44 protein-coding genes (1 of these 44 running past the window's edge) are annotated in these 57,671 nt (G+C 67.5%); 27 read left to right on the top strand and 17 right to left on the bottom strand.

Annotation, left to right across the window (positions count from 1 at the left end; translation table 11 throughout):
- The 23 genes from ACTOWJ_RS03085 to ACTOWJ_RS02975 form a co-directional block, all read left to right on the top strand.
- Positions 1 to 73: the 3' portion of a phage tail sheath family protein gene (locus ACTOWJ_RS03085; RefSeq protein ID WP_441333122.1), read on the top strand. The gene continues 1,853 nt to the left of window position 1, outside the view; only the last 73 of its 1,926 coding nucleotides appear in the window; the start codon falls outside the window, past its left edge; the stop codon is at positions 71 to 73.
- A 15-nt stretch (positions 74 to 88) separates the two neighbouring features.
- Positions 89 to 541 carry a phage tail protein gene (locus tag ACTOWJ_RS03080; protein WP_441333121.1) on the top strand — a complete coding sequence of 151 codons (453 nt, stop codon included), beginning with the start codon at positions 89 to 91 and terminating at the stop codon, positions 539 to 541.
- A gap of 3 nt (positions 542 to 544) precedes the next feature.
- A complete protein-coding gene (locus ACTOWJ_RS03075) occupies positions 545 to 3,445 on the top strand; it encodes a hypothetical protein (RefSeq protein ID WP_441333120.1) in 2,901 nt (966 codons plus the stop codon).
- Position 3,446: 1 nt separating this feature from the next.
- The gene (locus ACTOWJ_RS03070) at positions 3,447 to 3,911 is read left to right on the top strand and encodes a phage tail protein (RefSeq protein ID WP_441333119.1); all 465 of its coding nucleotides are present in this window, start codon (positions 3,447 to 3,449) and stop codon (positions 3,909 to 3,911) included.
- A gap of 10 nt (positions 3,912 to 3,921) precedes the next feature.
- Positions 3,922 to 4,716 (top strand): CIS tube protein, encoded by a 795-nt coding sequence (locus tag ACTOWJ_RS03065; protein WP_441333118.1) that lies wholly within the window; start codon positions 3,922 to 3,924, stop codon positions 4,714 to 4,716.
- Positions 4,717 to 4,729: 13 nt separating this feature from the next.
- Entirely contained in the window at positions 4,730 to 4,897 is a 168-nt protein-coding gene (locus ACTOWJ_RS03060) for a hypothetical protein (protein ID WP_441333117.1), read from the top strand.
- Between the two features lie 33 nt (positions 4,898 to 4,930).
- Positions 4,931 to 5,998, top strand: a complete 1,068-nt coding sequence (locus ACTOWJ_RS03055) for a phage late control D family protein (protein ID WP_441333116.1) — start codon at positions 4,931 to 4,933, stop codon at positions 5,996 to 5,998.
- A 2-nt stretch (positions 5,999 to 6,000) separates the two neighbouring features.
- Positions 6,001 to 6,723, top strand: a complete 723-nt coding sequence (locus tag ACTOWJ_RS03050) for a phage baseplate assembly protein V (protein WP_441333115.1) — start codon at positions 6,001 to 6,003, stop codon at positions 6,721 to 6,723.
- 40 nt (positions 6,724 to 6,763) lie between these two features.
- Positions 6,764 to 8,842, top strand: a complete 2,079-nt coding sequence (locus ACTOWJ_RS03045) for a hypothetical protein (protein ID WP_441333114.1) — start codon at positions 6,764 to 6,766, stop codon at positions 8,840 to 8,842.
- Positions 8,839 to 9,231 (top strand): GPW/gp25 family protein, encoded by a 393-nt coding sequence (locus ACTOWJ_RS03040; protein ID WP_441333113.1) that lies wholly within the window; start codon positions 8,839 to 8,841, stop codon positions 9,229 to 9,231. The genes ACTOWJ_RS03045 and ACTOWJ_RS03040 overlap by 4 nt, the downstream gene beginning before the upstream one ends.
- 10 nt (positions 9,232 to 9,241) lie before the next feature.
- Entirely contained in the window at positions 9,242 to 11,554 is a 2,313-nt protein-coding gene (locus ACTOWJ_RS03035; protein ID WP_441333112.1) for a baseplate J/gp47 family protein, read from the top strand.
- A complete protein-coding gene (locus ACTOWJ_RS03030; protein ID WP_441333111.1) occupies positions 11,554 to 14,541 on the top strand; it encodes a phage tail protein in 2,988 nt (995 codons plus the stop codon). Before ACTOWJ_RS03035 ends, ACTOWJ_RS03030 begins: the two co-directional genes overlap by 1 nt.
- A 36-nt stretch (positions 14,542 to 14,577) precedes the next feature.
- A complete protein-coding gene (locus ACTOWJ_RS03025; RefSeq protein WP_441333110.1) occupies positions 14,578 to 16,026 on the top strand; it encodes a hypothetical protein in 1,449 nt (482 codons plus the stop codon).
- Between the two features lie 7 nt (positions 16,027 to 16,033).
- A complete protein-coding gene (locus tag ACTOWJ_RS03020; RefSeq protein WP_441333109.1) occupies positions 16,034 to 17,398 on the top strand; it encodes a hypothetical protein in 1,365 nt (454 codons plus the stop codon).
- Positions 17,399 to 17,410: 12 nt separating this feature from the next.
- On the top strand, positions 17,411 to 18,577 hold the full coding sequence (locus tag ACTOWJ_RS03015; RefSeq protein WP_441333108.1) for an IPT/TIG domain-containing protein: 1,167 nt from the start codon (positions 17,411 to 17,413) through the stop codon (positions 18,575 to 18,577).
- 42 nt (positions 18,578 to 18,619) lie between these two features.
- Entirely contained in the window at positions 18,620 to 20,605 is a 1,986-nt protein-coding gene (locus tag ACTOWJ_RS03010) for a hypothetical protein (protein WP_441333107.1), read from the top strand.
- A 25-nt stretch (positions 20,606 to 20,630) separates the two neighbouring features.
- On the top strand, positions 20,631 to 22,658 hold the full coding sequence (locus ACTOWJ_RS03005; RefSeq protein ID WP_441333106.1) for a hypothetical protein: 2,028 nt from the start codon (positions 20,631 to 20,633) through the stop codon (positions 22,656 to 22,658).
- Between the two features lie 7 nt (positions 22,659 to 22,665).
- Positions 22,666 to 24,777 (top strand): ATP-binding protein, encoded by a 2,112-nt coding sequence (locus ACTOWJ_RS03000; protein ID WP_441333105.1) that lies wholly within the window; start codon positions 22,666 to 22,668, stop codon positions 24,775 to 24,777.
- A 3-nt stretch (positions 24,778 to 24,780) separates the two neighbouring features.
- On the top strand, positions 24,781 to 28,311 hold the full coding sequence (locus ACTOWJ_RS02995; protein ID WP_441333104.1) for an eCIS core domain-containing protein: 3,531 nt from the start codon (positions 24,781 to 24,783) through the stop codon (positions 28,309 to 28,311).
- 36 nt (positions 28,312 to 28,347) lie between these two features.
- Positions 28,348 to 31,080: a glycosyltransferase gene (locus ACTOWJ_RS02990; protein WP_441333103.1), complete on the top strand. Its 2,733-nt coding sequence runs from the start codon at positions 28,348 to 28,350 to the stop codon at positions 31,078 to 31,080.
- Positions 31,077 to 31,757 carry a class I SAM-dependent methyltransferase gene (locus ACTOWJ_RS02985; protein ID WP_441333102.1) on the top strand — a complete coding sequence of 227 codons (681 nt, stop codon included), beginning with the start codon at positions 31,077 to 31,079 and terminating at the stop codon, positions 31,755 to 31,757. Before ACTOWJ_RS02990 ends, ACTOWJ_RS02985 begins: the two co-directional genes overlap by 4 nt.
- A gap of 118 nt (positions 31,758 to 31,875) precedes the next feature.
- Entirely contained in the window at positions 31,876 to 34,212 is a 2,337-nt protein-coding gene (locus tag ACTOWJ_RS02980; RefSeq protein WP_441333101.1) for an alpha-amylase family glycosyl hydrolase, read from the top strand.
- Between the two features lie 316 nt (positions 34,213 to 34,528).
- Positions 34,529 to 35,221 carry an alpha/beta hydrolase gene (locus ACTOWJ_RS02975; RefSeq protein ID WP_441333100.1) on the top strand — a complete coding sequence of 231 codons (693 nt, stop codon included), beginning with the start codon at positions 34,529 to 34,531 and terminating at the stop codon, positions 35,219 to 35,221.
- Between the two features lie 245 nt (positions 35,222 to 35,466).
- Here the strand turns inward: ACTOWJ_RS02975 and ACTOWJ_RS02970 are convergent, their stop codons facing one another.
- Positions 35,467 to 36,294: an AraC family transcriptional regulator gene (locus tag ACTOWJ_RS02970; RefSeq protein WP_441333099.1), complete on the bottom strand. Its 828-nt coding sequence runs from the start codon at positions 36,292 to 36,294 to the stop codon at positions 35,467 to 35,469.
- Positions 36,295 to 36,392: 98 nt separating this feature from the next.
- Here ACTOWJ_RS02970 and ACTOWJ_RS02965 point away from each other — a divergent pair, with 98 nt between their 5' ends.
- Positions 36,393 to 37,679 carry an MFS transporter gene (locus ACTOWJ_RS02965; RefSeq protein ID WP_441333098.1) on the top strand — a complete coding sequence of 429 codons (1,287 nt, stop codon included), beginning with the start codon at positions 36,393 to 36,395 and terminating at the stop codon, positions 37,677 to 37,679.
- A gap of 123 nt (positions 37,680 to 37,802) precedes the next feature.
- Positions 37,803 to 38,390, top strand: coding sequence for an alpha-ketoglutarate-dependent dioxygenase AlkB family protein (locus ACTOWJ_RS02960; RefSeq protein WP_441333097.1), 588 nt, complete (start codon positions 37,803 to 37,805; stop codon positions 38,388 to 38,390).
- A gap of 13 nt (positions 38,391 to 38,403) precedes the next feature.
- Here ACTOWJ_RS02960 and ACTOWJ_RS02955 read toward each other — a convergent pair whose 3' ends face one another.
- The 6 genes from ACTOWJ_RS02955 to ACTOWJ_RS02930 form a co-directional block, all read right to left on the bottom strand.
- A complete protein-coding gene (locus ACTOWJ_RS02955) occupies positions 38,404 to 38,598 on the bottom strand; it encodes a hypothetical protein (RefSeq protein WP_441333096.1) in 195 nt (64 codons plus the stop codon).
- Between the two features lie 53 nt (positions 38,599 to 38,651).
- On the bottom strand, positions 38,652 to 39,266 hold the full coding sequence (locus ACTOWJ_RS02950) for a GIY-YIG nuclease family protein (protein WP_441333095.1): 615 nt from the start codon (positions 39,264 to 39,266) through the stop codon (positions 38,652 to 38,654).
- A 136-nt stretch (positions 39,267 to 39,402) separates the two neighbouring features.
- On the bottom strand, positions 39,403 to 39,636 hold the full coding sequence (locus ACTOWJ_RS02945; protein WP_441333094.1) for a hypothetical protein: 234 nt from the start codon (positions 39,634 to 39,636) through the stop codon (positions 39,403 to 39,405).
- A 60-nt stretch (positions 39,637 to 39,696) separates the two neighbouring features.
- Positions 39,697 to 40,032, bottom strand: a complete 336-nt coding sequence (locus ACTOWJ_RS02940) for a DUF3247 family protein (RefSeq protein ID WP_441333093.1) — start codon at positions 40,030 to 40,032, stop codon at positions 39,697 to 39,699.
- A gap of 161 nt (positions 40,033 to 40,193) precedes the next feature.
- Positions 40,194 to 40,556 carry a BON domain-containing protein gene (locus tag ACTOWJ_RS02935; RefSeq protein WP_441333092.1) on the bottom strand — a complete coding sequence of 121 codons (363 nt, stop codon included), beginning with the start codon at positions 40,554 to 40,556 and terminating at the stop codon, positions 40,194 to 40,196.
- Positions 40,557 to 40,640: 84 nt separating this feature from the next.
- Positions 40,641 to 40,823: a hypothetical protein gene (locus ACTOWJ_RS02930; protein ID WP_441333499.1), complete on the bottom strand. Its 183-nt coding sequence runs from the start codon at positions 40,821 to 40,823 to the stop codon at positions 40,641 to 40,643.
- 266 nt (positions 40,824 to 41,089) lie between these two features.
- Between ACTOWJ_RS02930 and ACTOWJ_RS02925 the strand changes: the two genes are divergently transcribed.
- Entirely contained in the window at positions 41,090 to 41,608 is a 519-nt protein-coding gene (locus ACTOWJ_RS02925; RefSeq protein ID WP_441333091.1) for an MgtC/SapB family protein, read from the top strand.
- A 28-nt stretch (positions 41,609 to 41,636) separates the two neighbouring features.
- Here the strand turns inward: ACTOWJ_RS02925 and ligD are convergent, their stop codons facing one another.
- From ligD to ACTOWJ_RS02875, 10 genes are all read right to left on the bottom strand, one after another.
- On the bottom strand, positions 41,637 to 44,225 hold the full coding sequence (gene ligD / locus ACTOWJ_RS02920; RefSeq protein WP_441333090.1) for a DNA ligase D: 2,589 nt from the start codon (positions 44,223 to 44,225) through the stop codon (positions 41,637 to 41,639).
- A gap of 41 nt (positions 44,226 to 44,266) precedes the next feature.
- A complete protein-coding gene (gene ku / locus ACTOWJ_RS02915; RefSeq protein WP_441333089.1) occupies positions 44,267 to 45,169 on the bottom strand; it encodes a non-homologous end joining protein Ku in 903 nt (300 codons plus the stop codon).
- 2 nt (positions 45,170 to 45,171) lie between these two features.
- On the bottom strand, positions 45,172 to 45,708 hold the full coding sequence (locus ACTOWJ_RS02910; RefSeq protein WP_441333088.1) for a low affinity iron permease family protein: 537 nt from the start codon (positions 45,706 to 45,708) through the stop codon (positions 45,172 to 45,174).
- Positions 45,705 to 46,088 carry a hypothetical protein gene (locus ACTOWJ_RS02905; RefSeq protein ID WP_441333087.1) on the bottom strand — a complete coding sequence of 128 codons (384 nt, stop codon included), beginning with the start codon at positions 46,086 to 46,088 and terminating at the stop codon, positions 45,705 to 45,707. The genes ACTOWJ_RS02910 and ACTOWJ_RS02905 overlap by 4 nt, the downstream gene beginning before the upstream one ends.
- Before the next feature lie 471 nt (positions 46,089 to 46,559).
- Positions 46,560 to 51,002: a DEAD/DEAH box helicase gene (locus tag ACTOWJ_RS02900; protein ID WP_441333086.1), complete on the bottom strand. Its 4,443-nt coding sequence runs from the start codon at positions 51,000 to 51,002 to the stop codon at positions 46,560 to 46,562.
- A gap of 334 nt (positions 51,003 to 51,336) precedes the next feature.
- Positions 51,337 to 52,092, bottom strand: coding sequence for an SDR family oxidoreductase (locus tag ACTOWJ_RS02895; protein WP_441333085.1), 756 nt, complete (start codon positions 52,090 to 52,092; stop codon positions 51,337 to 51,339).
- 13 nt (positions 52,093 to 52,105) lie between these two features.
- A complete protein-coding gene (locus tag ACTOWJ_RS02890; RefSeq protein WP_441333084.1) occupies positions 52,106 to 52,894 on the bottom strand; it encodes a histidine phosphatase family protein in 789 nt (262 codons plus the stop codon).
- A gap of 1 nt (position 52,895) precedes the next feature.
- Complete coding sequence (locus ACTOWJ_RS02885) at positions 52,896 to 53,981, bottom strand: phosphotransferase family protein (protein WP_441333083.1); 1,086 nt, start codon at positions 53,979 to 53,981, stop codon at positions 52,896 to 52,898.
- Entirely contained in the window at positions 53,978 to 54,823 is an 846-nt protein-coding gene (locus ACTOWJ_RS02880; RefSeq protein WP_441333082.1) for an SDR family oxidoreductase, read from the bottom strand. Before ACTOWJ_RS02880 ends, ACTOWJ_RS02885 begins: the two co-directional genes overlap by 4 nt.
- Complete coding sequence (locus ACTOWJ_RS02875; protein WP_441333081.1) at positions 54,820 to 56,067, bottom strand: acyl-CoA dehydrogenase family protein; 1,248 nt, start codon at positions 56,065 to 56,067, stop codon at positions 54,820 to 54,822. Before ACTOWJ_RS02875 ends, ACTOWJ_RS02880 begins: the two co-directional genes overlap by 4 nt.
- A gap of 92 nt (positions 56,068 to 56,159) precedes the next feature.
- Here ACTOWJ_RS02875 and ACTOWJ_RS02870 point away from each other — a divergent pair, with 92 nt between their 5' ends.
- Complete coding sequence (locus ACTOWJ_RS02870; protein ID WP_441333080.1) at positions 56,160 to 57,086, top strand: LysR family transcriptional regulator; 927 nt, start codon at positions 56,160 to 56,162, stop codon at positions 57,084 to 57,086.
- The last annotated feature ends 585 nt before the right edge of the window (positions 57,087 to 57,671 follow it).

The raw sequence follows: 57,671 nt of genomic DNA, 5'->3' as shown, positions 1-57,671 counted from the left end.
CGTGGCGCCGCTGCGTCCGGCCGAGTTCGTCATCTTCCGCATCGGCCAGTGGACGGCCGACCGCAAAGTCTGATCGGAGAGCTACGACATGGCCATTTTACGAGACCGCCCGTACGTGCAGTTCAACTTCCTGGTCGACCTCGGCGACGGGGTCACCGACGGGCCGCAGGCGGGATTCCAGGAACTCAGCGGCATCGGCATGGAAGTCACCGTGTCCGAGTACCGCACCGGCAACGCCAAGGAAAACGCGGTGATGAAGATCACCGGCATGAACAAATCCACCGACGTGACGATGAAGCGCGGGGTGATCGGTTCGCTGAACCTCTATCGGTGGCTGGACCAGATCCGCAACGGCGATCAGAACGCCAAACGCACGGTCACCATCCATCTGCAGAACGAGGATCACACTCAGATCGTGCAGACCTGGAAGCTGCTGCGCGCATGCATCATCAAGCACGTCAGCGGCCCGTTCAACGCCAAGGGCACCGACGTGGCGATGGAAGAACTGGTGCTGGCCTACGAACGGCTGGAGATGGAGTAAGCCGTGGCCGACGCACGCCGCTTGCCGGGGATCCAGATCGATGTGGCGCCGCAAGCCGCGTCCGAAGCGCTGCCGCGCCTGGACGTGGCGGTGCTGGTCGGATTCGCCGCGACCGGTCCGCTGCACCGCCCGGTCGCGGTGGAAAGCGTCGCCCAGTACGCGGCGGTGTTCGGCGCCGACGCGGCGCTGGCCTGGGATGAAGCGCGCGGCGAGCGCGTGTTCGCCCAGCTCGGCGCGGCGGTGCGCGCGTTCTTCGCCAACGGCGGGCGGCGCTGCTGGGTGATCCGGGTCGCGCGCAGCCGCGCGCTGGAACGCGTGCGCCTGCGCACCGACGCCGAACTTCCGGCGGATCTGGCTTGCAGCAATCGCTTCGCCCTGCCCGGCCTGCTGGCGCTGCGCGGCGACGGATCGATCGAACCGGCGCTGCTGAGCGCGCGTTGCGAAGGCGCCTGGTCGGATGAGTTGCGTGTGGACCTGGCGCTGGAACGGCGCGGTTTCGCGCTCGACGCCTGGTCGGTGGTGGATTCGCCCGATGCGGCGCGCTACGCCTTCCTCGGCCGCCAAAACCTGCGCCCGGGCGACTTGCTGCAACTCGACGACGATCCCGCGCTGCGCGTGTACGCCCGCACCGAACGCATCGACCTGGGCGCGACTTCGCAAGCGCCGTATCGGGTCGAGGTGCGAGTGCTGGCGGCGTTCGCCGCGCTCGACCCGGCCGATCCGCCGACGCTGACCGCAGGTTCTGCGCGCGGGCCCGCGGCCGCGGACGAGTGGCCGGCGTTGCTGAGCGGGCCGAGCCTGCACGACCGAAAAGCGTACGCGCGCCTGCAACTGCAGGCGCCGCTGGACCAGGAGCCGTTCGCACTCGGCGCATGGCTGCGCTTCGCCGGCGGCGGCGAGGTGGTCTGGCTGCGCGTGGACGAGATCGAACGCGAAGCCGATACCTCCGCGAGTCCGGCGAGCGACACGGTGCCGGTGCGGATCGCCGCGCACGGTCCGGCCTGGCGCCAATTGGATCCCTCGGCGCTCGCGCTGGCCGCGGTGAGCTCAGCGCAGCACTTGCAGATCGAACTGCGCGCGATCGATGCGGCCGGCACCCAATCGCGCCTGCGTCCGCTGGCGCTGACGCCTCAACGCGCCGGCAACGCCTGGGAGCTGCGCAACGATCAGGAGCATTACCGCGAGCACGACGATCTCGCCTCGATGCGCCCGGCGCAACTGCAGCGCTTTCCCTTGGCCTGCGAGGACGCCACCCCGCCGTTGGCGTGGCTGCCGTTGGGCGCGCCGGGCGGCTTCGGCCCCGCGGTCGCGCCGCTTCCGGCCGTCGGCACCGCATTGGAACGCGACGGTCTGGCCCGCTTCGATCGTGGTCTGTTCCTGGACCCGGAACTGGACAGCGACAGCGTCGCCGCGCTCGCCGCTCACGCCGAGGACATCCGCCTGATCCGACCGCTGACCCGCGAGCTGTTCGGGCTGCATGCGGCGTTCGGCATCGGCGCCGGCGGATTGTTCAACGAAGCCAGCTTGTTGGCGCTGCCCGACGCCGCGCACATCGGCTGGCAGCGCCGCGGCGAAGACAGCGCCGCGCCGATCGTCGCGCCGGTCGGCGCCGTGCCCGGGCATTGGCACGCGCATCGCGGCGCTTGCCTGCAGGCCGCCGACGACGCGACGGCCGAACCGCTGCGCGAACCGGATTTCGGCCGATTCCTGGACTGCGCAACGCGCCTGATCGCCGCACCGGTGCTCGATGGCCCCGCCGCGCCGGTACCGCCGGGCCGTTGCCGTCTGAGCTGGACCCAGAGCGAAGCCGGTGCGATCTACGCCTTGTTCGAAGCGGCCCTGGCCGACTTCAGCGACGAACGCGAGATCCACCGCGGCGAACTCACCGAACACGTGCTCTATCAGCCGCGCGAAGGCGATTATCACTATCGCGTGCGCGCCCTGGTCGGCGAGGAAACCAGCCTGCCGTCCAATCCGGCGACCGTGCGGGTGCGCACGCAGGACTGGGTGCAAGCGCAGCCGCACAGCGCACAGGCCGCGCTGGAGCCCGAATGGCTGGCGATCCACCGCGCCGCCCTGCGTCTGTGCGCGGCCAGCGGCGATCTGTTCGCGACCTTGTCGATGCCGCGCCACTTCCGCAGCGCGCACGCCTTGCGTTACGCCGGCCGTCTGCGCGAGGTGCGCGGCATCGACGGCGTGTTCGATCCGCTGGCGCTGGCTTTCGACGAAGCGCGCGCGCTCAGTTACGGCGCGCTGTATTTCCCCTGGCTGCAATCGGACGCGCGCGCCGCGGACGACGCGCGCGGCGCCGATCCGCGCCGCGGCCTGCTCGTAGTGCCGCCCGACGGCGTGGCGCTGGGCGTGCTCGCCGCGCGCGCGAGCCGGCGCGGGGCCTGGATCGCCGCAGCCAACGAGCCGATGAAGGACGTAATCGCGCTGACCCCGCGCATCGATCCGGGCGACCGCCAGAGCCTGCAGGACGCGCAGATCAATCTGCTGCGCGACGATCCGCGCGGATTCTTCGCTCTGTCCGCCGACACCTTGTCGCTGGACGCGGAGTTGCGTCCGATCAACGTGCGCCGGCTGCTGATCCTGTTGCGCCGGATCGCGTTGCGCCGCGGCAGCAGCTACGTGTTCGAACCCAATGGCCCGACCCTGTGGCGTTCGGTGCAACGCGGCTTCGACCTGCTGCTGGGCGAACTGTTCCGCCGCGGCGCGTTCGCAGGCGCCACCGCCGAACAATCCTTCCGCGTGGTCACCGATGAAGGCGTCAACCCGCCGACCTCGGTCGATGCCGGGCGTTTCGTGGTCGAGCTGCGGGTGGCGCCGTCGCTGCCGATGCGCTTCATCGCCGTGCGCCTGGCCCAGAGCGGCGAGCGGCTGACGGTCAAGGAGGAGCTCTGACATGGCCGGCTCCGCGTATCCGTTCACCAATTTCAATTTCTCCATCGAGATCAACCGCGGCGGCGACGCCAAGCCGCTGGTCGCCGCCGCGTTCTCCGAGTGCGACGGGCTGGAGATGAGCATGGAGGTCAAGACCATCCGCGAAGGCGGCGACAACGGCCGCCAGATCCGACTCAACGGTCCGGCCAGTTTCGGCCAACTCGTGCTCAAGCGCGGGATGACCGACAACTTCGATCTGTGGGACTGGTTCGGCGACAGCCTCGTCGATCCGCGCCTGCGCGCCAATGCCGAAGTGGTGCTGTTCGCCGCCGACGGCAGCACCGTGCGCGCGCGCTTCGTGCTCTCGCGCTGCGTGCCGGTGAAGCTCAAGGCGCCGGCGTTGAACGCGCGCGACGGCCAGGTCGCGGTCGAGGAACTGCAGGTGGCCTACGAAACCCTGACGCTCAAGCGTCCGGGCTCTCGGTGAGGATGCGCGCATGAGCCTTGAAAAAGCCCATCTGTACGAACTCGACCAGAGCATGGCCAAGGAGAAACCCGGCGGCCGCAAGGTCGAGGTGCAGTTCAATCCGGAAACGCTGAAGGTCACCTTCGCCAACCAGATCGTGCAACCGCAGGGCGGCGATCAAGCCGCCGGCAACGCCGGCCGCCAGTTCGTCGGCGCCGGCACCACCAAGCTGGCGCTGCAGCTGTGGTTCGACGTCACCGCGATGGAGAAGGACGCGGTCGACGACGTGCGCCGGCTGACCCAGGACGTGGTGTATTTCATGACGCCGCAGCCGTCCGACCAGGACCCGAAGAAACTCGCGCCGCCGGGCGTGCGTTTCCACTGGGGCAGCTTCCTGTTCGACGGCATGGTCGAGGGCATGGAGGAGTCGCTGGAGTTCTTCTCCAAGGACGGCAAGCCGCTGCGCTCGAGCATCACCCTGACCTTGTCGCAACAGAAGATTCTTTCGGCGCAATTCAAGGGCGACGGCAAGGTGCCCAATCAACCCGGCCAGGCGCCGCTCAAGAGCGCCAAGCAAGGCGACTCGTTGCAGTCGATGGCGGGCAAGAACGGCAAATCGGACTGGCAGGGCATCGCGTCGGCCAACGGGATCGAGGATCCGTTGCGGATGGCGCCCGGGCAGTTGGTGGATTTGAATCTTTCGGTGGGGGTTGGGGCTGGGGTTGGCGGGAATATCAGCTTCGGAAGCGCCGCGCCTGACACCTCTTCGGTTGGACTCAACGCCTCGCTGGGCTCGGACCCGGCCGGCTCGGTTTCGTTCGGATAAGGAGGATCGGCTCATGGGCGTGGTGATCAACGAATTCGAAGTGCTCGCCGAACCGCCGGCGCCGGCCAGGCAAGACCAGGCCGGCAGCGAAGGCGAGGCACCGCAAAAGCTCGATCCGCACGACCTGCAGATCGCGCAGCGCCAACTCGAACGCAGCGCATTGCGTCTGTGGGCGCACTGAACCCGGACCACGACGAGGACACGGAACGAACTCATGGGCGACACCCCTACTTTGCCGGTGCAAGCCTCGCGTCCTTCGGTGGAGATCGACGGCCGCGCGCAAGCAACGCTGACCAGCTCGCTGATGGCCATGGACGTGGCCGAAAGCGAGGCCGGATTGGCGCGCTGCGAGCTGTGGTTCGGCAACTGGGGCGGCCCGGATCACCCAGGTTTCCAACACTTCGGCCGCGACCTGCTCGAGTTCGGCAAACCGTTGAAGATCAAGCTCGACGATGCGCTGTTGTTCGAAGGCCGTATCTTCGCTCTGAACGCGCGCTTCCCCGAAGGCGGTACGCCGCAGATCGGCGTGTGCGCCGAAGACCGGCTGCAGGATCTGCGCATGACACGCCGCAGCCGCGCCTTCGCCGACGCCAGCCTGGCCGACGTGGCGCGCAGCATCGCCGGCGATCACGGCTTGCAGCCACGGATCGAGCTGAGCGGCGAACCCCACAAATTGCTGGCGCAGGTCAACCAGAGCGATCTGGCGTTCCTGCGCGACATGGCGCGGCGCGAGGACGCGCAGATCTGGGTCGAAGGCGACCGGCTGCACGCCACCCAGCGCAGCCGCCGCAACGGACCGGCGCTGGAACTGGCCTGGGCCGGCGCGCTGCGCGAGTTCGAGGTCGGCGCCGATCTGGCCCATCAGCGCACTCAGTTGATCGGCTCGGGCTGGAGCGTGGCCGACAAGCGCGGCGCCAGGCACGAAGCCGACGAAGCGGCGATCCGCGCCGAACTTGGCGGCAACGCGAGCGGCGCGCAGACCTTGCAGCAGTCCTTCGGCCGCCGCGCCGACACCTACGCGCACGCGCTGCCGTTGTCCGACGGCGAAGCGCGCGTGTTCGCCGAATCCGGCTTCCGGCACATGGCGCGGCGCTTCGTCACCGGCCGCGGCGTGGCCGAGACCAAGGCCGCGCTGCGGGTCGGCACGCGGCTGACCGTCAAGGGCGTGGGGCCGCTGTTCGAGGGCGAATACAGCGTCACCGAAGTGCAGATCCGCTTCGAACCAAAACTGGGCCTGCGCACCGAGTTCTGGTGCGAACGTCCTTCGATAGGACGGGCCTGAACATGCGCATCGTCGATCTGCCCGCCTACGAATCGCTGTTGCACGAACGCCTGCCCGGTGGTTGGGGCGGACGCTGGTACGGCGTATTCGTGGCCTTGGTCGTCGACATCAAGGACCCCGACAACCAGGGCCGGGTCAAGATCGCCCTGCCCTGGTCGCCCGACGCCGGCGGGCAACGTTACGAAGGTTGGGCGCGTCTGGCGACATTGTTCGGCGGCAACAACCGCGGCAGCTGGTTCGTGCCCGATGTCGACGACGAAGTGCTGGCCGCGTTCGAACACGGCGATCCGCAGCGGCCGTGCGTGCTGGGCGGCCTGTGGAACGGACGCGACCGTCCGCCCGCGTCGATGGACGGCGCCGGCAAGAACTACAAGAAGGTGCTGCGCTCGCGCAATGGCGTGCAGATCACCCTCGACGATCAGGAAGGCCGCGAACAATTGCTGCTGGAAACCCCGGGCGGACAGAAGTTCACCCTCAAGGACGGTCCGGGCGCGGTCGAGATCGCCGACAGCAACGGCAACTCGATCAAGTTGGAAACCGCCGGCATCACCGTCACCGCCGCGGCCAAGGTCACCGTCAACGCCAGCCAGGTCGCGGTCAGCGCCGGCATGGTCACCGTCGATGCGGGCATGTCGACGTTCTCCGGCGTAGTCAAGGCCGACACCGTGATCTGCAACAGCATCGTCAGCGCGTCCTACACGCCGGGCGCGGGGAACATCTGGTGACCGCCATGAACACTCCCATCGCTCGCCCCTGGAGTCCGCCATGAACGCCCATCCGCTGCGTTGGCAGGCGCCGCAACCGCTGTGGTCGCGCTTCCAGGACGGTGCGCAGGCGCAGGAGCAATCGCGTCCGGCGATTCTGCGTTTCGCCAACGACGAATTCATGGAACAACTGCTCGGTACTCTGGCGCGCGATCCGACTCGCATCGATTCCCTGATCGCACGCCATGAAACCTGGCGCAAGCCGATGAGCGATCCGCCCGACCTGGTCGAACGCGCGCCGCTGCCGCGTCTGGCGCAGCGCGCGCATCGCGCGACCACGGCCAAAGCCGTCGCGTCGCCGATCGCCGCGACACCGGCACAGACGCCGTCGTTGAAGCTGTATCAGGCCGTGCATCAGCGCCACTACCTGGCCACCGCCAGTCTGGTCTGCGGCATTCACGGCTTGCCCGAGCATGCACTGGTGCCCGGCGCCGGCGAGGAAGTCGGCATGGTGCTGCGCCGTCTGCTGCCGCTACCCGGTGGCGCGGCCGATGCGCTGCATGAGTTCGCCTACATCAAGGACGCGCAGGGCGCGCGCTGGCAGCGCTGCGACGAAAACGCATTCGTCGCCGGCGAGGAGCGCCTGCCGGCGTTCGCGCTGAGCTATCTGGATCAGGCGCAACGCCGCCGCAGCCTGTGGGCCGGCACGGTGCCGGTCGGCCGGCGCGAGGAATACCTCGGCGTGCGCGTGGACCCCACGCCGGTCGCGGATTTCGCTCAGGCCCAACGCGAGCAGGTCGGCGGCCAGGCCGCGCCGGCGCCGGCGCCGTCGAAGCTCGCGCGCATGGCCCAGTTCCAGATCGATGTCGGCGAGCCGTGGAAGAACATGATCCGCGCCGCGTTCAAGCTCGCCGCGCAGGAGGCCGTGCCGCAGAGCATCGGCGGCGAGTCCGAAAGCGCGCCCAAGCGCAAGCTGCGCGCGCTGCACTTCAATCTGCAGCAGCAAAGCCAGTCCTGGCTGGTGCTGCTCGATTGCGCCGAACATCTGGCGACGTATCTGCCCGACGTGTGGAACGCGATCGAACACGATGGCGCCGGCGCCGCGACACTGTCGCCGCAACGCCGCGCGCTGTACGACTGGCTGGGCAAGGTCGCCATGGGCGGCGCGCTGACTGCGGCCTTGCAACCGTTGCCGGCCTATCCGGCACTGGCTTCGATGCGCGCCGCGCTCAAGGCGATCCGCGCGCCGGGCGTGGGCGCGCGCCTGGAAGCCAGCACCGCGACCTACGCCGCCAATCCCGTCGATCCCTCCGATCCCTCCGCGCCTTCCGATACGCGCAACCTGCCCGACTGGCCGCGCTTTCATTTCTGCCTGGCCGGCGTCGGCGAAAACCTCGCCGCGACCGGTCCCTACAGCGCGCTCGACGTTGATCTGATCGACGACGCACGAGTCGCCGCCGATCCACTCGCCGGCCCCGTGCCGGGTCAGGACGTCGCGCGCAAGGTCGATCGCTTCGTCGCGCTGTTTGCGCGCGCCCTGGACGCCACCACCGAAACCGATGCGCCGCCGGTGCCGTTCGCGCTGCAGGTCAAGAACGCGCTCGGCAACAGCCTGGGCGCCAATCTCGGCGACGGTGGCTGGTTCGTGCTGCGCTTCGTCCACGGCCGGCGCGACTGCGGCCCCTTGCATCCGCCGCTGCTGTCTGCGCCGACCCAGCGCTTCCGCCTGGCCAGCTTCTTCGACGCCGATGCGCCAGCGCGGCCGATCCGGATTTCGCTGCCGGTCGACACCAGTCCGGCCGGGCTGCGCAAATACCAGAAGAACACCGCCTTCGTGATGAGCGACATGCTGTGCGGTCAGGTGCAACGCGCCAAGGGCATGGGCCTGATCGATCTGGTGCTGTCGGTGCTGCCGTGGCCGCTGCACAAGGATCTGCCCGCCGGCGACGGTGCGCCGTGCCAGAGCGGCGGCATCAACATCGGCATGATCTGCTCGCTGTCGATTCCGATCATCACCATCTGCGCGCTGATCCTGCTGATCATCATCGTCTCGCTGTTCGATCTGATCTTCCGCTGGTTGCCCTACTTCGTCATCTGCTTCCCGGTGCCGGGGCTCAAGGGCAAGAAGGAGGCGCCATGAACCCGAGCGTGTTCGGACGCAGCCTGTCGTTCCCGCCGCGAGTGGGCAGCGACGGACGTTTCGTGTGGTCGGCCGGCGAGGACAACATCCGCGAATCGATCGCGCTGATCCTCAAGACCGAACCGGGCGAGCGCGTGGGCCTGCCCGAGTTCGGCGCCGGTCTGGCCCAGTTCCTGTTCGAACCCAACAACGCCGGCACCCATGCGCGCATGCGCGACGCGATGGAACGCGCACTGGCGCGCTGGGAGCGGCGGATCCAGGTCGAACAGATCGACGTGATCGCCCATCCCAGCGAAGCCGAGACCGCCTTGGCGACGATCACCTATCGCCTGGTCGCCACCGCCGCCCGCGAGCGCATCAGCCTCGCGATCCCGCTGGCCGTGAACTGAGACCGCCCCGATGCCGCTCGCGCCCCCGCCCATCGACGACCGCCGTTACGCCCAACTGGTCGAGGACACGCTGGCGCGCGCGAGCGTGCATACGCCGGAGTGGACCAACTTCAACCAGAGCGACCCGGGCGTGACCTTGGTGCAGTTGTTCTCCTTCCTCACCGAGAACCTGCTCTACCGCGCCAACCTCACGCCAGAACGCAACCGGCTCAAGTTCCTGCAGATGCTGCGGGTTCCGCTGGCCAGCGCATCGGCCGCGCAGGGCCTGGTCGCGTTCGACAACCAACGCGGCGAAGCCCGCGCGCAACCGTTGCCGGCGGATCTGGAAGTGCGCGCCGGCGCGGTGCCGTTCCGCACCCAGTTGGGCCTGGACGTGTTGCCGGTGGAGGCGCGGGTCTATTTCAAGCGCCGCATCGAACAGCCCGGCGCGGAATTGCTGGACTACTACAAGCTGTTGTACGCGTCCTACCAACTGCCCTTCCCCAGCGACGTGCAGTTGTACAAGACCCTGGCGCTGGACCGTAAGACCGTCGACAGCGTCGATCTCAACGCCGACACCGTCGACCGCTCGCTGTGGATCGCGCTGTTGGCGCGGCCCACCGACGCGCCCGGCGACGGCGACGATCCGTGGAAGGCGCTGCGCGATGCATTGGCCGGACGCATCCTGACCTTGGGCCTGGTGCCGGCGCTGGATACGGTCGGCGCGCAACTGCTGCCGGCCGGCAACGCCCAGAGCCGGCAATTGCTGCGCTTCGAACTGCCCAACGTGCCCGCCGACGGCCGCGTCCCGCGCGATGCCGACGACCGCCCCGCGCCCGCGTACCGGCAACTGGAACCGCGCACCGACGTGGATCTGCTGTCGGTGCCCGGCGTGGTCCAGTTGAGCCTGCCCGCGGCCGCGCAACTGGGCCTGTGGCGCGATGTCGATCCGCTGGAAGGCGGTGTGGGCGACATGCCGCCGAGCCTGGACGATCCAGCGCTGGCCGCGCGCGTGCTGACCTGGCTGCGCGTGCGCGCCGACGGCGCGGCGCAGGCGCGCTTGCGCTGGGCCGGAATCAACGCCGCGCCGATCCGTCAGATCCAGCGCGTGGCCTCCGAGCCCTTGGCCGACGGCGACGGCCGCCCGGACCAGAGCCGGCGATTGGCGCGCCGTCCGGTGCTGCGTGGTTCGGTGCAGGTGCTCACCCGTCTGGGCGACGCCGCGCCGCAACCCTGGAGCGAGATCGACGATCTTGCCGCGGCCGCGCCGGAAGTGCCGGTGCCCGATCCGCGCCGCGCCGATGCGCCGTCCGCGGCCTGCGGCGCGAGCGCGTCGACCGATGTCTTCGAACTCGACCCCGAAGCAGGCGAACTGCGCTTCGGCGACGGCCTGCGCGGTCGCCGTCTGCCGCTCGGCGCGCGCGTGTACGCCGCCTACGATTTCTGCCTGGGCGCGCAAGGCAACGTCGCCGAACAGGCGATCGACACCGCGCCGCAGCTGCCGCAAGGCTTCGCGGTGAGCAATCCGGTGCGCACCTGGGGCGGCGCCGATGCGGAGAGCACCGACAGCGGCGAGAAACAGGTGCGCCGTTATCTGCAGCATCGCGATCGCATGGTCAGCGTCGACGATTTCGAATCGGTGGCCTGCCGCGCGCCGGGCGTGCAGATCGGCCGGATCGAAATCCTGCCCGCGTTCCATCCCGATCTGTCGCCCAACGAACCCGGTTCGGCGCCGGGCGTGGTCACGGTGCTGGCGATTCCGCGCACCGATCCGGGCCAGCCCGACGCGCCGCGCGCCGATCGGGTGTTCCTCAACGCCTTGTGCCGGCATCTGGATCCGCGCCGCTTGGTCACCACCGAACTGGTGGTGCGCGGCGCCGACTACAAAGGGTTGTGGATCTCGGTCGGGATCGAAGCGGCGGCCGGTTATGCGATCGCGCAAGTGGTCGACGACGTCAAACGCCGTCTGCGCGAGGCGCTGGCGCCGATCGGGCCGGCCGGCGCGCAACCGCGCGAGGCCGGATTGTTCACTCCGCGCGGCAACGATCCGGCGCGCGGCTGGCCGCTGCGCACCGCGGTCGCCGCGCGCGTGCTGTTGGCCGAAGTCGCGCGCGTGGCCGGAGTGACGTCGGTCGCCGATGTGCTGCTGGCCGAAGGCGAGCGCGCCGCCAACGAACTGATCGAAATGAGCGGACTGCAACTGCCGCGGATTCTCGGCATCTCGGTCGTGGTCGGCGATCCGATCCCCATCGATGCCCTGCGCGGCGGCAACAGCGGCGGCGCGGGCGGCGGCGGCGCGACCGCGCCCTTACTGCCGGTGCCGATCGTGCCGGAGACCTGCTGATGAACGTCAACGGCGCGCGCTTCCAGATGCTGTTCGGCCGTCAGGATTGGTCGCGTTGCCGCGACCGCGACGGCCGGCCGCTCGCCGATTGGTGGGACGGTTTCTCAAGCCCGATGCCGCAGGCGCCCGCGGATCTGCCGGCCTGGGACGAGGCGATGAGCGAGCTGAGCCTGCGGCCGCAACCGATCGAACTGCCGGCCACCAGCGGCGAGATGCGGCTGGACCTGCAAGCGCGGCGCAGCGCCGATGCCGACCGCCACGGCAATGTCTATCGCATCGCCGACGACGCGCGTTCGCTGCGGGTCACCTCAGCCGGCAGCGGCGCCGAAAGCGAATTCTGGCCGGCGCTCGCCATCGATCGCGGCGAGCGGATCTCCTCGTTCCAAACGCATGCGGCCGCGGCCGAGCTCGAACCCGATCGCTATCTGTGCGTGGCGGTCAGCCACGACGATTACCTGATCGTCGCCTTCGCCCGCGGCGCATCGCGCGGGGTGATGAGTTTCGATCTGATTTCCGGCGGCCCGCCGCTGGAAACCGCATGGCCGTCGCAGGTGCCGTTCGAACCGTTCGCCTTGTGCGCGCGCCACGGCGGCGGCGCCTGGGTGCTCGATCGCGCGCACCGGCAATTGTGGGAACTCGATTGCACCCTCGCCGTGGTCAACAGCGGCCAGCCGATGCTGCCCCTGCCCGCGCCGGCGATCGACGACTTCCAACCGCTGTCGGGACCGCCGCGCGCGCAGCCGCCGCTGCAGTTTCCCGGCGGACTGGATCTGAACGCGATCGCCACGCCGCTGCTGGATCCTATCGCGATCCAATCGCATGGGCCGGGCCGGACGATGCTGCTCGATCGCGACCTGCCGCAGTCGCGCTCGCGCGTGGTGCGCCTGTCGCGCGACGGCGCCGCGTGGAGCGCGGACGCTTCGCAATGGCTGGATCTGCTGCCCGCGCCGGCGCACGACATGGTCTATGCCAGCGGTCTGGGCAACGAGGCCGCCGGCGCCGCGCCGCGGCTGTTCGTCGCCAGCCAGATCGGCAATCAGGTTCACGCCTTCGAAGTGCTCGACGACGACGACGGTTTCGCCCTGCGCGCCCCGGCCGAGTTGTATCCGCTGCGCCGCTACGGCGGCCGCGCACTGCTCGCGCTGGGCGGCATGGCCTATTACGACAGCGGGCCGGACCAGCCGCGCTGGACGCCGGTGGTGCAGCAGCACCAGCATCGCTACGCCGCCCAGGCGGTGCTGATCACTCCGGCCTTCGACAGCGAAGAACTCGGCACGGTCTGGGACAAGCTGCTGTTCGACGGCGGCGTGCCGCCGGACACCGAAGTGATCGTCGACAGCCGCGCCGGCGACGAACTCGACGGCTGGTTCGCCGGTGAAACACAACCCGCGCACGACGCGCAGGTAATCGGCGAATGGCTGCGCGAACCGTCGCCGCGCCTGCGCCGCGACGGTCCGGAGCTGCCCTGGTTGCGCCGCGAAGCCGCGCGCCGGACCCGCCGCGAAGCCGGCGCGGGCACCTGGGAATTGCTGCTGCAACGCGCGCGCGGCCGTTACCTGCAACTGCGCCTGACCCTGGTCAGCCGCAACGGCACCGGCACTCCGCGCCTGCGCGCCCTGCGCCTGTGGGCGCCGCGTTTTTCCTACCCGCAACGTTTTCTGCCGGCGGTGTATCGCGAAGACGTCGGCAGCGGCGAGTTCCTGGAACGCTGGCTGGCCAATTGCGAAAGCACCCTGACCGAAATCGAAGACCGGGTGGTGCAGGTCGAATCGCTGTTCGATGCGCGCAGCGTTCCGCACGACGCGCTGCCGTGGCTGGCGGGCTGGTTCGATCTGGCCCTGGATCCGGCCTGGGACGAGCGTCGGCACCGTCTGCTGGTGCGTCACGCGATGGATTTCTTCCGTTGGCGCGGCACCGTGCACGGCCTGCGCCTGGCATTGGCGATGGCGTTCGAAATCGATGTGGACGCGGCCATGTTCGAAGGCCCGCGCGACGGCGACGAAGGCGCCGGTCGCATCCGCATCGTCGAGTCGTACCAAACCCGGCTGGTCGAAACCCTGATCGCCGATGCGGCCGCGCGCGCCGGCGGCGGTCCGCGCGCGGTGCAGCGCCAAAGCCTGTGGACGCCGGCCGAAGGCAACGCCGGGCTGGCCGACCGCTACGCCGCCTGGCTGGGCCGCCCGGCCAGCGCGCTGGAACAGATCACCGCGTTCTCGCTGGCGCCGCCCGGCGACGAGAACGCCGCGCAGCAATGGCGCAGCTTCGCCCTGGCGAATCTGGGGTTCGTGCCCGCCGCGGGCGCCGCCGAACGGCAACGTTGGCGCGTCTTGCTGCAATCGCGCTACCCGCAGATCGATGCGCTCAACCGCGCCCACGGCAGTCACTACGCCGACTTCGACGCGCTGCGGCTGCCGGCGCTGCCTGCGCAGACGCAGGCGGCGCGCGAGGACTGGCTCGGTCACTGCGCGCGCAACGCGCAAACCCGCGAGCGCCGGCTGTGGCAGGACTTCCTCGCCCGCCGCTACCGCCGCATCGAACGCCTGCGCGGCGCGTATCGCGCGGCCTGGGCCGACTTCGAACAGATCCCGGTGCCCGATGCGCTGCCGGCGACGTTGGACGCGCAAACCGACTGGCTGCAATTCGAACGCCAACTGCTAGCCATGCACCGCACCGCGCACCGCTTCTCGGTGCTGCTACCGGTGGCGAGCGTGATCGCCGATCCCTACGCGCTGGAACAGAAGCTGGCGCTGGCGCGGCGCATCGTCGAGCTGGAAAAACCCGCGCACACCGTGTTCGACGTGCGCTTCTACTGGGCCTTCAACCGCGTCGGCGAGGCGCGGTTGGGGCTGGACACGCAACTGGGTGCCGGCAGCCGCGCGAGCGAGCTGATCCCCGATGCCGTGGTGGGCCGGGCCTACCTGGGCGCCAGTTTCATCGGCGGTCCCGCGCGCCTGCACGGGCGCGACCGTCTGTCGCTGGATTGCTGAGCGCAAGCACCGCAAACCGAACAAGGGAGTCGAATCATGGGCTGCTGCAACGAACCGGTGACCACACTGACGGGCCTGCCCGCCGATCCCTCGCAGCACGTCAATTACGAGCGCGGCATGGTGCTCGGCGTGGACGACTTCAAACAGGAGTTCGCCTACCTGTCCGGGCGCGACCAATGGCTGGCGCGCGAAGCGCTGGGCTACGGCACGCTCAGCGGCCTGCGCGCGCGATGGGAGGAAAGCGGCAGCGACGGCCCGCGCCTGCACGTCTCGGCGGGTACGGCGCTGACGCCGGGCGGACGCCTGATCTGCGTCGGCGCGGACCAGTGTGCGATCCTCAATCGCTGGCTGGCCAAGCCCGACAACGCGGCGTTGGTCGCGCGCATGCTCGATCCGGGATTGCCGCCTAACGCGCCGCCGACGGTCACCAGCGGCGCGGTGTCGCTGTATCTGACGCTTTGCTACGCCGATTGCCAGACCCGGCCGGTGCCGATCCCGGGCGAACCGTGCCGCTCCGAGGACGAGTTGATGAAGCCCTCGCGCGTGGCCGATGATTTCCGCCTGGAACTGCGCCAGCACGCGCCGGTCCAGGTCGAAGAGGACGCGTTGCGCGATTTCGTGCGTTGGCTGCGCGCCAACGTGTCGATCCTCGACACCAGCCCGCCGCTCACCGCCGATCCGTCCGGCTGGCTGGCCGCGCTGTCCAGCGCGGTGCAGCCGTGGCTGGACGCGCAGACCCTGTCGCCGCCGATGTCGCCGCCGGCCTCGCAGCAGACCCTGGGCGATTACCTGTTCGATCTGGGTTCGCCGCGCCTGCAACTGGCGCGCGAGCATCAGTGCGAATTCCTGCGCACCGCGTTCGGTTTCTGGATCAGCGAACTGCGGCCGATGTGGATGGCGATGCGCTGCCATCGCGCCCAGTTCCCCGACACCGATTGCCTGCTGCTGGGCCGGGTGGAATTGCAGATCGTCTGGAGCGGCGGCTCGCCCAGCGGCCTGTGGCAGGTCGACGGCAGTCCGGCCGGCGTGCTGATCGATGAAAGCGCGCGGCCGTATCTGGCGCATCTGCGTTTGCTGCAGGAATGGACGCTGTGCGGCTGCGATTGCGCCGGCACCGGCGCCGATGCCGGCTTCGGCGGATCGATGGCGGAGATGTTCGCAGGCCCAGGGCCCGCCGAACCGTTGCCGCCGTCCGCATCGCCGGTGGAGTTCGTCGATGCCGATGCCGCGCTCGGCGACGGCGCGCGCGTGTTGATCGCACTCGGCGGCGGCAAGCTCGCCATCGCCCTGCCCGCGTCCACCGCGGCCAACGCCGGCCGCCAGGTGGTGTTCAAGAACGCCGACGCCACCAGCCTGACCCTGCTCGCCGACGTACCCAACGGCGACGTCATCGACGGCGTGGCCGAGTTGGCGGTCAAGAAGAAGAAAGCCGTGACCCTGGTCGCCGACGGCGTCGGGCAGTGGCATTCGATCGCCAGCATCTGAGGCCGCCATGAGCACACTCGACGATGTCCTGCAGTTGCAGCAGCCGATCAAGGACGGCGGCATCCGCAACGTCAATTTCTTCAACGGACGCCTGCTGACCGGCAAGGATCTCAGCCGCGAGCAACAGGCGCACCGACAGGCCGATGCGCGTCTGGGCCTGGCGATCGGCGACGGTGTGGCGTTCGGCCTGGAAGCCGCGCGCGATCCCGACCTGGACCGCCCCAACGCGCCGGTGCTGCGGGTGCGCGCGGGCCTGGCGATCAATCGCCTCGGCCATACCTTGCGCCTGAACGCCGACACCAGCGTCGCCCTCGCCCGCCGCTTCGACGGCGACGACGGCGACGGCGACTGCCAGTGCGTATTCGCCCAATGCAATCCGCTCGCCGACGGCGTCTACGTCGCCGGCGCCGGCGTGTACGTGCTGACCATCGCGCCGGCGCGATCCGACGAGGGCCGCGCACCGAGCAATGGGTTGGATCCAGGCAACGTGCGCTGCAATACCGACGCCACGGTCGAAGCGGTGCAGTTCCGCCTGCAGGCCATCAATCCGCTGCGCTTCGCCGACCTGGATCCGTCCTCACCCTTGTTCCGCAATCGTCTGGCGTATCGCTGCTTCGGCATCGAAGCGCGCGAAGCCAGCGCGTTCGATCCCTGGCGGGTGGATCCGCCCAGTTACGGGCTGATCGACGAGTTGCGCCCGACCGGACTGAGCGACTGCGAGGTGCCGCTGGCGCTGGTGTACTGGACCGCCGCGGGCCTGGGCTTCGTCGACACCTGGTCGGTGCGGCGACGCCTGCTCGAACCCGATGCATTGTCGGGCTTCTCGTTCCAGCGCAATCCGCTCGATCCGGCCGAACTGTCTTCGTTCGCGTTCCTGGCGCGGACGCGGCGACTGGTCGAAGCGCAGGCCATGTGCGCGCAGTTCCAGCAGCAATTGGCCAATCTGCTCGCCGCCAGTGCGAACCCGGCGACGCTGCGCGCGCGCGACCACTTCCGCTACCTGCCGCCGTTCGGCGTGGTGCCGCTGCAGAACCCGCCGTTGCGCGGATTCGGCGACGCCGCGTTCTTCTGGGGCGTGTCGCGGCGTCCGCTACCGGGCAGCGCGCAACAAACCCAGTTCATCGACTCGCGCCAGATCGGCGCGATGCAGCACCAGTCGTTGGCGTTCTCGCCGACCGATCTGAGCAGCGGCGAATACTTGTGGATCTACCGGCCCTGGCAGACCGTGCAAGCGATGAGCCAGGGACGCAGCGTGCAGCCGCTGCTGGTGTTCGCCTGCGGGCAGATGCCCGAAATGGCGCTCGCGCGCTTCGACCTGGCGCGTGCCGACTTCAGCAATTACTTCAGCAACTCACTGACTACCGTCGCCTGAGAGGATCCAGTCATGACCAGTCCGCTGCTACGCGTCAATCCGGGCGACATCATCAGCGCCACGGCCTGGAACGGAATCGTCGATACGCTCAACGAAGCGTTGTTGCGGATCCAGGCCCTGGAGTCCGGCGGCCCCGGCACCGGTCTGGCGATTACCCAACTGGTGCCGGCGGGCCCGTACCGCATCGGCGACACCCTGCAGATACTCGGCCAGAACTTCCAGTTCTCCGCCGGCGCCGCGCGGGTGTTTCTCAACGCCACCCAGGTGCTCAATCTGTTGCCCGGGTCGAGCGACACCCAGTTGCGTTTCGTCATTCCCAACGTGTCCGGCGTACTCGAAGCCGGCACTGTGGTCGATCTGGTGGTGTTCAATCAGAGCCAGTCGGTGACGCGGCAAGTGGTGTTGCGGCCGCAACAGAACCCGTTGCAGGGCAACATCAGCATCGAATGGCTGAGCGTGACGCCGGCCACGGTGGTCCCCGGGCAACCGGCGAGCTTTTTCTATCGCATCACCTCCGGCACCAACAACCTGGCGACCTGGGCGCTGACCGCAATGGTCGACACCGCCGGCAACGCGGCGGCGTGGAACTCGCAGCTGCGCGTGCTCGACGGACTGGGCAACGAACTCAGCACGCGCCAGATCACCCTCAGCCCGGGACAGCAGGCCACCGTGCAGATACAGATCCCCAACGTCCCGGCGGTCGCCAACGGCACCACCTTCGGGGTGACGCTGAGCGCGGACGCATCCACCATCACCGGTACCAGCGGTATCCGCCAGTTCGTCGTCGGCACACCGACACCGCCGCCGGATCAGAGCATCAGCCTGCTGGCCGATCCATTGGCCTCGCAAGGCGCGTTGTCGGGCAACACCCTGACCGTGCCGGGCGGACAGAACCGCAGGTTGGCGTTCACCGCGACGTTCACCGTGGCCGGGATCTACACGATCACGCGCAGCGTGCTCGGCGGCGCCACCGGATGGGCGATCAACCTCGACGACGGAACCATCGACACCATCCAGATCAACCCCGGCGATCTCACCACCGGCAGCACGGCGCGCCCGCTGAGCTACCGGGTGGCCGCGACCGCCACCGCGACGGCCAACGCGCAGATCCAGATCCGGATCCAGCGTCAGGGCAATACCGCCGTGTATTCGGCCGTCTACAACACCGTGCGCGCCTGAAGACGCGCGTCCCCGCAGGAATGTTCCATCAGGAGTGTTGCCATGAAAGACCAGCCTTCCCGCATGCGCCACATGCCCGATCCAACCACCCGCCGGCGAGGCTTGCGCGGTATCTGGCTCGCCTTCGCCGCGACCCTCGTGCTGGGCCTCAATCCCCCGGCGATCCGCGCCGGCGGCGCGCCGGAGCCGGCGCTGTGCGTCCCGGTCGCGTTCGGTGTGCCCGCATTGTCCGGCGCGCCCAACTTCATCGACAGCGCCGCCGGTGAGCCCACTTACTGGCCGCGCCTGGACGATCCGCGCTGGCGCGGCTCGGCCGCGCGCAGTTTCGGCACCGGCGCCTCCGAACACGCATCCTTCCGCGTGCTGCGCACAGGCGGCGCGGAGCAGCAGTTGTATTTGTCATGGCTGGTCAAGGTCGACGGCCAACTCGATCCCACCCTGGATTCTCTGCGCGTGGCGTTCTCCACCGGCGGCGATCCCGACGTGATGTTCGAGGTGCGTCCGTTCACCACGGTGGCCGCCAACATCGACGCGGCCCCGCCGGTGTTTACCCAGACGCGTACCTTCGTCGCCGACGCATGGACCAACACGGCCAGCGCACCGACCTGGCTCACGCCCAACACCCGGGTATGGCTGGACAAGGCCTCGCAACAGTGGGCGATCAATATGCGTCTGCCGCTGGTCGCCTCCCCCGCCGACTCCTTCAACAAAGGGCTGTATCTGCCCCCGGGCACCACTCAGTTCCGCATCGCCTATGCGCTGCAGGTGAGCCAGCCTTCGAACGCGGTCGTCTACCACAGCATGGATTCCGACGTCACCTTGTTCGATCTGAACACGATGCCGGCGGCCAACACCTGGCCGCTCGCCGACATCGCGCAGGCACCGGGCGCTCCGGGTTGCGAGAAGTCCCTCAGCCTGGTCAGCAATGACGTGGGCACCACCAACACCGACGGCGGCGGCATCGCCCGGCCCAACGAGATCAAGATCAACGGCACCAACACCTTCTTCGCCCTGGTCAACAATGAAACCGGTGCGCAGGTGGATCCGGGCAAGATCTCGGCGACCTTCCGCATCGCCAACTGGGGCACGCAGCCCGATTGGAACGATGTCACCGATCCCACCAACACCTTGTGGAAGCAGATCAACCCCGCTCCGGTGACCAACAACGCCGCCATTTCCGCAGGGGTCAAGTCCTCGATCGCCGCGAACAACGCGCCCAACTTCAATTGGACGATGACCCAGGCCGAGCGGTGCGATTTCACCGGTCAGGCCGGCGATCCCACCTGTCCGAACGTCAATCCGATCCGTCGCCCGCACCAGTGCATGCTGGTCGAACTCAGCGGCGGCGGTCTGAGCTACAACCCGTCCAGCGTGTACCGCAATATGGACTTTGTCGACGCCTCGACCTTCGAGCGCGAAGCCCAGGTCAGCGTCGCCGGCGTCAGCCCGCTCGGCGGCGGCAAGACCCAACGCGACGTGTTCTTGTACGTACAGCAGCTGATGATGCCCAAGAGCGTGTCGCGCCCGGATCCCAAGCCGACCCTGGTCGACTACGCCAAGGTTCGCGAGATTCTGGAAGGTGGCGAAGGGCCCTCGGTCGCCGCACACAAACCCACGCCCAAGGATTCGGAGATTCCGCCGCGTCCGCCGCTGGACGGCGACTTCGAAGTGATGAACCAGCTGTATCCGACCTATGTGGTGCATGCGTTCCGCGACAGCGGCACGATGGTGAGCGTGGAAGGCCAGAACCGGCACCTGCTCTACCCGCAGTCCTCGTTCGGCTACTTCGTCCATCACGACGGCGCCCTGACCGGCTGGGACACCGTCCTGGACGGAACCCAGCAGATCGCGCCGAACTACTACAAGGTCGTCGTGCCGGAAGGCGGCTCGACCACGGTCAAGACCCGCGTAGTCGCCCGCGAAACCGACACGCCGCCGGCCTCGGGCATCAAGTGGTGGTGGTGGCTGATCGCGTTCATCGTGCTGGTGCTGCTGTTCCTGTTGTTGCGGCGCAAGTCCGGCCCGTGACGCCGGCAGAGGAATCCTGACGAGCATGTTGTCGATCCAACCATCGCGTCGCGGTTCCGAGCAGGCCGAGCTGCGCAGCGTGAAGCTGCGCGGCTTCGGCGGCGACGCGCTGTCGGCGCGGCAACGGTTGGAGCGGGCGCTGGCCGGAGCGAACTGGAAACCCGGCGAGCTTCCGGCCGACGCGCAGTTGTTCCTGCGTCGGCTGAGCATCGCATCGCTCGGCGACCACCGTGTCGCCGAGCGAGTCGACCAACGCGTGGGTGAACTGGCCCGCGGCGCGCGCCGGCCGTGGCTCGATCCAGGCGCAGCCGAGGCCGAGGCGATCTGGTTCGGCGCAGGAGAGCTCGCCGCATGTCTGATCCGCGATTGGCTGCAAGGACGGCCGTCGCGGCCATGGTGGTGGCACGCCGCGCTCGGTGCGGCGACCTTGCAGGAATGGCTGCGCGCGCAGGTGCTGTGTCACGGCGCGAGCTTGGTCGCCACGACCGCGCTGATCGCCGAACACGGTCTGGGGCCTGCATGGATGAGGCGGATGTCCGCGGACGACCTGAAGTTGTCGCTGGCGACCTTGGCCGCGGATTACGCCGCGCCGCTGGCGGATCGCTTCGACGCGCCCGATCCTGAGCGGCCGCAGTTTGAGCGTGACCACACGCATCTACGCAAAGAGGGTTCGCACGCGCGGCGGGCGCGCGAACGAACCTACGCATCGGATACCGCACGCGCAGCGTCGGCGCAAATCGGTACCGGCAAAGATCCGGCGACGAACGCCCGCCGGCGCCTGTTGGCGCAGGTTCCCGAGCTGCTCGGCGCGCGGCTGACACCGGCAGCCACCCGGCTGCTCGCCTATGCGCTGATCGCACGACGAGATCCACAGTGGCTGCGCACGCCGCAGCTTGCCGCGGCCATTGCCGATTGGGCGGCGGCGGACGATTCATCCGATCTGCAATACCTCCCTTCAAGCCATGAGTCTGCATCCGTTGCGCCGCTGTCCGCCGCGCGAACCATCGCGGATTCAGAGCAGCGCGTCGAAGACGGCGCACTGGCCACCGGCGAATATCCGCGCCCGCCGCCGCTTCCGACTTCCAACCCGCCTCAGATCCAGGCGCTCGCAGCGTACGAGCAGGTCGCTTCACTTTCGTCATCGCATCCTGGCGAACAGGCCGACGTTGAAGACCCGGCGCACCCCGCGCCCGTCGACGAAGTACGCGCCGAAATCCGATGCGATGCCGTCGCTGCGCAAATCGCTCCCATGCCCTCGCCCGTCGCGGCAGCGCCGCGGCACGCGATTACCGAAACGCAAAGCGAAGTCGCCAGCGAATTCGGCGGACTGTTCTATCTGCTCAATATCGCCTTGACCCTGGGCCTGTACGCCGACTTCACCGCGCCGCGCGCGGCGAATTTGCCGCTGTCGCCCTGGGATTGGCTGTTGTGGATCGGTAACGACTGGTTCGGCGCGGAACTGCGGGCCGACCCGATCGCACCGCTGCTGGCGGCGCTGGCTGGCCACGCCGACACCGACACCGACACCGTCGGCCCAGACTTCCGCGCACCGCACGACTGGTGCATCGCCGATCACTGGCTCGGTGGCTGGAGCCGCACCGATCGGCTGCATTACCGCGCCGGCCGGCAACGCCTGTGTGTGTGGCACCCGCAAGGCTTCGTCCTGGCGGATCTGGCGCGCGATCGCGATATCGCGCCTCTCGCCCAAGCCACGGCCTGGAGCGAGCGATACCCGGACATCCGCGGCGCCCGGCTGCAACGTCTGCACCGCGATCCGCTCGTCCTGCCACGCGCCCGCTCGCGCCGTTGGCTGTGTTGCCTGCAGTTGTACCTGCGCACGCGCCTGGCGCATGCGCTCGGCATGGACGCGCAAGGCAGCGCCGCGATCGATCGGGTCTGCCGCCAACACGCGCGGGTCCGTTGCGATCTGCAGTACGTCCACGCGTATTTCTCCCTCGACACGTTGCCGCTGCCGCTGCGGCTGGCCGGCCTGGATCGCGATCCGGGCTGGGTCCCCGCGGCCGGACGCGACATCCGCTTTCACTACGACTGAGCCCGTCATGGACGCCTGCGCCCCGCTGTCCGCCCTCCCGTTCGACGCCGCCACTCATCTGCGTCTGGCTTTGCTCGGCGTGATCGCGCGGTTGATCGAGGTCTGCACCGACCCCGGCGGCACCGAAGCGGCGCTGCGCGCGCATCCGTTCCTGGCCGACTATGCGCAAGAACTGCGAGCGTGCGTGCCGAACACCGCGCCGCTCGCTCTATCTTCCGGCCGCAGCTTCCACGGCGTGTGGCGCGATGCGCTCGGCGCGTGGGAAACCCTCGCCCGCGCGCAAGGCCGGCATCTGCCCTTGCTAGCCCTGCGCGACGCCGGTCTGAGCGAACTGGAGGTCGAACTCCTGCTCGCCGTCGGCCTGATCGAAGAAGACCCGCGGTTCGGCCAAGTCTTCGACGGCGCGCCCGGCGACGGCACACCTGTCGACGGCAGGCGCGCCGCCTCGCGCCGCCCGTCGATCGGCGTGCTGATGGCTTGGTGGCGCGATGCCGAAGACGGCGTCGACCGCGCCGGGCAAGTCCGCGCCAGCCTGCAACGCCTGATCGAACTGGGCCTGCTCAACGCCGGCGATACCGATCTGCCCCGCCCCGACTGGAGTGTGTCGGTTCCGCCGAGCGTGTGGGATGCGCTGCGGGCACCGGTGCTCGCCGAGTCGTGGCTGCGGTTCGTACCGATCGAACGCTTGCCGAACCTGGACGCCTATATCGCCTCGCCGGCCACGCGCGCGACCTGCATCGGCTTGCCGCTGCTGCTGCAATCCAGGCCCGCGCCGGTGCTGCTGATCCGCGGCCCGGCCAGAAACGGCCGCAGGACGCTGGCCGGCGCATTGGCGCGCGAACTCGACCGATCGCTGCTGCTCGCGCAAGCGTCCGTCCTCGACGACCCGACGCGCTGGCGATTGTTCGGCGTTTTGTCGGTCCTGCTCGACGCCGTGCCCGCGATCGGGCTCGATCTGGCTTCCGGAGAACGCCGTGACCTGCCCGAAATGGCGCTGAGCACCGCACCGTTGCTGGTGGTCAGCGGCGCCCAAGGCGCGTGGCGGCAAGTCGATTCGCGACCGATGCTGAGCATCGAGTTGCCGATGCCCGAACCCGAGCAGCGCCTGCGTCATTGGCGCGAAGCGTTGCCCGAACAATCGCTCGATGCGCTGCAAGATTTCGCCGCGCGCTGGCGGCTGAGCAGCGGCGGCATCGCCCGCGTCGCAGCCAGCGCAGCGGGCTTCGCGCGCGCAGCCGGACGCGACGCGCCGGAGGAAACCGACCTGCGCCGCGCCTGCCGGACCCTGCAGGACGCGCGTCTGGATACCCTGGCCACGCGCCTGGAACCCTCCAGCGCACTGCACGCCCTGGCCGCCGACGCGGCCACCTGCGAAGAACTCGATGCGCTGACCGCGCGCTGCCGTTGGCGCGAAGCATTGGCCGCCGACAGCGCCGGCACCGACGCGTCGGGAGTGGGCGTGCGCGCCTTGTTCGCCGGCCCCAGCGGCACCGGCAAGACCTTGGCCGCGCGCCGCCTGGCCGCGCAACTGGGCAAGGAGTTGTACCGCATCGACCTGGCCGCCACCGTCAACAAGTACATCGGCGAAACCGAAAAGAACCTCGACCGCGCCCTCAGCGCCGCCGAAGAACTGGACGTGGTGCTGCTGCTGGATGAAGGCGACGCGCTGATGGCCGCGCGCACCGACGTGTCCTCGTCCAACGACCGCTACGCGAATCTGGAAACCAATTTCCTGCTGCAACGCATCGAGTCTTTCCAGGGCATCGTGCTGATCACCAGCAACGCCGCCGACCGGATCGATCGCGCCTTCGCCCGGCGCATGGACGTAGTGGTCAACTTCCGCCCGCCAGACGCCTGGCGGCGCTACGAGATCCTGCGCCTGCATCTGGGCCCGGCCGATATCGACGAGCAATGGCTGCAGGACGCCGCCACGCGTTGCACGCTCAGCGGCGGGCAATGGCGCAACGTGGTGCTGCACGCGCGCCTGCTGTCGCTGCAGGACGGCGCGGCGATGCGCACCGCGCACATGCATGCCTCGCTGCTGCGCGAGTACCGTAAACACGGCGGCGCATGTCCTTTGCGCCCGTGGCCGCCGGAACGGCCGGCGGCGAACGCCTGAGCCATGAGCGCCTCCGCGCCGACCCGTTCGGCCCACGCGACCAGTCCTGTGGTCGCGGTGCGTGCCGCGCACGAGGCGCAGCCGGCGCGCAAGGCGCGCACGGTCGCCGCGCCTGCGCCGGATGTCGGCCGCCGTCTGAGCACGCTGCTGTCGCCGCGCAGTCCAGAGGAAGTGCCGGCGCTGCAAAGCGCCTTGCCGTCCGGCGTGCAGGCGCAGATGCAGGTGTCCTCCAGCAGCGACCCCTCCGAACGCGAGGCCGACAGCGTCGCTCGCGCGGTCATGAGCATGCAGGCACCGGCCGAATCGGCGTCACCCCGGGCCAGCGTCGGCGCGCAAGTGCATCGCAGCAGTCTGGCGAACCGCACCGACGACATCGGCCACTTCGCCCCGCAAGTGCAACGCAAGGGCGGCGGCCCCACTCACGCCGACGCGGACGTGGAAGCGGAAATCCGCGCCAGCCTCGGCGGCGGTTCGCCGCTGCCGCCCAAATTGCGCCAGTTCATGGAGCCGCGCTTCCGCGCGGACTTCAGCGGCGTACGCATCCATACCGACGGCAAGAGCGCCAAGCTGGCCTCGCGCCTGTCCGCGCGCGCGTTCGCCTACGGCCGGGACATCTTCTTCGGCGGCGGCGAGTTCCGGCCCGACAGTCTCGATGGCGGCGAACTGATCGCCCATGAGCTCACCCACACCATCCAGCAGCGCGCGGTGGTGCAGCGGCAGGCCTCGCCGCAGATCAGCCAGACCGCGCCGCCCAAGGTGCAGCGGCTGGGCATCGACACGGTGCTGGACTTCATCGCCGACAAGGCCAACATCATTCCCGGCTTCCGCATGTTCACCATCGTGCTCGGGGTCAACCCGATCAACATGAGCCGGGTCGAGGCCAGCCCGGCGAACATCCTGCGCGCGGTGATCGAATTCATTCCCGGCGGCGGCCTGATCACCCAGGCGCTGGACAACAGCGGCATCTTCGAGAAAGTCGCCAACTGGGCCGCTGCGCAGATCAAAACCCTGGGCATGGTCGGATCGGCGTTCAAGCAGGCGCTGATGGACTTTCTCGACTCGCTGGGCTGGCGCGACCTGTTCCGCCCGGGCCAAGTGTGGAATCGCGCCAAGAAGATCTTCACCGCGCCGATCGACCAGCTCAAGAGCTTCGTCAAGAACTTCGTCACCGACATCGTCCAGTTCATCAAGGACGCGATCCTCAAGCCGATCGCCAAACTCGCCGAAGGCCGCCCGAGTTACGACCTGCTCAAGGGCGTGATGGGCAAGGACCCGATTACCGGCGAGCCGGTGACCGGCACCGCGGATCTGTTGATCGGCGGCTTCATGAAGCTGATCGGCCAACAGGACGTCTGGCAGAACATGCAGAAGTCCGGCGCGATCCCCAAGGCCTGGGCCTGGTTCAAGGGCGCGATGAGCGATCTGGTCGGGTTCGTGCTGCAGATTCCGCCGACCTTCGTCGCCGCCTTCAAGTCGCTGGAGCTGGTCGATATCATTCTGGTTCCGCGCGCCTTCGCGAAATTGGTCGGCGTGTTCGGCACCTTCCTGGGACGCTTCGTCTCGTGGGCGGGCAATGCGGTGTGGAACCTGCTGGAGATCATTTTCTCGGTGGTCGCACCGGGCGCGTTGGGCTATGTAAAGCGTACCGGCGCGGCGCTCAAGAGCATTCTCAAGAACCCGATTCCATTCGTGCGCAATCTGGTCAAGGCCGGCAAGCAGGGCTTCCAGAAGTTCGCCGACAAATTCCGCACTCACCTCACCGACGGCCTGGTCGATTGGCTCACCGGATCGCTGACCGGCGTCTACATTCCCAAGTCCCTGGCGCTGGGCGAGATCGTCAAGTTCGCCTTCTCGGTACTCGGCCTGACCTGGGCCAACCTGCGCGAACGCATGGTCAACGCCTTCGGGGAACCGGTGGTCGCGGCGATGGAGAAAGGCTTCGATATCGTGGTGACGCTGGTGACCAAGGGACCGGTTGCGGCCTGGGAACAGATCAAGGAAGAGCTGATCGCGCAGAAGGACAAGGTCGTCAGCGGCATCATGGACATGGTGATCGAGGCCATCGTCACCAAAGCCATTCCAAAGCTGGTGGCGATGTTCATCCCCGGCGCCGGCTTCATCTCGGCGATCGTGTCGATCTACGACACCATCATGGTGTTCGTGCAGAAGATCTCCAAGATCATCCAGGTGGTCACCGCGTTCCTGGATTCCATCATCGCCATCGCCGCCGGCAAGACCGACGCGGCAGCGAACAAGGTCGAGTCCATCCTCAAGGGCTTGTTGTCGTTGGCGATCAACTTCCTGGCCGGATTCGCCGGGCTGGGCAAGATCGCCAGCAAGATAAACGGCATCATCGAGAAGATCCGCGCGCCGGTGTTCAAGGCCATGGATTCTTTGGTGGCCTGGATCAAGAAAGTCGCCGGCAAGTTCCTCGACAAGCTCAAGGAAAAGGCTGCCGCGTTGGTGGACTGGTGGAAGGAGAAGAGTCCGTTCAAGAACGCCGATGGCGAAAGCCACACCGTGCTGTTCCAGGGAACCGGCGACACCGCGAAGATGTCGGTCAAGTCCGATCTCATGTCGGTCGAGGCGTACTTGGACGCGCGCGAAAAAGGTATGGCTGCCGACGACAAACAAGGACGCAAGAATCTGCAGACCGCCCGTTCGGTATTCGATCGGGCCAAGCGGGTCATCTTCACTCCGCTGGCCAAGAACTTGGCTGAAAAGGCCCGACGCCAGCAGGTGAAGAGCGAACTGGCCAAGGTCAGCGCCGCGTTCGCTGCGCTGGCCGGTGGGCCGCCGAAGGCGAGCGACTATCCCAAATCGACCGAACCCGACAACGCCTCGCACACCATCGAGTACATCGTCGGCGACGCAAAATCCGGAAGCAAGCCGTCGCAGGGCCCGAATACAGGAACTCCGGGATGGAAGGAAGTGTACGACGCAGGCCTTACCACGGCGACCGACAAGTGGGTGCAGATGCACGTCATTTCCGAGCAGTTGGGCGGCAAGGGCATCGCGGCCAATCTGGTGTCCGCGCCCAACAGCGTCAACACTGGTCCGTTCCGTGCGTTCGAACATTCCACCAAGGCCTTGGCCAAGGCCAAGTCGGGAAACATCAAGAACGTCGTCTGGGTCAAGGTCGACGTCACCATGGCAGGCAACTTCGCCAAGCGCGTGCGCGGCCAGTCCGGCCTGTATTTCTGGAAAGGCGCGAGCGCTTCTCCGAAGTGGTTGAAGAACGAGAAGTACTCGTTCTTCTCGCAAGCGGCGGTTCCCGATCCGCAACTCGATAAGGACCGGGTGATCAGCTTGAACTTCAGCTCCAGCACAGAAATTGCACGAGCCAGGATCACCAGCGAGTCGAAGTTGATCGAGCTCATCAAGCAAGGGCGCCGCTACCCCACCATCACGGTTTTCATCGCTCGCATGGAAGTCAGGGCGAAAGACGCTGGAATAAAGAACTACAAAGCGAAGATACAAACGATCGTTGGAAACAAGAAGGTCGTACTCAATGAACCTCCGGCGAAACCTTGAGGCGCTCGGGATGCACGGGCGGACGCGGAGCAAGCGATGAACGCCGATGCCCTGAACTCGTTCAAGAATTCGCACGCGGGCCAATCCGTGATTGTCTGCGGCTGCGGCCAGTCCTTGACCAGCCATTCGCCGCAGCTGGGATCGATCTCCATCGGCGTCAACGACGTGGGCAGGTGTTTCGATCCAACCTATCTGGTCGTGCTCAATCCGCGCTCACAGTTCAAGCACGACCGTTTTCGCTACGTCGAGCACTCCAACGCGCGAGCGCTGTTCACCCAGATCGAATTGGGGGCGGTACGTCCGCCGGTCGTGCGTTTCCGTCTCGGTCAGTACGGAGGCATCGGGCCGCAGACCGACGGCGCGTTGAACTACACCCAGAACTCACCCTACGTCGCCGTCTGCCTGGCCGCTTACATGGGTGCGCGCCGTATCGGCCTGATCGGCGTGGATTTCACCGACGACCATTTCTTCGCAGCCACTGGCCGCCATCCGCTGACCGGGCGGTTGCGCGAGATCGATGCGCAATACGGCAAGCTCGCCGCAGCCTTGCGCGCACGCGGGATCGAACTGGTCAATCTCAGTCCGATCAGCCGCCTGACTCAACTGCCGCGCGCCGCCCTCGACCACGATTGGATCGACCCGCTCTGTGCGCAAGAACGCGAGGACGCCGTCGCGGCCGCGCGGCGATTCGCTGCGCCGCACACCTCGGCGGCTGCACCGCCCCGCCCGTCCATTCCGCCCGCCGCACCGGCAAGGAGTCCGCTAATGAAAGTCGCGATCGAAAAACGTTCCGGCGGCATGGTCGGTGGTCTGCTCGACGCGCTGGCGCGCAGCATCGCCGGACTCGGTCACTCGGTGAGCCGCGATCCCCGGTTCACCGCGAACAATCCGCGGGTGCTGTCGATCGTCTGGAACGGGCGCGGCTATACCACCCAAGGCCCCACCTTGTACTGCGAACACGGCTGGCTGCCGCGTTCGGACTACCAGATCAGTCCATGCGGCATCAATGCCGATTCGCATGCCGCGCCGTTCGTGTGGAACGGACAAGCGCTGACCGCCGAGCAAGACGCCGCGCTGCAACGCCGGCTGGAGGCGATCAAGGCGGCCGAGTTCGACGGTTATTACCAATACATGCAGGCCAACCGGCCGGAATCGACCGCGCTGCCGGCGCAGTTCCTGCTGGTACCGCTGCAGATCGAATCCGACACCAACATCGTCCGCCATGCACCGGCGCAATTGCGCGGCATGCAAGCCTTGATCGATCACGTCTCGCAGCTGGATCCGCCGTGGCCGGTGATCTACAAACAGCATCCGGCCGATGCGCGCACCGTCAACCGTCATCTTCGCCTGAGGCTGCGCCGCGGCCAGGATCTGCTGTGGCCGCAAAGCCGCGGCAACGTCCATCAGATGCTGCGCAGCGGAGCCTGTCGCGGCATCCTTACTCTCAACAGCAATGTCGCTCACGACGGTTTGTTGTGGGACGTGCCGGCGATCGTGCTCGGACGCAACGTCTGGCCCGCGCAAGCGCCGGTGCAGCCGTTCCTGACTCAGGTGCCGCAGGATTGGTCCTTGCTGCAGGCCAGCGTGAGCGCGCCCGAATCGGTGGCCTGCCGCCGCGCCTACACCTGGCATCTGATCTCGCATCAGTTCACTCTGGCCGACGCCGCCGATCCGACGCGGGTGTCGGCGTTGTTGGAACTGGCCCTGCGCGAACGGCCGCTGGCGCGCGCCGGCTCGGTGATTCCGCGGCTCGTGCCGCGCCCGCCCACGCGGCCCGTCCGGGTCTCGGCCGAGACCGCGCCGACCATCAACGTGGTCGCCGAAAACAAAGGCTGGCTGTTCGAACATTGGAAGCAGGCGCTGGCCGCGCAATCGCAGCCCGGTTACCGGATCGTGGCCAGCGAGCGCCCCATCGCTCAGGCGCGCGCCTGGATTTTCCTGCGCGCCAGCGAGGCCGGCCGCAGTCCCGAGCCGATGCGCAGCGTGGTGCAGTTGCACGATTCCGGCGCGCCGGCCTTGTACCGCCGCGACGGCGCGCGCGCCGACGTGGCGCGCTGCGCGGGACTGATGCTGGCGCATCCGGATCAACGCGCGGTGCTGGAACAGGCCGGCATCGATCTGTCGCAACGGCGATGGACGCTGCAGCCGGTCGGCTGGAATCCGGGCGTCGCGCAGCCCGCATCCGGCGCTGCACTACCGACCCTGGCCTGGGTCGGCCGGCCGTGCACCAGGGGCGGCCTCGATACGGCCGATGCCAGCGGCCTGGCGGATTTCATCGCCGCCGCGCGCGACTTGCGCGGACGCGCGCGCGTGGTGCTGGTCGGCGAACGACTCGACGCGGCGATGCGCGAACTCAGCCGCGCCGGCGTCGATTGCGCGTACCGGACGCTGGCGCAATGCCCGCTGGCGCGTGTCGGCGAGTGGATAGGACGTTTCGATGCGGTGGTCGTCACCGGCAGTACCGATTGCGGCCCCTGGCCCTTGTTCGATGCGGTCCGGGCCGGCGTGCCGGTGATCGCCGCGCGCGTCGGCTGGGCCCCGCAACTGCTGGCCGACGAGGAGCGCGGGCTGTTGGTCGACCATGCCGATGCGATGCGCGCGGCGATCGAAACCGTGCTGGATCGCCGCGAACGATGGGCGCAGCGACGCGCAAGCCTGACACCGCAATGCGCCGAATACGGCTTCGACGCATGGGTGCGGGCGAACCTGCGCCTGGCGGCCGAAGCGAGCGGCGATGTCCGCGACGGCGATGCCCGGGCGGTCGCATGAAAACATGCTCGCCGTATTCGGTTCGCAAACCGTCGCCGCGGGGCCGCAAGCGCGAACCGGCGGCGCCTTGGCTGGGCGATCAAGCCTTGTCGTTGCTGCTGCGCGACTATGCGTTCGACAGCGTGCTCGACGTCGGTTGCGGCGACGGGCGCCAGGCGCGTCATTTCGCCGCGCACGGCAAACACGTCACCACCGTGTCCTTCGAAGCCTATCGGGGCCATCGCCCCGACTTCGTCGGCGATTTCGCCGATTTCCGCAGCGACCGGCGCTTCGATGTGGTCTGGTGCTCGCATGCGCTGGAGCATCAAACCAACGTCGGCGCGTTCCTGCAGCGCCTGCTCGGTTTCGCAGCCGACGAGGGTTGGCTGGCGATCACCGTGCCGCCGGCGCGGTCGCGCATCGTCGGCGGCCATCTCACGCTATGGAACGCCGGATTGCTGTTGTACAACCTGGTCGTGGCCGGCATCGATTGCCGCGACGCGCGGCTGAAGACCTATGGCTACAACATTTCCGTGATCGTGCCGGCACGGCGCGCGCTGCTGCCGCCGCTGCGTTACGACGTCGGCGACATCGAACGGCTCGCGCCGTTCTTTCCGATACCGGTGAAACAGGGCTTCGATGGACGGATCGAGCAGATCCATTGGAACCATCCACCACCGTCCGCGAAGCGTGACTGAACGCGGAAACACGCCCATTGAATACGATTGCAATGGCCTTTGTGCGGCCGATCCCGGGCGTAGAGTGAGCCGGCACGCGCGCCCCGCGCGCTTGGACCTCATCAGGGAGTATGCGGCGATGCGCAAGGCAGTGCAGTGGTGGAACGGGCTCAATTCCAGGGGCGTCGCCATGCTGTGCCTGGCCTTGTCGGCGGCGCAGATGCCGGCCGCGCGGGCGGCGATCGATGCGCAACAACTCGGCGCACGCTACGACGCGGCACAGACCAACCTCAACTTCCGCGTCTACTCCTCGCGCGCCAGCCGCGTCGAGGTGTTCTTGTACAAGCAGGCCACCGGCGCGCAGGAAGTCGCACGCGTGCTGCTGAGCAAGGACGCCGCCAGCCAGGTCTGGTCGGCCTCGGTGCCGGTGGCCACGATCAAGAACAGCTACGGCATCACCGGCACGGTGTATTACGGTTATCGCGCCTGGGGGCCCAATTGGCCCTACAACGCGGCCTGGACCAAAGGCAGCGCCAGCGGTTTCGTCAGCGACGTCGACGCCACGGGCAATCGCTTCAATCCCAACAAACTGCTGATCGATCCGTATGCGCGCGAGATCAGCCAGGACCCAGGCACCGCGGCCTGCACCGACGGAACCGTCTACGCCACCGGCGCTAGCCATCGCAACAAGGACAGCGGGCCGTGCGCGAGCAAGAGCATCGCCCTGCCCGCCGATACGACTTCGGTCGGCAGCAAGCCCACGCGCGCATTCAAGGACGAGGTGATCTACGAAGTCCATGTGCGCGGGCTGACCCGCAACGACGACAGCGTACCCGCGGCCGAACGCGGCACCTACAAGGGCGCCGCGCGCAAAGCCGCGGCGCTGGCCGCGCTGGGGGTGACCGCGGTGGAGTTCCTGCCGGTGCAGGAAACTCAGAACGATCAGAACGACGTCGATCCGAACTCAACCGCGGACGACAACTACTGGGGCTACATGACCCTGAACTACTTCGCGCCCGACCGCCGATACGCCTTCGACAAGAGCGCCGGCGGCCCGACCCGCGAATGGAAGGCGATGGTCAAGGCGTATCACGACGCCGGCATCAAAATTTACATCGACGTCGTCTACAACCACACCGGCGAAGGCGGCCCGTGGAGCGGCACCGACGGCAAGACCGTCTACAACCTGCTTTCGTTCCGCGGCCTGGACAATCCGACGTATTACTCGCTCAGCGCCGACTACCAATACCCCTGGGACAACACCGGCGTGGGCGGCAATTACAACACCCGCCATCCCATCGCGCAGAATCTGATCGTCGATTCGCTGGCCTACTGGCGCGATGCGCTAGGCGTGGACGGATTCCGCTTCGATCTGGCCTCGGTGCTGGGCAACAGTTGCCAGCACGGCTGCTTCAACTTCGACAGGAACGACAGCGGCAACGCGATCAACCGGATCGGCGCCGAACTGCCGCCGCGCCCGGCCGCGGGCGGCGCCGGCGTGGACCTGATCGCCGAGCCCTGGGCGATCGGCGGCAACTCGTATCAGGTCGGCGGTTTTCCGGCCGCGTGGGCCGAGTGGAACGGCCTGTACCGCGATGCGCTGCGCAAGAAGCAGAACAAGCTCGGGGCCGAGCCGGTGACGCTGGGCACCTTGGCCTCGCGCTTCGCCGGTTCCAGCGACCTGTACGGCGACGACGGCCGCAAGCCCTGGCATTCGGTCAACTTCATGGTCGCCCACGACGGCTTCACCTTGAACGATCTGTACGCCTACAACAGCAAGCAGAACAACCAGCCCTGGCCTTACGGCCCCTCCGACGGCGGCGAGGACCACAACATCAGCTGGGATCAGGGCGGCGTGGTCGCCGAGCAGCGCAAGGCCGCACGCACCGGCCTGGCCTTCGTGATGCTGAGCGCGGGCGTGCCGATGATCACCGGCGGCGATGAGGCCCTGCGCACCCAGTTCGGCAACAACAACACCTACAACCTCGACTCGGCGGCGAACTGGCTGTACTGGACGCGCAGCGCGATCGAGGCCGATCACGAGACCTACAGCAAACGCCTGATTGCGTTCCGCAAAGCGCATCCCGCATTGCGGCCGGCCGGTTTCTATTCCGGCAGCGACGGCAACGGCAACGTGATGGAGCAATTGCGCTGGTTCAAGCCCGACGGCGCCCAGGCCGATGCCGCCTATTTCAACGGCAGCGACAACCACGCTCTGGCCTGGCGCATCGACGGCAGCGAATTCGGCGACAGCGCCAGCGCGATCTACGTCGCCTACAACGGCTGGTCGGGCGCGGTGAACTTCGTCCTGCCCTGGCCGGGCATCGGCAAGCAGTGGTATCGCGTCACCGACACCGCGACCTGGAACGAAGGCCCGAACGCCGTCGCCGTGCCCGGCGGCGAGACCTTGATCGGCGCAGAGAACACCAGCTATAGCCTGCAAGCGCGCTCGTTGCTGTTGCTGATCGCGAAATAACCCGCCACCGCGAGGTTTCGTATCTCCCTGTAGGAGCGGCGCAAGCCGCGACCGCGACCTCTGGCTTACCTCGTATGCGCGATGTCGCGGTCGCGGCTCGCGCCGCTCCTACAGGGGGAATCGAAGGCTACCTCGCGACCGGGTGCGCCGGCCCGCTACAACCAGACTGCAGCACCAAATTCACGCCGCCTAGTTTGTCGCCATGGAATTCTCGGCGACTCGCGGCCGCGCGGTCGCGGGTACGGCGTGATCGCTCCTCGCCAACCGGCGGTCGCCCATCCCAGCGTTCGTTGGCGCCATCACTTAGGACACAATCATGAGCGGCAAACCCACCATCGTTCTCGTACACGGCTTCTGGGGCGGCGCAGCGCACTGGGGCAAGACCATCGTCGAGCTTTCGCGCAAGGGCTACAGCGACATCAAGGCGGTCGAACTGCCGCTGACGTCCCTGGCCGACGACGCCGAACGCACCCGCAAGATGCTCGCCCAAGTCGGCGGCCCGGTGCTGCTGGTAGGCCATTCCTACGGCGGCGCGGTCATCACCGAAGCCGGCAATCACGACAACGTGGTCGGCCTGGTCTACATCGCAGCGTTCGCGCCGGACGCCGGCGAAAGCCCGGGCGGCATCACCCAGGAACACTTGCCCGAAGCCGCGCCGAATCTGGCGCCGGACAGCGACGGGTATCTGTGGCTGAAGGCGGACAAATTCCACGACAGCTTCTGCCAGGACCTGAGCGCCGACGAGGGGCTGATCATGGGCGTCACCCAGAAAGCGCCGCTGGCCAGCACCTTCGGCGACACCATCGCCAAGCCGGCGTGGCGCTCCAAGCCGAGCTGGTATCAGATCTCCAGTCAGGACCGCATGATCGCGCCGGAGAATCAGAAGCGTATGTCGGCGCGCTTGAATGCGAAGAAGGTCATCGCGCTGGATGCCAGCCATGCATCACTGGCCTCGCGGCCGGCCGAGGTGGCGGCGTTGATCGACGAGGCGGCCAAGGCCGTGGGTTGAGGCGCTGGCAACCGTCACCGGAGCCTGCCTTGCCTTCGCTTGTGTTTCAGCTCTGGTCCGGCGGCGCCTGTAACTCGCAACAAACGGACACCGGAGGACGGCGCACTGCACGTGCGCCGAAATTTGTCTATGCCTATGCTTTTGATCAGCTCTGGCCTGGCGGCGCAACTGACTCGCAGTAGAGAGTTACTTGCGCCGCCAAGCCGGAACCAAAACAAAATCTTGGCAACGGCAAGGAATACCCATCAGCGATCCATGGTCGCGATCGCCGAACGCAGACTCGGCGGCGGCAACGGCTGCGACATCGCCAGATAACGGCTCGGCGGCATGCCGATCAGGCGTTTGAACATCGTGGTGAACGCCGAAGCGCTCTCGTAGCCCAGATCCATCGCCAACGCAGTGATCGCCTCGCCCGCGGCCAATCGCGGCAAGGCGGCGAAGATCGCCGCCTGCCGGCACCACTGCGCGAAACTGGTACCGGTTTCGGCGCGGAAGCGACGGGTGAAGGTCCGTCGGCTCATCGCCAGATCGCGGCACCAATCGTTGATGCCGTCGTGCGGCGAGGGATGCGCCAGATACGCCCGGCATCGCCGCGCCAGACGCGGATCGGCCGGGAAAGGTATGTCCAGCGGCAACACCGGCGCGCGTTCGATCTCGTGCACGATCAACGAATAGATCAGATCCGGACGCGAACCGCTGCCGGCTTCGGCCTGCAGCGGCAGGTCCAAGGTTTCCAGCAGCAATTGCCGCATCAGCGGCGCGACGCCGATCACCCGGCAGTCCTGCGGCAGCGCCGCGCTGACTTCCGGGTCGATGTAGATGCTGCGGGTGCTGATCTGCACCAGCACGTGCACGTCGTGGCTCATCCCCGCTGGCACCCAGCAAGCGCGCTCGGGCGGCACGATCCAGCGGCCGGTCTCGGTGCCCACCACCATGATTCCGTGTGCGGCGTACAGCAGTTGCGAGCGCCGGTGCTTGTGGCGGGCGATGCGGTGATGGCTCGGGTACTCGTTCGAGGTAGCGACGATGCGGCCGGGCAACGAATCGGCCAGGACCGCATGAACATTGCGCATTGGCCCGTTCTCGAAGATTGTTGACCTGAATGATAGTGCGGGCAGGATCAAGGAGGCGTCTACTGAACGGCGCACCGTCCCTCTCCGATGTCGAGCCGATGACCACCCTGGACCCTTCCGCGGCCGCTCCGGCCGAGTTCGCCGACAGCCCGGCGACCCCGCAAATTCCCGAATTCCAGGCCGCATCCGCGCCCGCCGCCGAGAGCGCCGGCAAGATCGCTTTGCCGATTCTGGCGATGCTGAGCGTGTGCCATCTGCTCAACGACATGATCCAGTCGCTGCTGCCGGCGATCTATCCGCTGCTCAAGCAGTCGTTCAATCTGGATTTCGGACAGATCGGCCTGATCACCCTGACCTTCCAGGTCACCGCCTCGCTGCTGCAGCCGCTGGTGGGCATCTACACCGACAAGCGGCCGATGCCGTGGTCGCTGTCGATCGGCATGGGTTTCACCCTGACCGGGCTGTTGCTGCTGTCGCAAGCGACCAGCTTCCCGATGTTGCTGCTGGCCGCGGCGCTGGTGGGTTCGGGTTCCTCGGTGTTCCATCCCGAATCCTCGCGCGTGGCGCGCATGGCCTCAGGCGGTCGCCATGGCCTGGCGCAGTCGCTGTTCCAGGTCGGCGGCAACGTCGGCTCGGCGCTCGGGCCGCTGCTGGCGGCCTACATCGTGATGCGGCACGGCCAGGGCAGCGTCGGCTGGTTCGGCTTCGCCGCGCTGGCCGCGATGGTGATCCTCAGCCGCGTCGGCCTGTGGTATCGCGCCAATATCCCGGCGCAGCGCAAAGGCCACGGCGCGGCGGCGCCGGTGCTGCTGCCGCGCAAGACCATCGTAGCGACCTTGCTGGTACTGGGCGTGCTGATCTTCTCCAAGTATTTCTACATGGCCAGCCTGTCGAGCTACTACACGTTCTACCTGATGGAGAAATTCCATCTCACCGCGCAAAGTGCGCAGTTGCATCTGTTCGTGTTCCTGGCCGCGGTCGCCGCCGGCACCCTGCTCGGCGGGCCGATCGGCGACCGCATCGGGCGGCGCTACGTGATCTGGTTTTCGATCCTCGGCGTGCTGCCATTCACTCTGATGCTGCCGCACGCCAATCTGCTGTGGACCACGGTGCTCAGTGTGGTGATCGGTCTGGTGTTGTCTTCGGCGTTCGCGGCGATCCTGGTGTACGCGCAAGAGCTGATCCCCGGCCGCACCGGCATGATCGCCGGCCTGTTCTTCGGTTTCGCCTTCGGCATGGGCGGGCTGGGCGCGGCCGCGTTGGGGCAGCTGGCCGACCACATCGGCATCGAGGCGGTGTACCGGATCTGCGCTTACCTTCCGGCGATCGGCTTGCTGGCCTGGTTCCTGCCGAAACTGGAGCAACGCAAGACGCTCGCTGGCTGAGGGCCGGCGACACATGGTTGCGGCGCACTTGGGCCGGGCGCGATTCGTCGCCCTCTCGACGATACGACCCGGCCCGCTCGCGTCTCATCCGGCGCGACCGGACGCGCGCACCCTGCCCCGCCTATGCACCAGAATTCTTTGTTCGACCACGATCCGCAGCAGCCCGTCGACGACGCCGAAGGCGGCGTGCGTTATATGCCGGGCGTGTTCGGGCGCGAGTGGTGCGAGGATCTGTTCGCGGTGATGTGGCGACAGGCCGCGTGGAATTCGCAGCAGCGCATGATGTACGAGCGTCTGGTCGAGGTGCCGCGGCGGGTGGCGTCGTACCGGCTCGATCGCGACGCGCTGCCGCCGATGCTGGCGCCGACCGCCGAACGCGTTCGCGCCGTGCTCGGCGCGCCGTTCAACAGCGTCGGCCTGAATCTGTACCGCGACGGCCGCGACAGCGTCGCCCCGCACAACGACAAGCTGCACGATCTGGTGCCGCGCCAGCCCATCGCGGTGCTGTCGCTGGGCGCGACCCGACGCATGACCCTGCGCGGCAAACGCGCGCCGCACCCGGTCTGGCATATGGAACTGCACGCCGGCAGCCTGGTGGTGATGAGCCATGCGTCGCAGCATCACTACGATCACGGCATCCCCAAGCAGCCGGGCGTGCTCGACCCGCGTATCAGTCTGGCCTTCCGCGTGCGTCCGCCGTCGGTCGACTGAACACGTCGCGCGCTCAGGACGCGGCCGTGGACGCCTGCAGCGCGGCCGCCAGCGCCGCGTCGCCCGAGGCCAGATCGCTCCAGTTCAGGTTCAAGCCGTTGCGTCGTCCTTTCTCGGTGAGCTTCAGGCCTTGCGGGTCGATGGCCAGCGTATACAGCTTGCCTTCGATCTCCACTTCGCGTCGGATCGGTTTGTCGAGTCGGGTCATGAGATATCTCCCAAACGTGGAGCGGTGAGGCGCGAAAGCGCGCGGGTCCGGGTTCAGCCGCGGCCATACCAGCGCAGCAGGGACTCGGGCAGACGTGGCGCCAGCTCGATGCCCAAGGCGGCGTGCGCATCGAGCGTGTCGAGCAGATTGCGCCGCAGTACGGCCAGCGGCGGCTGATCGAGCAGCTCCCACTCGCCCTGCAGTTGCCGCATCAGTTCGCGGCTGCGGTGGTACAGCTGATCGCCCTGCCCGGCCAGTTCGCACGCCAGCCAATCGCGCAACGGCCGGTGCACGATCAGGCCTTGCTCGGCTAATGCATGCGCATGACTCTCCAGCGCCGGATACGCGCCGCGATACCACTCGCTGTGCCCAGCGGCTGCGACGCGCACGGTCAGCGGCGCGGGCGCGTTGTGTTCGGCCAGGGCGCGGCGCAGCTGCAATTCCAGTCGACGCGCTTCGCGCACATGGTCGGTCTGCACCGCGAAGGCAAGATCGAGATCGAAGAACTCGAAATAACGCGGTTGCAACTGCTGGGCTCTGCTCAGCGGATTGCGCGAGAAGCCCAGTTTCAGCAAATCCTCGTAGGCGCAGGGCAGCACGTACAGAAAACAGCGCCCTTCGCTGGCGCCGTGGATTTTCTCGGGCTCGCTGCTGCGCAGAAACGACATGGCCGGATGATCGCGCAATCGCGTCGCAGGCGTTGACCCCGATGCCGCAGAATCCACGCCGGATGCGACCGTCGGTCGGGCGCCTTCGCCGATCGCGATGAGGCGGTCAGGACTCATGAGGCCGGCGCACCTGCGCTCAGACCCGGTCCCTCGCCGCATGCACGCCCGCATGCTTGGCGCAATGCGCGCAGCAGTAGAACGTCCCGTCGTGTTCGATACCGTGGCCGACGATGCGGCATTCGCAATGCGCGCAACGCGGCGCCAGGGCGTGTATCGCGTATTCGAACGAGTCGAAGGTACCGGCGCGATCGTGCATGGTGACGGTGAAGGATTTGTCGTACTGGTTTCCGCATACGTCGCAGGTGGACATGTGGAACTCCTCGGACGATCGTGGGCGCAGTGCCGCATCGGTGCCGCGGCAAACCGCGGCTCAATGGGCGAACGGGCGATCGGCGGACTGGATGGGCCGGACCTGCAGAATTTCGTCGACCCACAAATAATTGGTGCGGCTCTCACTGGTGCGGCTCTCACTGGTGCAGTTCTCGATGTTCGGATCGTCCAGGCGCAACACCGCGTTGACGCCCTCCTCGCCCTGTGCATCGACGAAAGTCTGCAGACTCGGCCGCGCCGTCACGAACCCGACCTGCCGGCTGCCGTCGATCAGCACCAGTTCCACCCACGCCTGGTCCGGCAATCGGTCGATCAACACACGCAATCGGCCGATGTCGGCGGGATCGGTATGCACACGATCGGCGTGCTGGGTCATCTGTATGCTCCGGCAGTCGGCGGGTCGGGAAATACGCTGAGCCTGCATCGTGGGTGCGTCAGCCGCGACGGGCCCTCACGCGGGTCCGACTCGAACGACGCACCCGCGGTGGCCGATGCGCCGTGCCGCGAAGGCCCGCCGCATCCGCCACCGCCGCGCGCTTACTTGCGCGCGCTCTTATGCGCGATCAGGCCGGTGGTATCGACCTTCTTGACGCCGTCGATGTTCCTGGCGATCGAAGCGGCCTTGTCGGCCTGCGTCTTGTCGACGCTGCCCGACAGCTTGACCACGCCATTGACGGTTTCCACGTTGATGTCGCTGCCCGGTACGTCGCTGGACGCCACCAGTTCGGCCTTGACCTTGGTGGTGATCCAGGTATCGCTGACCGGCTGCGCCGAATCGTTGCTGGCCGCGGCGGTCGCCGGATCGGTGTCGGCCCGGGTGCCCGCGGTCTGCGGCGCGGCCCAGGCCGCGCTGGACAATCCGATGCTCAATACGGCGATGGCGATGAAGGGGATTTTCATGGATGAGTCCTCGGGTGGTCGCGATCGGACGCGGGAATGCGGCGCGGTCGCGTTAGTGACTTGGGCGGCTGCGGCGGTCGCAGGTCAGTGGTGATCCTTGCGCCCGGATCCGGACTTCTTGCCGCCGTGGTCCTGCTTGTTGACGGTGCGCCAGGCACGCTCCTCGGCTTCCTTTTGGGAAACGCCATCCTTGCGATAACCCTCCTCGATGTGTTCGGCCTGACGTTTCTGCTTGTCGGTGTAGGACGATTTGTCGCCTCGGGGCATGGCCGGCCTCCTCATGATTCGATTCGCCAATCGATGTCGTGACGATAGGGTTCGTAGAATTCGGATCGCTTGTCGAGTCGCTTGCGGTCGACCGCCACGCTACCCACGACGAAGTTAAGTTCAGGCCAGCGCGGCGTTAGCGCTGAGTGTTCGATTCATCGTCCCCGCGCGCGGCGCTGTCACGGGCGACTCACGGATGCGTGGTTATGAATGAACGCGCGAAACGGCACATACGAACGCATGACGGACTCATCAGGAGCGCATTCATGCATGTCATGGATCAGTTATGGGTGGTCGGCGGCGCGGCCTATGCGATGGTGTTGGGCGGCGCGATCGGCTTCGAACGCGAACTCAAGAACCGGCCGGCCGGTTTCCGCACGCACATGCTGGTGGCCGGCGCATCGTCGCTGCTGATCGGCATGGGCCAGCTGGCGGTGTTGGACCCGCGCTTCCACCTGCCGTTTCTGATCAACATGGATCCGATGCGCCTGGTCGAGGCCGTCGTGGCCGGGGTCTCGTTTATCGGCGCCGGCACGATCTTCGCCTCGCGCGGCGGCAAGGACATAGCCGGCATCACCACCGCCGCCTCGCTGCTGATGGTCGCGGTGATCGGCGCGAGCACGGGCCTGCGCTATCACTTGCTGGCCTTCGCCTCGGCGGTGCTGACTCTGCTGGTGCTGGTGGTGCTCAACTTTGCCGAAAGCAAGTTCGGCATCAAGCCGACGCCGACCGATGCCAAGGACGATTCAGCCTCGCCTACGCAAGAGCACGATCGCGATGGCTGATTCCGGGCAGTCGCGTGCCGTCCGTGGCCTACAGCGACGGCAGGCGCTGTCTGGATTGGGCGAAACCTTCCCACGGATCGCCGCGCAGACGCGAGGCGCGACGTAAGGCCTTGGCCAGATCGAAATCGTCGGAACCGCCGCTGCGCGAAAACTCATCCCAACGCAGCGGCATCGTCACCGGCGCGCCGCTGCGCGCGCGCAGCGACCAGTTGCTCACGCTGGTGGCGCCACGCGCATTGCGCAGCCAGTCGATGAAGATCCGATCCTTGCGCACGGCCTTGGAAGCGGTGGCGACATAACGCAGCGGCGCATGTTCGACCATCGCATCGGCGAAGGCCTCGCAAAATCCCTTGACCTGTGCCCAATCCGGGCCGCGCCGGATCGGCACGCACACGTGCGCGCCCTTGCCGCCGGACAGACGAACCCAACTGTCCAGGCCGATTTCGGCGAGCCGATCGCGCACCTCGCGCGCGGCCCGCTTGACCTGGTTCCAGGCGATGCCCTCGGCCGGATCCAGATCGAACACCAGCCGGTCGGGCTTGTCCGGCGCATCGCGGCGCGCGCCCCAGGGGTGGAACTCCAGCGTACTCATCTGCACCAGCGCCAGCACTCCGGCGATATCGCGAACGTAGACGTAATCGGCTTTGCCGGCCGATTCGCTCAACTCGACCGGATACACGTCGGGACCGAAACTGTCGTTGTGGTGTTTCTGGAAGAAACACTGCGAGGCGATCCCATCGGGACAGCGCAGCAGCGAGATCGGTCGCTCGATCAACTCCGGCAGCAGCCAGCGCGATACCGCGCGGTAATAGTCGGCGACCTCGCCCTTGCTGATGCCCGGCTCGGGAAACACGATGCGCTCGGGATGGGTGATCTTGGCTTCGGTCATGGTGTGCGCTTCCTCAGTCTTGGAACGCGGCGATACCGTCTTCGCGCCGGCCTTGGCCTTTGTCGCGGGTTTTCGCCGATCGGCCAGCGCCGCGCTCAGGTCGGCAGCACGCTTGTCCTCGCGCAGGCGCACGAAGCTGGCCTGGCGGATCAGTCCTTCCTTGCCGCGTCCGCGCGAATGCACGTCGATCACCAGTTCGGGCTCGACCCAGCGCACTTTGCGCGGCGCGAAGGGTACGTGCGCCGGCAATTCGAGCACAGGTTCGCTGCGATGCAGACCACGCAAACGCGTCGCCATGCGGCGCAAGGCCTCGTCGCTGAAGCCGCTGCCGACCCGGCCGACGTATTCGAGCCCGCCCGCGACCGGTCGCGCCAGCAACAGCGAGCCGAAGCCGTGGCGGCTGTTGTTCGGCGGCGTATGCCCGACCACGATGAACTCCTCGTCGGCGACGTGCTTGAGCTTGATCCAGCTCTGGCTGCGTCCGCCGCGATACGGCGCATCGGCGCGTTTGCTGATCACGCCTTCCAGGCCGGCATCCAGACTCGCGGCCAAGGCGTGTTCCGCCGAGCCCTGCACGTGCTCGCTGAACACCAGTTCCGGCGCATCGCCGGCATGCAGCAGATCGCGCAGCAGGCCACGGCGGGCGGCCAAGGGCGCGCCGCGCAGATCGATGCCGTCCAGGTACAGCAGGTCGAACAGCACGTAGCGCAAGGCGTCGAGTTCGCCGGCCTCCAGACGCCGTTGCAGTTCGCCGAAGTCGCTGCGGCCGGCGCGATCCTGAGCGATCAGCTCGCCGTCCAGGATCGCGCTGCGCACCGGTAATGCGGCGACCGCGGCGGCGATCCGAGGGAAACGCTCGGTCCAGTCGAGCCGGTTGCGCGATTCCAGCCGGATGCTGCGCTGGCGATACGCCAGTAAACGGTAACCGTCCCACTTGATCTCATGCAGCCAGCCGGTGCCGGTCGGTGGATGTTCGCGCAAGCTCGCCAGTTGCAATTCGATCCGCTCCGGCATCGGCGCGGCCTGGGCGCCTTCCAGGGCCAGCGCCGCTTTGCGCCATGACACGGTCGATACGCCGGCGGCGCGTTTAGCGGTGTTGGCGGCCTTCGCTACCGTCTTCGCCGCTCGCTTGGAAGACTCGGCCGCGGATTTGGCCGACGCGCCGGTTGTCTTCGCGGCCGCCGAGCCGCCGCCCGGCCCGAGCATGCCGTCGGCATCGATATCGCGTACGTGCTCGTCGCTGCGCTTGATCAGCAGCCATTGCGGTTGCCGGCCCGACGGTTTGGTCCGCACCAGGGTGAAGCGGCCTTGAAGGCGTTCGCCGTCCAGCTCGAAATCCAGCTTGCCCGCAGCGATCTGATCCAGGGCATCGGCGTGCGTGCTCCAGGTACCGCGATCGAAGATGTCGACATGGCCGGCGCCGTAGTGCCCCTCGGGGATATCGCCGTGGAAACCCGCGTAATCGAGCGGATGATCCTCGACCTCCACCGCCAGCCGCCGTTCGCCCGCGCGCAACGACGGCCCTTTGGGTACCGCCCAGCTCTTGAGCACGCCGTCGGCTTCGAGGCGGAAATCGTAATGGCGCGCCCGAGCATGGTGCAGCTGCACCACGAAGATCGGAGCCGCAGCGCGACGGCGGTTGGAGCGGCCGTCGCACGCGATCCGTTCCGCGCCGGGCTCGGGAGTGATTCCGAGGCGGCGCTTGCGCACGTAATCGCGCAGACTCATCGATCCACCACGCGGGTCACCGGCTCAGCCACGGCCCGCGCTCAGGCGGATTTCCGCGCGCGTTTCTTGGCCGCTTTCTTGACGGTCTTCTTGCTCGCCTTGGCCGCGCTCTTGCGCGCGGTCTTCTTGGCCGCAGCCTGCCCGCCCTTCTTGGCCAGACTGCGCTTGAGCAGTTCGGCGAAGTCGATCACGTTGGTCGCCGCGTTCTCGGGCAACTTGGATTCGTCCGATTCCTTGCCGCGCACCACCTTCTTGGACTTGACCCGCTGTTCGATCACCTTGTGCAGACGTTCGCGGAAGTCGTCCTTGTAACCCTGCGGTTTCCACTCGCTGCTCATCGAATCGATCAGTTGCTGGGCCATGTCGATCTCGCGCGGCGAGATTTTCCACTTGGCCAGCCCGCCCTCGGGCAGTTTGTAGTCGCTGGGATCGACGATCTCCTGGGCGTAGCGCAGGATCAGCAGCAGCAATGCGTCCTCGTGCGGCGCCACCGCGGCCAGGTACTCGCGGGTGCGGATCACCACCCGGCCGATGCCGACCTTGCCGCTGCGCTTGAGCACCTCGCGCAACAGCACATAGCCCTTTTCGGCCTTTTTGCCCGGTTCGAGCACATAGGGCTTCTCATAGAACTCCGCACCGATCGAGTCGGCATCGACGAAGGTATCGATATCGACCGTCTCCTTGTGGTCGGGCGAGGCGGCGGCGATGTCGGCCTCCTCGATCACCACATAACTGCCCTTGTCGTACTCGAAGGCCTTGACGATCTCCTTCCACGGCACTTCCTCGCCGGTTTCCTCATTGACCCGCTCGTAGCGGATCGGCGCCTTGTTGCGGCTGTCGAGCATGCGGAAATGCAGGTCGACGCGGCGCTCGCCGGTCATCAGCTTGACCGGGATGTTGAGCAGGCCGAACGACAGGGTTCCGGTCCAGATGGGGCGAGCCATGGTCAATCCTCGGAAGTGGGCCAGTCCTTGCGCGTACGCGTGCGCGCCGCCGCGGACGGGCACGAACGCGGGCCCGGAGCCGCGGCGCGACGGTCGCGCCCCGGCTCGCGCGAAGAAGCGGAGTCGCGCGGCGCCGAAACGCCCTCGTCGCCTTCATCGTTGTCCAGCAGCTCGCGCGCCTTGCAGGCCAGCTCCTCGTAACGCGCGCGGAACTTTTCCAATGTTTCTTCGTCGAGTTCTTCCAGATCCAGCAAGGTGTTCTCGGCCGACTCGGTGGCACGGATGAGTTCGTCCAGCTTGATCTGCACGGCGGCCGCGTCGCGGTTCTGCGAGTTCTGGATCAGGAACACCATCAGAAAGGTGACGATGGTGGTGCCGGTGTTGATCACCAGTTGCCAGGTGTCGCTGAAACCGAACAGCGGCCCGGAGATCACCCACACCAGCACCACCCCCACCGCCAGGCCGAAGCACAGCGGATGGCCGGTGAAACGCGAGGCGGCCTTGGCGCCGCGCTCGAACCCGTGCCGCACTGCGTTCATTGCGCGTGGCGGTGACGATGCACGCGCTCGCAAGCGGCGGCTACCACGCGGCGGGCTTCGTCCCAATCCAGCCGCGACAGGGCGCGCACGCGTTTGTAGCAGGCGCGCAACTCGTCTTCCATCTCGTCCAGGCTGCGGCCGTGGCCGCGCATATAAGCGTCCAGCCCCAGCTTGATCGCCGGCTCATAATCGCCGAAACGCAGACCGGGACGGTCGATCAAACCGCGATAGTGGTTGCGCCAGTACGACAGTTCCGAATCCAGATCGAGCGCATCGGGCGAGAGGATCGAATCGTTCGGATGCCTCAAGCCGAGCGCGCCGAATCCGCGCGCGGACAGCGGGGCATCGGTACGACGGGGATGATGGCTTTCAAAGCGCATAGCGGGCTCCTTGGCGTTGTATCGTGATACGACGTTGCGTCGGATGAATGCTTCAGGCTGGGTCGGCGTACTGCTCATGCATCGCACCGCGGCACTGGCCTGATCGCATTCGTTCGGTCACGGCCCCCTGCGCGGTACCTTGCCATCGCCTCGCGCGAAGACGGCGTTAATGCGTTCGCAGGATATTCTCGTTGCGTTCAGTTGCGTTGCATCGCCGCAAGCGACCGATACGCGGCACGGCGCATCGCGCTACGCTGAGATTGCAACAAAACACGGACACGCGGCGAATTGATTCACCGACGAAGCAAGTCCATTACGACCGATTTACTCGCAGTCCACGCACTCTTAACCCGGCCTGCCGCCGTCACAGTTTTCAGCTGAATCGGTCAGCCAGGCCGCGCAGACAGGATCGGGCGAACAACGAATGCGCGGCTGGACGAACGGCGCATCGCAAACCGCCCGGCGACGCGATCAAGACCCGCGCACGCCAAGATTGCGTAACACCTCATCGATGCTCGACTCGGCCGCGGCCGCGGCGCCACCGGGTCTCCGCGTCAGCAAGCGATGGACTTCGCGCTGCGCGTCGGCCGGCAACGTCTCCACCGTCTCCACCTGCCCGGCCAGCAGGCTCGCGACCGCGATGCCGTCGCGGAAGGCGATGCGCGCGCCGGGAATACGCGGCACCTTGGCTCCGGCCAACACGCCGCCGGTGAGGTTGAGCGGATCGGCCGCGGACACGCAGATCGTTTCGCCGTCGTGTTCGCGCTGGCGCACTTGGCGCAAGGCGCTCACCGCGTCGGGCAAGGCGTACTGCTCGCCGCTCATGCCGCTGACGAAACGGCCGCCGCGGATCTCGCCGCGCGCCTCCAGGCGCCGATATACGCGCAGCAGTTCGCGCCACGGCGGCAGCCACCCGGCTTCGCGTTGGATCAAGCGCCAGAACACCACGCCGTAACGTTCCAGCAGACGCCAGGCGATGTGTTCGATGGCCTCGGCGTCGCGCGCGGCGGCCGCCGGCGCGGTCGGCGCCGGTTCGGCGAGGGACGCATCGGTTTCGAGCGGACGGGTCAACGACCAACGGCCGGCATCTTGCAGATCGGTCAGCATCGCCCGGCGCCGGCGCTGACCGTGGCTGGAAGCGCGCTTGGACGCGGGCACCAGCAACGCACGCAATCCGGCGAAGCTGTCGCAGGTGATGCGCCCGCGCGTGACCAGTTCGCCCAGCGCTTCTTCCAGCTCGGTGCGCAGCAGATGGGCGGAGTGTTCCAATTCGTCGAAGAACGATGCGCCGCGCGCCTGCAGCACCGCCAGCACCCGCTGCGCGCGCGAGGACACCGGCGCCGGATCGGCGTCGCGGCTCATCGCGACGCGCCAGTGCGCCAAGGCGCGACGCGGCAGCAGCACGATCGGCGTCTGCCGCACGCTCGGCACGCCTTGAGGCGCGCCGTTGTCGCCGCCGTGATTTGGGTTTGGGCGCAACCGCGCCCAGGTCACCCGGCCGGCCGCGCACAATTCGTCGAGCCAGGCCGAATCGTAGTCGGCGATGCGCGCCGGCAGCAGTTCGTTTTCCCATACCGAAGCCGGCGCCTCGAAGCCTTCGAGCTGTTCGAGCACCGCCTGCAAGGCCTGCGGACCGCTCATGCGCGCGCGCTTGGACAAGTGCTGCCAATCGAACAGGAAGCGGGCGTAATCGCGCGGCGCGACCGGTTCGATCTCGCGCCGCAGCCGGCCGACGGTGTAACGGTGGATACGCGCGAGCAGGTGCCGCTCGCACCATTCCTCGTCGCCGCCGAGCAGGCTGCCGGCGCTGAAGCGCCCGCGCATCACATAGCCTTCCGATTCCAGATGCAGCAACGCCAGTTCGATCTCGCTGGCATCGCGATGGCTGTCGCGCGCCAAAGCCGCGACCGTGGTCGGGCCGAGCGCGGTCAGGCGCGAACGCAGCAGATCGATCAGGGCGGTTTCAAGGCTCCATGAGGCCCGCGCGTATTCCTCCGGCACCCGCACCGCCGGCTCGGCCACGGCATCGGCGAACACCGCCCGCGCCTGCGGCAAGCCTTCGGTGGCGACCCACCAACGCGGCTCGGCCTGCCCGGGGCTCAGCCGCAATGCGGTCGATCGGCCATTGCGCGCCAGTTCGTCGAGCCAGTCGCGCCAACCCTCGCGCTGCGCTTCATCGACCGTCACATAGCCCAGGCCCATCAAGGCCTCGTGCATCTCGTCGGCGTCACGCACCTCCGGCCAGGCCTCGCCGCGCACCGCGTCGATCGCTTCGGGATCCAAGCGGCCCAGATCGTCGGCGCTGTCGCCGTCGCTGTGCGCGTAGCGTCGCGCCATCACCGCCTGGGTGCGGCGTTCCTCCAGCGGCGCATCGTCGAGGAAGGCGTAGGGCTTGGCGTTGATCGCCTCGGCCGCGATCGGCGACGGGCCGGTGACGTCGCGACCGACCACCCGGATCTCGCCCGCTTCCAGGCGCCGCAGCATGCGCAGCCAACCGGCGCTGTCCATCGCCTCGAACAGACAGTCGTGCAAGGTCTGGGCGACCAGCGGATGGTCGGGCACTTCGCGCTCGCCGACCAGATTTTCGGCACAGGCCACTTGATCGGGAAACACCGTCGCCAGCAGATCCTCGCTTTTCATCCGCTGCAACTGCGGGGCGACCTTGCGGCCGCCGACGAAACGCGGCAGCGCCAGCGAGGTGGTCGCGTTCCAACGCCAGCGCACGCCGAACAGCGGCGCGTCGAGCAGGGCCTGGATCAGCACGTCCTGGGCCGAGGCCGAATGCAGATAACGGGCGACCTCCTCCAGGGCGAAACTGTGGCTGGTCGACAGCGACAGCACGATCGCGTCCTCGGTCGCCGCGGCCTGCAGTTCGAAGTTGAACTTGCGGCAGAAGCGCTTGCGCAGCGCCAGGCCCCAGGCCTTGTTGATGCGGCTGCCGTAGGGCGAATGGATCACCAGTTGGGTGCCGCCGGATTCGTCGAAGAAGCGCTCGAACACCAGGGTGTCCTGGGTCGGCACCACGCCGAGCGCCTGGCGCGTGCGCCCCAGGTAATCGACCAATTGCTGCGCGCTGTGCGCATCCAGGGCGAATTCGTCGCTGAGCCGGTGCGCCGCGGCGGCGTTGTCGTCGCCCTCGTTCAACCACGCGTCCACTTGCGCGCGCAGGCGCGAGACGCTGTGCGACAGTTCGTCGCTGCGGCCCGGCGCCTCGCCGAGCCAGAACGGAATATTCGGCGGCTGGCCCTGTGCGTCCTCCACCCGCACCCGTCCCGGTTCCACGCGCAGGATCCGGTAGCTGGCGTTGCCGAGCTGGAACACGTCGCCGGCCAGGCTTTCGATGGCGAAATCTTCGTTGACGTTACCGATCACCTGCGCCTCGGGCTCCAGCAACACCGCGTAGTCGCCGGTTTCCGGAATGGTGCCGCCCGACATCACCGCGGTCAGGCGCGCGCCGCGGCGCGCACGCACGCGCCCGTGCACCGCGTCTCGGTGGATGTAGGAGGCGCGCGGCCCGCGCCGCGTGGTGAAACCGTCGGCGAGCATGCGCACGATGGCATCGAAGTCCTTGCGTTCCAGCCGCGCGTACGGCCAGGCGCGGCGCACCCAGGCGTAGAGCTCGTCCTCGCTCCATTCGCGCGCGGCGACCTCGGCGACGATCTGCTGCGCCAGCACGTCCAGCGGCGCCGGCGGAATCCGCAGCGCGTCGAGTTCGCCGCGGCGCACGCTGTCGAGCAACGCCGCGCATTCGACCAGATCCTCGCGCGACTGCGGGAACAACCGGCCCTTGGGCACGCCGCCGACGTGGTGCCCGGCGCGGCCGACCCGCTGCAGGAATGTAGCGATCGCGCGCGGCGAACCCAACTGGCAGACCAGATCGACATCGCCGATGTCGATGCCCAATTCCAGCGACGCGGTCGCGATCAGCACCCGCAACTGTCCGCTCTTGAGGCGTTGCTCGGCATCCAGGCGCAGTTCGCGCGACAGGCTGCCGTGGTGCGCGGCGACCGCTTCGCGGCCCAGCTTGTCGGCCAGATGGCGCGCGGCGCGTTCGGCCATGCGCCGGGTGTTGACGAACACCAGCGTGGTGCGGTGTTCGCCGACCAGCGCGGCCAAGCGTTGGTAGACCTCGTCCCATTGCTCGTGCGACATCACCGCCGACAGCGGCGAGCCCGGCAGTTCCAGGGCCAGGTCGCGCTGCTTGGCGTAGCCGATGTCGACGATCGCGCAATCGGGCCGGCCCTGCGCATCGACCGCTTCGCTGCCGACCAGGAAGCGCGCGACTTCGACGATGGGTTTCTGCGTGGCCGACAGCCCGATCCGCACCGGCGGCTTGGCGCACAACTCGCGCAGGCGCTCCAGGGTCAGGCTCAGATGGCTGCCGCGCTTGTCGTCGGCGACCGCGTGGATTTCGTCGACGATCACCGAACGCACCGTCGACAGCATCGCCCGACCGGATTCCGAACCCATCAGCACGTACAACGATTCGGGCGTAGTCACCAGGATGTGCGGCGGACGTTTGCGCATCTGGGTGCGTTCGCCAGCCGGCGTATCGCCGGTGCGTACCGCGGCGCGGATGCCGGGATCAGCCAGGCCCATGCGCTGCAATTGCTCGGCGATGCCGGCCAGCGGCGCTTCCAGGTTGAGATGGATGTCGTTGGACAGCGCCTTCAACGGCGAGACGTAGACCACCGCAGTTTCATCGCGCAGGCCCTGCGCCAGGCCTTCGCGGACCAGTTCGTCGATCGCCGCCAGGAACGCGGTCAGGGTCTTGCCCGACCCGGTCGGCGCGGCGACCAGGGTGTTGCGGCCGGCGCGGATGCTGGGCCACGCCAGTTCCTGCGCCTGGGTCGGCGCCGGAAACGCGCCGCGGAACCAGGCGGCGACGGCTGGATGGAAATCGTCTAGCGCCATGGGCGGCGGGCCTACCGGAGCGATACGGGGATCGTTTGCAGATGGGGGCGATTGTGGCATTGCCCAGCGTGCGGGCGCGCCGTCTCAGTGTGTGCGACTGAATTGTTCAAAGCGTGGCGGAGGCGGTCCGCGGGTGCCTGAACGGGGAGCGGGAGGCGCGCAGACTTGCTGCCGGCGATGTGGGTGCGGTGGCGTGGTCGCGGCTCGCGCCGCTCCTACAGTCGGTAGCGGAGTGGCCGAACCCCTGTAGGAGCGGCGCAAGCCGCGACCGCGAAACACACATGCCACGCAAGCCGCGACGTCCTGCCTCGCAGCCCAACGTCCCCCGCGACACTCAATTGAGCTTGGCCACCCAGGCCAGCGGCATCCGCTTCATCAACCAGCCCAGCGGCGCCCACGGCCACCACGGCACGTAGGCCTTGGGCTTCTCTCGCTCGATCGCGCGCACCAGCAAGCGGCAACCGGTGGCCTCGTCGATGATGAAGGGAGTCTGCTTGGCCGGCGCCTGATCGTTCATTTCGGTGCGGATGTAGCCGGGAAAGATCGTGCTGATCTTGATCGTGGGCTTGCGCAGCATGTCGGTGCGGATGCCCTCGGCCAGCGAGGCCACGCCGGCCTTGCTGGCGGCGTAGGCGGTCAGGCCGCCGCGCATTCCGCGCATCGCGCTCATCGAGGAGATCAACACCAAATGCCCTTGCGAGGCCTCGCGGAAGATTTCCACCGCCGCTTCGCACTGCGCCAGCGCGGCGAGGAAATTGGTTTCCACGATGCCGCGGTTCAAGGCGAACTGGCCCTTGCCGATCGGCGCGCCCTGGCCGATGCCGGCGTTGACCACCACCCGGTCCAAACCGCCGAGTTCGTCGCGCAAGGAGCGGAACACCGCGAACACCTGCTCGTAATCGGTGACGTCGAGGCTGCGGATCGCCACCCGGATGCCCGGATGCGCGGCTTCCAGTTCGGCCTTGAGCGCTTCCAGGCGATCGGTGCGGCGCGCGCACAAAGCCAGATCGCTGCCGGCGTTGGCGAACTCGCGCGCCATGCCGCGGCCGAGTCCGGAACTGGCGCCGGTGATGAGAATGCGCTTGCGCATGAAAAAACTCCGGTCAGCGATGGGTGATGAGGCCCTCGCGCTCGTACAGATGCGCGTGGCCGTTGAAGGTGGACAGGCGCAGGCCGCCGCGGGCGACGTGCAACTGGGTGAGGCTGGCGTTGACCAGGGTCCAGCTCAGGCGCAGGGCCTGGGCGTCGGAGACTTGCAGCAGATGTTGCACGACCGCGGCGATGGGGCCGCCGGAGGTGAACACCCAGATGTTGCCGGACTCGCCCGCAGCTTCGGCAGCGGCGTGCGCGGCGGCCATGCATCGGGTTTGGAACGCGGGCCAGGTTTCGTCGTAGTCGCTGTCGTAGCGGCCGTCGCACCAACGGGTCATGGCGGCAGCGAACAGAGTCTGGAAGGCGCGGCGCGGGTCGGGCTGGACGCTCAGGTGCGCGACCAGATGTTCGTGGTCGGCGTAGTCGGGAGCGTGGCGGGCGATGATGTGGGCGTGGTCGAATTCGTTCCAGCATGGGTTGATTCGCAAGGTCGACGAGGGATCTGCGGCGGTCTGGCCGTCCCTCACTCCAACCCCTCTCCCGCTAGCGAGAGAGGGGCTATGCGCTGCTCGATCGGGCGTAGCGCCCTGAGCCCGCGCCATCGCCGCGAGACATTCTTCTGCGGTCTGCCGATGCCGGCGCATGCCGCCGCAGATCGCGATGTCGCCCTCGCCCGCCAACGGCGCCAAGGCCGCGCCGAGCAGGCGCGACTGTTCGCGGCCCAAGGCGCTGAGCTGGTCGTAATCGGCCGCGCCGAACGCGGCCTGGCCGTGGCGGATCAGGTGGATGGTGGTCGCCATCTCAATCGCGCTCGCGCGCGATCGCGCGCCGGCAACGCCAGTGCAGATAGTTCACCGACAACCAGAAGCGCTTGAACGCCGGGTTGCGGGTCTGGCCGTGGTGATAGCGGTAATAAATTTGCTGGGCGATCGCCGACAGGCGGAACAGCCCATAGACCTCGTAGAACGTCCAACTGCGCGGCCGCAGACCGGTGCGCTGGCTGTAGTAATCCATGACTTCGCGACGGCTGAACATCCCGGGCAGATGAGTGGGTTGGCGGCGCGTGTCGCGGGCGATGAAGTCGTCGTCGGCCTGCACCCAATAGGCCAGCAGATTGCCCACGTCCATCAACGGATCGCCGAGCGTGGCCAGTTCCCAGTCGAGCACGCCGATCACCCGGGTCGGATCGTCCGCGTCCAGCACCACGTTGTCGAAACGAAAGTCGTTATGGGTCAGGCAGATGGTTTCGTCCTGCGGCAGGTTGGCCTGCAGCCAATCCATGATCTTGCGGCCACTGGGGACGTTCCAGGTGCGCGCATCGGCGTAGCGCTTGCTCCAGCCTTCGATCTGCCGCTTCGTGTAACCCGAGCCCGGCGCGAGCTGCTCCAGGCCCGCGGCGCGATGGTCGACCTGATGCAGCGCGATCAAAGTATCGAGCACGTGCGTGCAAAGCGTGCGCACCCGATCGCGCGACAGCTCCAGCCCGCGCGGCAGGTTCTTGCGCAGGATCAAGCCGTCCAGACGCTGCATCACGTAGAACTCCGCGCCGATCACCGACTCGTCCTCGCAGTGCGCATACATCTGCGGCACGAACGGATACACCGGCATCAGCGCGCGCTGGATGCGGAATTCGCGGCCCATGTCGTGCGCGGACTTGGCTTTCTTGCCGGCCGGCGGCCGGCGCAGGATCAGATCGTCGTTGTCGTACTGCAGCCGATACGTCCAGTTGGAGGCACCGCCGGTGTATTGGGTGACCTGCGGTGTACCGCGCAGATGCGGCAGGCGCGATTTGAGCCACGCGTCCACCGCGGCACTGTCGAGTTCCTCGCCGCTGCGCGCGGCGCGCGCATCCTCGCGTCGCGGCTCGCCGCCTGCCGTCGCACTCATTCCTTGCTGCTCGCCGATTGCGCCGGCTTCTTGCCCGAACCGCCTTTTCCGGCGCGACGCATCGCCGCTTCGTAAAGACTGTACGGCAGCAGGCGCTTGAGCATCCAGAAACGCCGCGCCGAGGCGTGGGTGAGGATACGGAACTCGCCGGCCGCCACGCCCGCGCGGATCTTGGCCGCGATCTCATCGGCGCCGATGCTGGATTCGTCGACCAGCTTGCGCATCCAGCGCGCGTAACGCGGATCGCGGCTGCGCAGGCTCTGGCTGAGGTTGGTGCGGAAGAACGCCGGACAAGCCACACAGACGCGGATGCCGGCCGGTTCGAGTTCGGCCTTGAGCGTTTCCGACAGGGCCACCACGGCCGCCTTGGTCGCGTTGTAGGCCGCGGCGAAAGGAGGATGGATCAGGCCCGCCATCGAGGCGATGTTGAGCAAGCGGCCATGCCCCTGCTTGCGCATCAGCGGCGCGAACACCTTGCAGCCGCGCACCACGCCGAGCAGGTTGATGTCGATCATCCACTGCCAGTCGGCGATCGGCATGGCTTCCACCGGGCCCATGTCGGCGACGCCGGCGTTGTTGACCACCAGGTCCACGCCGTTCCAGTTCGCCTGCAGCCAATCGGCGGCGGCCTGCAGGTCTTCTTCGCGGGTGACGTCGCACTGCAGGTAATGCGCCTGCGCTCCGGCCGCGCGCAACGCGGCCAGGGTCTCCTCGCCGCGCGCGGCGTTGACGTCGCCGATGCACACCCGCGCGCCGTCGCGCGCATAGCCTTCGGCCAGCGCCCGGCCCAGGCCCGAGGCGCCGCCGGTGATGAACACCCGCTGCCCGTCCGAAGCGCTCATGCCGCCTCCGCGCGGCTGCGGCCCAGGCCGTACTTGGCCAGTTCCATACGCGCGACCATCGCCCGATGCACTTCGTCGGGACCGTCGGCGATACGCAAAGCGCGCGCGATCATGAACAAACCGGTCAGCGGCACATCGTGCGACACGCCCGCGCCGCCGTGGATCTGGATCGCCTGATCGACGATTTGCTGCAGCATGTTCGGCGCGATCACCTTGATCGCCGAGATTTCGGTCATCGCATGCTTGACTCCGAAATGCTGGATCTTCCACGCCGCGTACAAAGTCAACAGACGCGCCTGATCGATCGCCATGCGCGCATCGGCGACGCGTTCCAGATTACCGCCCAGGCGCAGGATCGGCTGGCCGAAGGCCTCGCGCGAAACACCGCGGCGAATGGTCAGTTCCAGCGCGCGCTCGGCCGCGCCGATCGCGCGCATGCAATGGTGGATGCGGCCCGGCCCGAGCCGGCCCTGGGCGATCGCGAAGCCCTGACCCAAGCCCAGAATCAGCTGGTCGCGCGGCACCCGCACATTGTCGAACACCACCTCGCCGTGGCCGTAGGGCGGATCGTATTCGCCGAAGGTCGGCAGCATGCGTTCGATCCGCACGCCCGGCGCGTCCAGCGGCGCCAGCACCATGCTGTGGCGCGAATGCGGCGCGGCCTGGGCATCGGACAGGCCCATGAAGATCGCCAGCCTGGCCTGCGGATGGCCGATGCCGGTGGACCACCATTTGCGGCCGTTCAAGATCAGATCATCGCCGTCGACCCTGATCTCGGCCTGCATGTTGGTGGCGTCGCTGGAGGCCACGTCCGGTTCGGTCATGCAGAACACCGAACGGATCTCGCCGTCCAGCAGCGGCCGCAGCCACTGCGCTTTCTGCGCGTCGCTGCCGAAGTGGTACAGCACTTCCATGTTGCCGGTGTCCGGCGCGTTGCAGTTGAACACCTCGGCGGCGAACTCGTAGTGACCCATGGCCTCGGCGAGCGGCGCGTACTCCAGCACCGACAGGCCGGCGCCGAGTTCGGCGTCGGGCAGGAACAGATTCCACAGACCGGCCTCGCGCGCCAACGCCTTGAGCTGCTCGATGCGCGGATGCACCCGCCAGCGGCGCCAGTCGGCGCCGGCATTGGTCTGCGCGTTCTCGCGCCGGTACTGGGCGTCGAACGGGGCGATGTGCTCGGCGATGAACCCTTGCAGGCGTTGCAGGTAGTCCTGGGTGCGCGCACTCGGTGCGAAGTCCATCACGGAATTCCGGAACGCCGGAACGGCCCGGCCGGGACCCATCCTAGGCGCCCGGCCAGCATGAATGAAGTGATATTTGCTAACGTTCAACAATGAATCAGATTCATAGCCGGAGCGAACAGCTCGACCTCAACCTGCTCAAGGTGTTCGAGGCGGTCTACCGCGAGCACAACCTCAGCCGCGCGGCGCAGGCGCTGTACCTCACGCCCTCGGCGGTGAGCCACGCACTGACCCGGCTGCGCCAGCATTTCGACGACCCCTTGTTCGTCCGCGACGGCCGCCGCATGAGTGCCACCCCGGCCTGCCAGCGGATCGCCCCGCAATTGATCGACACCCTGGGCCGGCTGCGCGAGCTGCTGCAGCAGTGGGACCGGTTCGATCCCTTGCAGACCCGCCAGGGCTTTCGCATCGGCATGCCCGACGCGACCGAGAGCGCGCTGCTGCCGGCGCTGGCCCAGGCCCTGCACGCGCAGGCCCCGGGCGCGACCTTGGCCAGCGTGGCCGTGGCGCGGCGCGAACTGGGCCGCGAACTCGCCGCCGGCCAAGTCGACCTGGCGGTGGACGTGGCCTTGCCGATCAGCGAACCGGTGCGTCACCGTCCCTTGTTCCAGGACGGTTTCTGCGTGGTCATGCGCGAAGGCCATTCGCTGGCCAAGCGCTTGAGCCTGAAGCAGTACCTGCAGGCGCGGCACGTGGCGGTGTCGAGCCGCGCGAGCGGTCAGGTGATCGAAGACATCGCACTGCTCAATCTGGGTTTGCAGCGGACCATCGCCTTGCGCTGTCAGAACTATCACTCCGCCGGCGAGGCGGTGGCGCAGTCGGACGCCTTGCTGACCATGCCGGCCGGACTGGCCGGTCGCATCGCGGCGAACGCGCGCCTGCGCCGAGTGTCGGTGCCGTTCGCGTTGCCGGCGGCGCAAGTGCATTTGTATTGGCACGCCAACAGCGAACTCGAACCGGCCAATCGTTGGTTGCGGGAGTTGGTGGTGACGGTATGCGAGCGCGGCTTGTTCGGCTGAAGCCTCACCTCACCGGCGCCTGATCGGCGCGCCGACCGATTTGCGCGTTGACATCGCGATCTTCCGCGCACCCGAAGTTGCATCGACCCGCCCTCGACGTTGCCGTTGCCGTTGCCGTTGCCGTTGCCGAGATTTTGCTCTGGCTCTGGCTGTAGCTCTTGCTGGGCGGCGCACCTGACTCGCGATAGCAAAAGGACACCCGGAGGGCGGCGCACAGGACGTGCGCCGGGTCCCATCGTGGGCAGGATGCCCACTATGGGACCTGCCGGCGTCAGCACCGCACTCGTGGCTTTTGACTCGAAACAGGGAGAGCATTTTTCTTTGGTGACTTTCTTTTGTTGCTCTGGACAAAAAAAAGTTACCCGCCGCTTTAGTGGCGGAAGCTCTTGATCCTGATCTTAGATCTCTAAAAAGCTTTAAAGCCTTCAAAGCTCTTGAAGCTCTTGAAGCTCTTGAAGTGGACTGTCCAGGGAAATATAGACATTTCCGGCCTATGATCCGAGCATAGGAGGAAGACCATGAGCACACAGCGATTTACTCCGGAATTCAAGCAAGAAGCGGTTCGGCAAATCGTCGAACGCGGCC

The sequence above is a fragment of the Lysobacter sp. CA199 genome, from assembly GCF_052078715.1.
GTDB lineage: Bacteria > Pseudomonadota > Gammaproteobacteria > Xanthomonadales > Xanthomonadaceae > Lysobacter.
Note: the sequence above shows the minus strand (reverse complement) of the source record. Positions and strands in the feature narration are given on the sequence as shown.

Coding starts and splice junctions, on each gene's coding strand:
- ACTOWJ_RS02945 (WP_441333094.1), bottom strand. CDS start 39,636: ATGTCCACCTGCGACGTATGCGGAAACCAGTACGACAAATCCTTCACC.
- ACTOWJ_RS03055 (WP_441333116.1), top strand. CDS start 4,931: ATGGGCGACACCCCTACTTTGCCGGTGCAAGCCTCGCGTCCTTCGGTG.
- ACTOWJ_RS02985 (WP_441333102.1), top strand. CDS start 31,077: ATGAAAACATGCTCGCCGTATTCGGTTCGCAAACCGTCGCCGCGGGGC.
- ACTOWJ_RS02910 (WP_441333088.1), bottom strand. CDS start 45,708: ATGAACGCAGTGCGGCACGGGTTCGAGCGCGGCGCCAAGGCCGCCTCG.
- ACTOWJ_RS02970 (WP_441333099.1), bottom strand. CDS start 36,294: ATGCGCAATGTTCATGCGGTCCTGGCCGATTCGTTGCCCGGCCGCATC.
- ACTOWJ_RS02995 (WP_441333104.1), top strand. CDS start 24,781: ATGAGCGCCTCCGCGCCGACCCGTTCGGCCCACGCGACCAGTCCTGTG.
- ACTOWJ_RS03010 (WP_441333107.1), top strand. CDS start 18,620: ATGAAAGACCAGCCTTCCCGCATGCGCCACATGCCCGATCCAACCACC.
- ACTOWJ_RS03020 (WP_441333109.1), top strand. CDS start 16,034: ATGAGCACACTCGACGATGTCCTGCAGTTGCAGCAGCCGATCAAGGAC.
- ACTOWJ_RS03035 (WP_441333112.1), top strand. CDS start 9,242: ATGCCGCTCGCGCCCCCGCCCATCGACGACCGCCGTTACGCCCAACTG.
- ACTOWJ_RS03025 (WP_441333110.1), top strand. CDS start 14,578: ATGGGCTGCTGCAACGAACCGGTGACCACACTGACGGGCCTGCCCGCC.
- ACTOWJ_RS03005 (WP_441333106.1), top strand. CDS start 20,631: ATGTTGTCGATCCAACCATCGCGTCGCGGTTCCGAGCAGGCCGAGCTG.
- ACTOWJ_RS02880 (WP_441333082.1), bottom strand. CDS start 54,823: ATGAGCGCTTCGGACGGGCAGCGGGTGTTCATCACCGGCGGCGCCTCG.
- ACTOWJ_RS02905 (WP_441333087.1), bottom strand. CDS start 46,088: ATGCGCTTTGAAAGCCATCATCCCCGTCGTACCGATGCCCCGCTGTCC.
- ACTOWJ_RS02875 (WP_441333081.1), bottom strand. CDS start 56,067: ATGGACTTCGCACCGAGTGCGCGCACCCAGGACTACCTGCAACGCCTG.
- ACTOWJ_RS02960 (WP_441333097.1), top strand. CDS start 37,803: ATGCACCAGAATTCTTTGTTCGACCACGATCCGCAGCAGCCCGTCGAC.
- ACTOWJ_RS03065 (WP_441333118.1), top strand. CDS start 3,922: ATGAGCCTTGAAAAAGCCCATCTGTACGAACTCGACCAGAGCATGGCC.
- ACTOWJ_RS02870 (WP_441333080.1), top strand. CDS start 56,160: ATGAATCAGATTCATAGCCGGAGCGAACAGCTCGACCTCAACCTGCTC.
- ligD (WP_441333090.1), bottom strand. CDS start 44,225: ATGAGTCTGCGCGATTACGTGCGCAAGCGCCGCCTCGGAATCACTCCC.
- ACTOWJ_RS02890 (WP_441333084.1), bottom strand. CDS start 52,894: ATGGCGACCACCATCCACCTGATCCGCCACGGCCAGGCCGCGTTCGGC.
- ACTOWJ_RS03015 (WP_441333108.1), top strand. CDS start 17,411: ATGACCAGTCCGCTGCTACGCGTCAATCCGGGCGACATCATCAGCGCC.
- ACTOWJ_RS03045 (WP_441333114.1), top strand. CDS start 6,764: ATGAACGCCCATCCGCTGCGTTGGCAGGCGCCGCAACCGCTGTGGTCG.
- ACTOWJ_RS03030 (WP_441333111.1), top strand. CDS start 11,554: ATGAACGTCAACGGCGCGCGCTTCCAGATGCTGTTCGGCCGTCAGGAT.
- ACTOWJ_RS03040 (WP_441333113.1), top strand. CDS start 8,839: ATGAACCCGAGCGTGTTCGGACGCAGCCTGTCGTTCCCGCCGCGAGTG.
- ACTOWJ_RS03070 (WP_441333119.1), top strand. CDS start 3,447: ATGGCCGGCTCCGCGTATCCGTTCACCAATTTCAATTTCTCCATCGAG.
- ACTOWJ_RS02900 (WP_441333086.1), bottom strand. CDS start 51,002: ATGGCGCTAGACGATTTCCATCCAGCCGTCGCCGCCTGGTTCCGCGGC.
- ACTOWJ_RS02975 (WP_441333100.1), top strand. CDS start 34,529: ATGAGCGGCAAACCCACCATCGTTCTCGTACACGGCTTCTGGGGCGGC.
- ACTOWJ_RS02935 (WP_441333092.1), bottom strand. CDS start 40,556: ATGAAAATCCCCTTCATCGCCATCGCCGTATTGAGCATCGGATTGTCC.
- ACTOWJ_RS02990 (WP_441333103.1), top strand. CDS start 28,348: ATGAACGCCGATGCCCTGAACTCGTTCAAGAATTCGCACGCGGGCCAA.
- ACTOWJ_RS02940 (WP_441333093.1), bottom strand. CDS start 40,032: ATGACCCAGCACGCCGATCGTGTGCATACCGATCCCGCCGACATCGGC.
- ACTOWJ_RS02965 (WP_441333098.1), top strand. CDS start 36,393: ATGACCACCCTGGACCCTTCCGCGGCCGCTCCGGCCGAGTTCGCCGAC.
- ACTOWJ_RS02950 (WP_441333095.1), bottom strand. CDS start 39,266: ATGTCGTTTCTGCGCAGCAGCGAGCCCGAGAAAATCCACGGCGCCAGC.
- ACTOWJ_RS03000 (WP_441333105.1), top strand. CDS start 22,666: ATGGACGCCTGCGCCCCGCTGTCCGCCCTCCCGTTCGACGCCGCCACT.
- ACTOWJ_RS03060 (WP_441333117.1), top strand. CDS start 4,730: ATGGGCGTGGTGATCAACGAATTCGAAGTGCTCGCCGAACCGCCGGCG.
- ACTOWJ_RS02980 (WP_441333101.1), top strand. CDS start 31,876: ATGCGCAAGGCAGTGCAGTGGTGGAACGGGCTCAATTCCAGGGGCGTC.
- ACTOWJ_RS02885 (WP_441333083.1), bottom strand. CDS start 53,981: ATGAGTGCGACGGCAGGCGGCGAGCCGCGACGCGAGGATGCGCGCGCC.
- ACTOWJ_RS02955 (WP_441333096.1), bottom strand. CDS start 38,598: ATGACCCGACTCGACAAACCGATCCGACGCGAAGTGGAGATCGAAGGC.
- ACTOWJ_RS02895 (WP_441333085.1), bottom strand. CDS start 52,092: ATGCGCAAGCGCATTCTCATCACCGGCGCCAGTTCCGGACTCGGCCGC.
- ku (WP_441333089.1), bottom strand. CDS start 45,169: ATGGCTCGCCCCATCTGGACCGGAACCCTGTCGTTCGGCCTGCTCAAC.
- ACTOWJ_RS02925 (WP_441333091.1), top strand. CDS start 41,090: ATGCATGTCATGGATCAGTTATGGGTGGTCGGCGGCGCGGCCTATGCG.
- ACTOWJ_RS02930 (WP_441333499.1), bottom strand. CDS start 40,823: ATGCCCCGAGGCGACAAATCGTCCTACACCGACAAGCAGAAACGTCAG.
- ACTOWJ_RS03080 (WP_441333121.1), top strand. CDS start 89: ATGGCCATTTTACGAGACCGCCCGTACGTGCAGTTCAACTTCCTGGTC.
- ACTOWJ_RS03050 (WP_441333115.1), top strand. CDS start 6,001: ATGCGCATCGTCGATCTGCCCGCCTACGAATCGCTGTTGCACGAACGC.